Source organism: Candidatus Diapherotrites archaeon (assembly GCA_040755695.1).
GTDB lineage: Archaea > Iainarchaeota > Iainarchaeia > Iainarchaeales > 1-14-0-10-31-34 > JBFMAK01.
Genome location: JBFMAK010000001.1, coordinates 335,242 through 391,124 on the forward strand (window position 1 = coordinate 335,242; position 55,883 = coordinate 391,124).

64 protein-coding genes and 1 tRNA gene (2 of these 65 only partly in view) are annotated in these 55,883 nt (G+C 38.6%); 31 read left to right on the forward strand and 34 right to left on the reverse strand.

The window, feature by feature from the left end; genetic code table 11:
* Window positions 1-1,752 carry the 3' portion of a hypothetical protein gene (locus AB1467_01950; GenBank protein ID MEW6295040.1) on the forward strand. The gene continues 744 nt to the left of window position 1, outside the view, so 1,752 of the gene's 2,496 nt are visible here — the last part of the coding sequence; its start codon lies beyond the left edge, outside the window; it ends in the stop codon at window positions 1,750-1,752.
* Between the two features lie 36 nt (window positions 1,753-1,788).
* On the opposite strand, the gene AB1467_01955 is transcribed toward AB1467_01950, so the two are convergent.
* The 7 genes from AB1467_01955 to AB1467_01985 form a co-directional block, all read right to left on the reverse strand.
* Window positions 1,789-2,544: a helix-turn-helix domain-containing protein gene (locus AB1467_01955; GenBank protein MEW6295041.1), complete on the reverse strand. Its 756-nt coding sequence runs from the start codon at window positions 2,542-2,544 to the stop codon at window positions 1,789-1,791.
* Between the two features lie 93 nt (window positions 2,545-2,637).
* Window positions 2,638-4,320: a hypothetical protein gene (locus AB1467_01960; GenBank protein ID MEW6295042.1), complete on the reverse strand. Its 1,683-nt coding sequence runs from the start codon at window positions 4,318-4,320 to the stop codon at window positions 2,638-2,640.
* A 61-nt stretch (window positions 4,321-4,381) separates the two neighbouring features.
* Window positions 4,382-4,996: a hypothetical protein gene (locus AB1467_01965; protein MEW6295043.1), complete on the reverse strand. Its 615-nt coding sequence runs from the start codon at window positions 4,994-4,996 to the stop codon at window positions 4,382-4,384.
* A 41-nt stretch (window positions 4,997-5,037) separates the two neighbouring features.
* Entirely contained in the window at window positions 5,038-5,805 is a 768-nt protein-coding gene (locus AB1467_01970) for a nucleotidyl transferase AbiEii/AbiGii toxin family protein (GenBank protein MEW6295044.1), read from the reverse strand.
* A gap of 15 nt (window positions 5,806-5,820) precedes the next feature.
* Window positions 5,821-6,375 (reverse strand): hypothetical protein, encoded by a 555-nt coding sequence (locus tag AB1467_01975; GenBank protein MEW6295045.1) that lies wholly within the window; start codon window positions 6,373-6,375, stop codon window positions 5,821-5,823.
* Between the two features lie 143 nt (window positions 6,376-6,518).
* Entirely contained in the window at window positions 6,519-9,461 is a 2,943-nt protein-coding gene (locus AB1467_01980; GenBank protein MEW6295046.1) for a hypothetical protein, read from the reverse strand.
* A gap of 137 nt (window positions 9,462-9,598) precedes the next feature.
* The gene (locus AB1467_01985; GenBank protein ID MEW6295047.1) at window positions 9,599-11,791 is read right to left on the reverse strand and encodes a hypothetical protein; all 2,193 of its coding nucleotides are present in this window, start codon (window positions 11,789-11,791) and stop codon (window positions 9,599-9,601) included.
* Between the two features lie 72 nt (window positions 11,792-11,863).
* On the opposite strand from AB1467_01985, the gene AB1467_01990 reads away from it, so the two are divergent.
* Window positions 11,864-12,379: a nitroreductase family protein gene (locus tag AB1467_01990; protein MEW6295048.1), complete on the forward strand. Its 516-nt coding sequence runs from the start codon at window positions 11,864-11,866 to the stop codon at window positions 12,377-12,379.
* 2 nt (window positions 12,380-12,381) lie between these two features.
* Here the strand turns inward: AB1467_01990 and AB1467_01995 are convergent, their stop codons facing one another.
* Window positions 12,382-14,307, reverse strand: a complete 1,926-nt coding sequence (locus AB1467_01995) for an ATP-dependent DNA helicase (GenBank protein MEW6295049.1) — start codon at window positions 14,305-14,307, stop codon at window positions 12,382-12,384.
* A gap of 102 nt (window positions 14,308-14,409) precedes the next feature.
* On the opposite strand from AB1467_01995, the gene AB1467_02000 reads away from it, so the two are divergent.
* The 4 genes from AB1467_02000 (at window position 14,410) to AB1467_02015 (ending at window position 16,719) form a co-directional block, all read left to right on the forward strand.
* Window positions 14,410-15,186 (forward strand): hypothetical protein, encoded by a 777-nt coding sequence (locus AB1467_02000; protein ID MEW6295050.1) that lies wholly within the window; start codon window positions 14,410-14,412, stop codon window positions 15,184-15,186.
* Between the two features lie 84 nt (window positions 15,187-15,270).
* Window positions 15,271-15,459, forward strand: coding sequence for a hypothetical protein (locus AB1467_02005; protein MEW6295051.1), 189 nt, complete (start codon window positions 15,271-15,273; stop codon window positions 15,457-15,459).
* Between the two features lies 1 nt (window position 15,460).
* Complete coding sequence (locus AB1467_02010) at window positions 15,461-15,844, forward strand: PIN domain-containing protein (GenBank protein MEW6295052.1); 384 nt, start codon at window positions 15,461-15,463, stop codon at window positions 15,842-15,844.
* Window positions 15,845-15,912: 68 nt separating this feature from the next.
* Window positions 15,913-16,719: a hypothetical protein gene (locus AB1467_02015; protein MEW6295053.1), complete on the forward strand. Its 807-nt coding sequence runs from the start codon at window positions 15,913-15,915 to the stop codon at window positions 16,717-16,719.
* Between the two features lie 2 nt (window positions 16,720-16,721).
* Here the strand turns inward: AB1467_02015 and AB1467_02020 are convergent, their stop codons facing one another.
* Together AB1467_02020 and AB1467_02025 are read right to left on the reverse strand one after the other, a co-directional pair.
* Window positions 16,722-17,333: a hypothetical protein gene (locus AB1467_02020; GenBank protein ID MEW6295054.1), complete on the reverse strand. Its 612-nt coding sequence runs from the start codon at window positions 17,331-17,333 to the stop codon at window positions 16,722-16,724.
* Window positions 17,317-17,907 (reverse strand): hypothetical protein, encoded by a 591-nt coding sequence (locus tag AB1467_02025; GenBank protein ID MEW6295055.1) that lies wholly within the window; start codon window positions 17,905-17,907, stop codon window positions 17,317-17,319. The genes AB1467_02020 and AB1467_02025 overlap by 17 nt, the downstream gene beginning before the upstream one ends.
* 143 nt (window positions 17,908-18,050) lie before the next feature.
* Here AB1467_02025 and AB1467_02030 point away from each other — a divergent pair, with 143 nt between their 5' ends.
* Together AB1467_02030 and AB1467_02035 are read left to right on the forward strand one after the other, a co-directional pair.
* A complete protein-coding gene (locus AB1467_02030) occupies window positions 18,051-18,509 on the forward strand; it encodes a hypothetical protein (GenBank protein MEW6295056.1) in 459 nt (152 codons plus the stop codon).
* Entirely contained in the window at window positions 18,497-19,690 is a 1,194-nt protein-coding gene (locus tag AB1467_02035) for an aminotransferase class I/II-fold pyridoxal phosphate-dependent enzyme (GenBank protein MEW6295057.1), read from the forward strand. The genes AB1467_02030 and AB1467_02035 overlap by 13 nt, the downstream gene beginning before the upstream one ends.
* Window positions 19,691-20,013: 323 nt before the next feature.
* Here AB1467_02035 and AB1467_02040 read toward each other — a convergent pair whose 3' ends face one another.
* Window positions 20,014-20,553, reverse strand: coding sequence for an NYN domain-containing protein (locus AB1467_02040; protein ID MEW6295058.1), 540 nt, complete (start codon window positions 20,551-20,553; stop codon window positions 20,014-20,016).
* Between the two features lie 101 nt (window positions 20,554-20,654).
* The gene (trpS, locus tag AB1467_02045; GenBank protein MEW6295059.1) at window positions 20,655-21,743 is read right to left on the reverse strand and encodes a tryptophan--tRNA ligase; all 1,089 of its coding nucleotides are present in this window, start codon (window positions 21,741-21,743) and stop codon (window positions 20,655-20,657) included.
* Between the two features lie 87 nt (window positions 21,744-21,830).
* Between trpS and endA the strand changes: the two genes are divergently transcribed.
* The 5 genes from endA to AB1467_02070 are packed head-to-tail and all read left to right on the forward strand — an operon-like array spanning window position 21,831 to window position 24,172.
* Window positions 21,831-22,340 carry a tRNA-intron lyase gene (gene endA / locus AB1467_02050; protein MEW6295060.1) on the forward strand — a complete coding sequence of 170 codons (510 nt, stop codon included), beginning with the start codon at window positions 21,831-21,833 and terminating at the stop codon, window positions 22,338-22,340.
* Window positions 22,341-22,372: 32 nt separating this feature from the next.
* Window positions 22,373-22,612: a hypothetical protein gene (locus AB1467_02055; protein MEW6295061.1), complete on the forward strand. Its 240-nt coding sequence runs from the start codon at window positions 22,373-22,375 to the stop codon at window positions 22,610-22,612.
* An 8-nt stretch (window positions 22,613-22,620) separates the two neighbouring features.
* Window positions 22,621-23,178, forward strand: a complete 558-nt coding sequence (locus AB1467_02060; GenBank protein ID MEW6295062.1) for a hypothetical protein — start codon at window positions 22,621-22,623, stop codon at window positions 23,176-23,178.
* A gap of 26 nt (window positions 23,179-23,204) precedes the next feature.
* On the forward strand, window positions 23,205-23,837 hold the full coding sequence (locus AB1467_02065; protein ID MEW6295063.1) for a hypothetical protein: 633 nt from the start codon (window positions 23,205-23,207) through the stop codon (window positions 23,835-23,837).
* Window positions 23,838-23,839: 2 nt separating this feature from the next.
* Window positions 23,840-24,172, forward strand: a complete 333-nt coding sequence (locus AB1467_02070) for a hypothetical protein (protein MEW6295064.1) — start codon at window positions 23,840-23,842, stop codon at window positions 24,170-24,172.
* Here the strand turns inward: AB1467_02070 and AB1467_02075 are convergent.
* From AB1467_02075 to AB1467_02085, 3 genes are read right to left on the reverse strand one after another with little or no spacing between them, the layout of a single operon-like run.
* Window positions 24,169-24,561, reverse strand: a complete 393-nt coding sequence (locus AB1467_02075) for an iron-sulfur cluster assembly scaffold protein (protein MEW6295065.1) — start codon at window positions 24,559-24,561, stop codon at window positions 24,169-24,171. The two genes, AB1467_02070 and AB1467_02075, sit on opposite strands and share 4 nt — an antisense overlap.
* Before the next feature lie 22 nt (window positions 24,562-24,583).
* Window positions 24,584-25,774, reverse strand: coding sequence for an IscS subfamily cysteine desulfurase (locus AB1467_02080; protein MEW6295066.1), 1,191 nt, complete (start codon window positions 25,772-25,774; stop codon window positions 24,584-24,586).
* The gene (locus AB1467_02085) at window positions 25,775-26,104 is read right to left on the reverse strand and encodes a PadR family transcriptional regulator (GenBank protein MEW6295067.1); all 330 of its coding nucleotides are present in this window, start codon (window positions 26,102-26,104) and stop codon (window positions 25,775-25,777) included. It abuts the gene before it with no gap.
* A gap of 65 nt (window positions 26,105-26,169) precedes the next feature.
* Between AB1467_02085 and AB1467_02090 the strand changes: the two genes are divergently transcribed.
* Window positions 26,170-26,430: a hypothetical protein gene (locus tag AB1467_02090; protein MEW6295068.1), complete on the forward strand. Its 261-nt coding sequence runs from the start codon at window positions 26,170-26,172 to the stop codon at window positions 26,428-26,430.
* Between the two features lie 12 nt (window positions 26,431-26,442).
* Here the strand turns inward: AB1467_02090 and AB1467_02095 are convergent, their stop codons facing one another.
* Window positions 26,443-27,102: a PD-(D/E)XK nuclease family protein gene (locus tag AB1467_02095; GenBank protein MEW6295069.1), complete on the reverse strand. Its 660-nt coding sequence runs from the start codon at window positions 27,100-27,102 to the stop codon at window positions 26,443-26,445.
* Between the two features lie 84 nt (window positions 27,103-27,186).
* Window positions 27,187-27,507 (reverse strand): hypothetical protein, encoded by a 321-nt coding sequence (locus AB1467_02100; GenBank protein MEW6295070.1) that lies wholly within the window; start codon window positions 27,505-27,507, stop codon window positions 27,187-27,189.
* 460 nt (window positions 27,508-27,967) lie between these two features.
* Here AB1467_02100 and AB1467_02105 point away from each other — a divergent pair, with 460 nt between their 5' ends.
* The 8 genes from AB1467_02105 (at window position 27,968) to AB1467_02140 (ending at window position 33,883) form a co-directional block, all read left to right on the forward strand.
* Window positions 27,968-28,489 (forward strand): hypothetical protein, encoded by a 522-nt coding sequence (locus AB1467_02105; protein MEW6295071.1) that lies wholly within the window; start codon window positions 27,968-27,970, stop codon window positions 28,487-28,489.
* Between the two features lie 48 nt (window positions 28,490-28,537).
* Window positions 28,538-30,808 carry a DEAD/DEAH box helicase gene (locus AB1467_02110; GenBank protein ID MEW6295072.1) on the forward strand — a complete coding sequence of 757 codons (2,271 nt, stop codon included), beginning with the start codon at window positions 28,538-28,540 and terminating at the stop codon, window positions 30,806-30,808.
* Window positions 30,809-30,839: 31 nt separating this feature from the next.
* Window positions 30,840-31,307, forward strand: a complete 468-nt coding sequence (locus AB1467_02115) for a hypothetical protein (GenBank protein ID MEW6295073.1) — start codon at window positions 30,840-30,842, stop codon at window positions 31,305-31,307.
* A gap of 148 nt (window positions 31,308-31,455) precedes the next feature.
* On the forward strand, window positions 31,456-31,602 hold the full coding sequence (locus AB1467_02120) for a hypothetical protein (GenBank protein ID MEW6295074.1): 147 nt from the start codon (window positions 31,456-31,458) through the stop codon (window positions 31,600-31,602).
* A 129-nt stretch (window positions 31,603-31,731) separates the two neighbouring features.
* On the forward strand, window positions 31,732-32,097 hold the full coding sequence (locus AB1467_02125; protein ID MEW6295075.1) for a DUF296 domain-containing protein: 366 nt from the start codon (window positions 31,732-31,734) through the stop codon (window positions 32,095-32,097).
* A 37-nt stretch (window positions 32,098-32,134) separates the two neighbouring features.
* The gene (locus AB1467_02130; GenBank protein MEW6295076.1) at window positions 32,135-32,497 is read left to right on the forward strand and encodes a hypothetical protein; all 363 of its coding nucleotides are present in this window, start codon (window positions 32,135-32,137) and stop codon (window positions 32,495-32,497) included.
* Window positions 32,498-32,791: 294 nt separating this feature from the next.
* Window positions 32,792-33,442, forward strand: a complete 651-nt coding sequence (locus AB1467_02135) for a hypothetical protein (protein MEW6295077.1) — start codon at window positions 32,792-32,794, stop codon at window positions 33,440-33,442.
* A gap of 12 nt (window positions 33,443-33,454) precedes the next feature.
* A complete protein-coding gene (locus AB1467_02140) occupies window positions 33,455-33,883 on the forward strand; it encodes a hypothetical protein (GenBank protein ID MEW6295078.1) in 429 nt (142 codons plus the stop codon).
* Here AB1467_02140 and AB1467_02145 read toward each other — a convergent pair whose 3' ends face one another.
* The 3 genes from AB1467_02145 to AB1467_02155 all read right to left on the reverse strand — a co-directional run bounded on the left by AB1467_02145 (window position 33,884) and on the right by AB1467_02155 (window position 37,260).
* Window positions 33,884-34,378 carry a nitroreductase family protein gene (locus tag AB1467_02145; protein MEW6295079.1) on the reverse strand — a complete coding sequence of 165 codons (495 nt, stop codon included), beginning with the start codon at window positions 34,376-34,378 and terminating at the stop codon, window positions 33,884-33,886. It lies immediately after the preceding gene.
* A gap of 79 nt (window positions 34,379-34,457) precedes the next feature.
* Window positions 34,458-35,543, reverse strand: a complete 1,086-nt coding sequence (gene ftsZ / locus AB1467_02150; protein MEW6295080.1) for a cell division protein FtsZ — start codon at window positions 35,541-35,543, stop codon at window positions 34,458-34,460.
* A gap of 316 nt (window positions 35,544-35,859) precedes the next feature.
* Complete coding sequence (locus AB1467_02155; protein ID MEW6295081.1) at window positions 35,860-37,260, reverse strand: hypothetical protein; 1,401 nt, start codon at window positions 37,258-37,260, stop codon at window positions 35,860-35,862.
* A gap of 123 nt (window positions 37,261-37,383) precedes the next feature.
* Between AB1467_02155 and AB1467_02160 the strand changes: the two genes are divergently transcribed.
* Together AB1467_02160 and AB1467_02165 are read left to right on the forward strand one after the other, a co-directional pair.
* Complete coding sequence (locus AB1467_02160; GenBank protein MEW6295082.1) at window positions 37,384-37,845, forward strand: 30S ribosomal protein S8e; 462 nt, start codon at window positions 37,384-37,386, stop codon at window positions 37,843-37,845.
* 194 nt (window positions 37,846-38,039) lie between these two features.
* A complete protein-coding gene (locus tag AB1467_02165) occupies window positions 38,040-38,948 on the forward strand; it encodes a transcription initiation factor IIB (GenBank protein ID MEW6295083.1) in 909 nt (302 codons plus the stop codon).
* Between the two features lie 54 nt (window positions 38,949-39,002).
* On the opposite strand, the gene AB1467_02170 is transcribed toward AB1467_02165, so the two are convergent.
* Genes AB1467_02170 through AB1467_02195 form a run of 6 tightly spaced genes read right to left on the reverse strand, consistent with a single transcriptional unit; the run spans window position 39,003 to window position 43,911 of the window.
* On the reverse strand, window positions 39,003-39,395 hold the full coding sequence (locus AB1467_02170) for an NUDIX domain-containing protein (protein MEW6295084.1): 393 nt from the start codon (window positions 39,393-39,395) through the stop codon (window positions 39,003-39,005).
* A 6-nt stretch (window positions 39,396-39,401) separates the two neighbouring features.
* Complete coding sequence (gene rpiA, locus AB1467_02175) at window positions 39,402-40,076, reverse strand: ribose 5-phosphate isomerase A (protein ID MEW6295085.1); 675 nt, start codon at window positions 40,074-40,076, stop codon at window positions 39,402-39,404.
* A gap of 6 nt (window positions 40,077-40,082) precedes the next feature.
* Window positions 40,083-41,012: an ROK family protein gene (locus AB1467_02180; protein MEW6295086.1), complete on the reverse strand. Its 930-nt coding sequence runs from the start codon at window positions 41,010-41,012 to the stop codon at window positions 40,083-40,085.
* Between the two features lie 46 nt (window positions 41,013-41,058).
* Window positions 41,059-42,279, reverse strand: coding sequence for a hypothetical protein (locus AB1467_02185; GenBank protein MEW6295087.1), 1,221 nt, complete (start codon window positions 42,277-42,279; stop codon window positions 41,059-41,061).
* A 45-nt stretch (window positions 42,280-42,324) separates the two neighbouring features.
* A complete protein-coding gene (locus AB1467_02190) occupies window positions 42,325-43,170 on the reverse strand; it encodes an NAD(P)H-hydrate dehydratase (GenBank protein ID MEW6295088.1) in 846 nt (281 codons plus the stop codon).
* A 48-nt stretch (window positions 43,171-43,218) separates the two neighbouring features.
* Window positions 43,219-43,911 (reverse strand): helix-turn-helix domain-containing protein, encoded by a 693-nt coding sequence (locus AB1467_02195; protein ID MEW6295089.1) that lies wholly within the window; start codon window positions 43,909-43,911, stop codon window positions 43,219-43,221.
* A gap of 286 nt (window positions 43,912-44,197) precedes the next feature.
* Between AB1467_02195 and AB1467_02200 the strand changes: the two genes are divergently transcribed.
* From AB1467_02200 to AB1467_02215, 4 genes are all read left to right on the forward strand, one after another.
* Window positions 44,198-45,220, forward strand: a complete 1,023-nt coding sequence (locus AB1467_02200) for a radical SAM protein (protein MEW6295090.1) — start codon at window positions 44,198-44,200, stop codon at window positions 45,218-45,220.
* An 84-nt stretch (window positions 45,221-45,304) separates the two neighbouring features.
* Window positions 45,305-46,846 (forward strand): DUF4139 domain-containing protein, encoded by a 1,542-nt coding sequence (locus tag AB1467_02205; GenBank protein ID MEW6295091.1) that lies wholly within the window; start codon window positions 45,305-45,307, stop codon window positions 46,844-46,846.
* Between the two features lie 76 nt (window positions 46,847-46,922).
* Window positions 46,923-47,159, forward strand: a complete 237-nt coding sequence (locus AB1467_02210) for a hypothetical protein (protein ID MEW6295092.1) — start codon at window positions 46,923-46,925, stop codon at window positions 47,157-47,159.
* Window position 47,160: 1 nt separating this feature from the next.
* Complete coding sequence (locus AB1467_02215; GenBank protein MEW6295093.1) at window positions 47,161-47,382, forward strand: DUF2283 domain-containing protein; 222 nt, start codon at window positions 47,161-47,163, stop codon at window positions 47,380-47,382.
* Here the strand turns inward: AB1467_02215 and gatE are convergent, their stop codons facing one another.
* The 3 genes from gatE to AB1467_02230 all read right to left on the reverse strand — a co-directional run bounded on the left by gatE (window position 47,383) and on the right by AB1467_02230 (window position 50,018).
* Window positions 47,383-49,269: a Glu-tRNA(Gln) amidotransferase subunit GatE gene (gatE, locus tag AB1467_02220; GenBank protein MEW6295094.1), complete on the reverse strand. Its 1,887-nt coding sequence runs from the start codon at window positions 49,267-49,269 to the stop codon at window positions 47,383-47,385.
* Between the two features lie 41 nt (window positions 49,270-49,310).
* Window positions 49,311-49,868, reverse strand: a complete 558-nt coding sequence (gene cyaB, locus AB1467_02225; protein ID MEW6295095.1) for a class IV adenylate cyclase — start codon at window positions 49,866-49,868, stop codon at window positions 49,311-49,313.
* A 63-nt stretch (window positions 49,869-49,931) separates the two neighbouring features.
* Window positions 49,932-50,018: transfer RNA gene (locus AB1467_02230), tRNA-Leu, on the reverse strand.
* Window positions 50,019-50,210: 192 nt separating this feature from the next.
* Here AB1467_02230 and speB point away from each other — a divergent pair.
* From speB to AB1467_02245, 3 genes are all read left to right on the forward strand, one after another.
* A complete protein-coding gene (gene speB, locus AB1467_02235) occupies window positions 50,211-51,086 on the forward strand; it encodes an agmatinase (GenBank protein MEW6295096.1) in 876 nt (291 codons plus the stop codon).
* A gap of 74 nt (window positions 51,087-51,160) precedes the next feature.
* Window positions 51,161-51,475: a DUF4258 domain-containing protein gene (locus AB1467_02240; GenBank protein MEW6295097.1), complete on the forward strand. Its 315-nt coding sequence runs from the start codon at window positions 51,161-51,163 to the stop codon at window positions 51,473-51,475.
* Window positions 51,457-51,672, forward strand: a complete 216-nt coding sequence (locus AB1467_02245) for a DUF2283 domain-containing protein (GenBank protein MEW6295098.1) — start codon at window positions 51,457-51,459, stop codon at window positions 51,670-51,672. The genes AB1467_02240 and AB1467_02245 overlap by 19 nt, the downstream gene beginning before the upstream one ends.
* Here the strand turns inward: AB1467_02245 and gatD are convergent, their stop codons facing one another.
* The 5 genes in view from gatD to AB1467_02270 are tightly spaced (at most 42 nt apart) and all read right to left on the reverse strand, a layout consistent with a single transcriptional unit that may run on beyond the window.
* The gene (gatD, locus tag AB1467_02250; protein MEW6295099.1) at window positions 51,673-53,022 is read right to left on the reverse strand and encodes a Glu-tRNA(Gln) amidotransferase subunit GatD; all 1,350 of its coding nucleotides are present in this window, start codon (window positions 53,020-53,022) and stop codon (window positions 51,673-51,675) included.
* Between the two features lie 42 nt (window positions 53,023-53,064).
* Window positions 53,065-53,790, reverse strand: coding sequence for an alanyl-tRNA editing protein (locus AB1467_02255; protein MEW6295100.1), 726 nt, complete (start codon window positions 53,788-53,790; stop codon window positions 53,065-53,067).
* A 2-nt stretch (window positions 53,791-53,792) separates the two neighbouring features.
* Window positions 53,793-54,050: a hypothetical protein gene (locus tag AB1467_02260; GenBank protein MEW6295101.1), complete on the reverse strand. Its 258-nt coding sequence runs from the start codon at window positions 54,048-54,050 to the stop codon at window positions 53,793-53,795.
* 5 nt (window positions 54,051-54,055) lie between these two features.
* Window positions 54,056-54,400, reverse strand: coding sequence for a hypothetical protein (locus AB1467_02265; GenBank protein MEW6295102.1), 345 nt, complete (start codon window positions 54,398-54,400; stop codon window positions 54,056-54,058).
* Window positions 54,401-54,426: 26 nt separating this feature from the next.
* Window positions 54,427-55,883: the 3' portion of an ATP-dependent DNA ligase gene (locus AB1467_02270; protein ID MEW6295103.1), read on the reverse strand. Its footprint extends 406 nt past the window's final position; 1,457 of the gene's 1,863 nt are visible here — the last part of the coding sequence; the start codon falls outside the window, past its right edge; the stop codon is at window positions 54,427-54,429.

The following is a 55,883-nucleotide window of genomic DNA, read 5'->3' on the forward strand; positions in this document are numbered from 1 at the left end:
GAAACAAAAGGGGAAATAGAAATAAAGAACAATGGAATGCAGGCAGAAAAGCTTTCACTCTCATTAAATGCCCCTAACTGGATAACCTTAAACACAAGCACAATCTCATTGAACCCAAATGAAAGCAAGAAAATAGAATTGACATTAAAGGAAAACGACCAGGAAGAGAAAAGCTATGACCTGGAATTTACAGCTAAATCAAGCAAATTCAATTTATCCTACACAAAAAAGGCTTTAGTTGAATTAAAAGACTGCTATAACATAAAAACACAGGTAATTTCAGCTCCAACAGAATCCTGCCTTGAAGAAAAGCCTGAAATAAAATTCAATTTGACCAACACAGGGACAAAGGAAACAGAATTGAAATTAAGCACAGCAGGAGTGCCAGCAGAATTAAGCAAGAAGGCCTTCATAATCCAGCCAGGAGCAACAGAAGAAATGACTGCATTATTGGACCCAGCAGCATTGAGCGCAGTTGGAGGCATCAAATTCAAACTGCTTTTGGACTCAGAGCATTTCCATTCAAGCACTGACACTGAAATAAACTTCTCGAAATGCTACAGCGCAAGCCTTGAATTGCAGGGCCTCAAGCTCTGCAAGAAGGTATCAGGAATGAATTCCTCAGTAAAATTAACCAACCAAGGAACAAAAAAGCAGTTGTTCTTCATTGACTCAAGCATTGACTGGATAAAGCCAGAGCAGAAAAGCTTTGAATTAAACTCCGGAGAAAGCAAGGTGATCAACCTGTTCATTGACGTTCCAGAAAAAGCAACAGAGCAAGAATTCACGATAACAGCAAAATCAGAGCAATTAGAATTAAAGCAAAAAGCAAATATAAGTTACGGAACATTAACGCAATGCTTTAAGGTTGACTTAATTCCATCAGACAAAATTTTGGACATAAATGCAGGCGAAGGAAAGATAACAACCTTAAAAATAACAAACAAGGGCGTAACAAAACAGAAGGTAAGCATTTCAGTTAAAGACAATGAATGGACCTACTTCGACCCAAAGCAACTGGAGATACCAAAAGATGAGACAAGAGAGGCATACATCTACTTCAATCCACCTTATGACTTCAAGGAAGACACAGCAGTAATAGTGCTTAAGGCAGAAACAGACTACGGTTTTGTGACCACAACAGAATTCAAGCTGAACATATTCGGAGGCTCAATTGCATTGACCTTGAACCCGCAAGAAATAAAAATAGTTGAAGCAAAGATTTCAGGAATAACAGAGGAAAAATTCAGGGAAGTTGAAGTTCTCTTAAGCCTTTCAAACGACACCAATTCGACAATAAAAATAATGGACATGAAAGCAAAAGACCTTAACGCATTATTCATTGTAAGCAATCCAGTAGTGAAAAGCAAGTCCTCAATCACGATAAAAATGCAGTTCACAGCAGACGAGAATGTTGACTTGAACAAGCTTGTGGTTCCAATCACTATTACAACAGACAAGGGAATTTACGTTAAAGAAGTCCCAGTGAAAGTATTTGCAGAAAAAGCCAAAGCAAAGGAAGGCAAGAAGGCACAGCCAACAGGCCTCTCAGCATTATTCAAGGACACCCAAAAGCTTTCAATAGTCCTCCTAATAATAATCGTGGTACTATTGATTGCATTCATTGCAGTCAAATCCAGAAGCATGGCCTCAAAATCAGGGGAACCAAAAGAAAAAGAGGAAAGCCTTGCGCTGGAATCCATTAAATCAGCAGTCACAAAAAAGAAAACCAGAAAGAAAAGGAAAAGATAATTTTTTTTTTCCTTTCTTTTTCTATTTTTTTCATTTTCATTTTATCGGGCAGACAAGCCTTGCAATTGAAGGGCTTTCAATTAATAAAGCCTTTTCTTTTTCTTCTAATCCTTCTTCGGGCTTCTCGTGAAGGAACAATAAAACCTTTCTTCCGTCAAACACCATGAACCTGTTGTGCTTTACTGAATGCTTTAATGCCACTAAGTCTTTTGCTTTAGCGCTCAATTCCTTTCCTTTAGGGCTGCAGAGATTAGAGGAAAGCTCCACATTCACTCCCTTCCTCTTCAATGACTTGAATTTGTGCTTGAAGGCCTCAATTTTCTTTAGTGCATTTGCCTCTGAAGTGGAAATTATAACGCTTTCACTGGCTGAACTCAATGCATTGCCTATTGCCCCGTAAATGTTTCTCCTTCCATGCAATAGCCAGACTCCAGCAGAGCCCAACTCTTTCCCTTTTCCTTTTCTTTCCATTGCGCTCTTGCCAATCAATTCCTTTATCCTGCTTAAATCCTCCAGTTCTGACTCAAAATTCTTCTTCCTTAATTCGCTGAAATTATTTAATGCCGCATCAGGATTCAATGCCTTGAATTTTAATGGCCTTCCAATGCTAAAGACAACAAAGCCCTTGTTCTTTAATCCAACAAGGACATCGTATACCCTTGCCCTTGGAATTCCTGCCTCAGAGCTTATCTCTGATGCAGTTGCAGTATTAAGCCCTAACAGGGCACTGTAAGTCTTGGATTCATATTCGTTCAAGCCTGTTCTCTTAAGCAGACTTATTAGCTCGCTCATCCTCTTGCCTCAAAAAAACCCAGAATTCGATTATATATGAGCAGTTTTACTTTTTAATGCTTTCTATTCAATCAACAAAAAAAAAGAATTTAATTAAGACGCCTTGAATACCCCTGAAACAAACTCCCAGTCAATGCACGCAAGGCACTGCTCCACAGAAGAACAGGAAACGCACGAAGAAGGGGCAGTAGGCTGCGCCTCTATTGCTTCCTCTTCAATTGTAATTGAGGCTGCCTCACAGCTTGGCTCAACATACAATTCCTTTCCTGCCGCAAGCATTAAATCGCATTTTCCGTCTGCAGGATCGCTTTTGTCCATGCAGGAAAAGAACTCAAATTTTATTCCATCCCAGCCTTTTACTGTGATTGTGTCAGCAGAAGAACTTGCCGTAATATAATACTTGTTTGACTTTAAATCCGAGTAATTTATTGTCTTAGAGCTTGACTCCTTAAAGCCTGTTAGACTACCTGGAGTGCTTTTTGAAGGCTTATTGTCATTAATTCCAATAAACAACTTCCTGCCTGCCTTTAAGTTCTCAAATTTTATGTCAAAGTCCCCTTTCTGCAATCCCAAAACCCTGAAAGGATAATTATCTTCAATCTTACAATAATGGTCTCCGGTGCAGGCCTGAGAGACAACCTTTACCTGCATGTTTCCTCCAACACTACTGCAGTCAATTTTTTGTGTTGAGGGTATTCCTGTTTCCGGAATACAGCATTTAACTGCTGCAGAGCCAGAACAATAGCCTGAAACAGTCTTCCAGTTCTTTCCGTCCTTTTTATCTGAATTCCAGCTATCACAAGTTGAAACATACTGGCAGGAATAATCAGAATAAAGAGCCTTGCACGCTGTACCAATATACTGTGCATCGCTTGGTTGAGGTGCTGGAGGCTGTTCTTGGGTTGTTGGAGGGGCAGTTGCTGTTTTTGCTGCTTTTATTGAATATGAAACTTCAACTGTGTAATTTCCTTTGCTGTCAGGTTTCTCTTCTTTAGGCACAAACCTTATTTTCTGGAGATATTTTGTTTCTGGGTCCTTCCACACATGGAAAATGTGCTCAGTGAAGCTTTTCATTGAAACCTTTGCTCCAATTACTGCATCAGTAGATGAGCCCTTGTAAACACCTATGAATACTATTTGGTCACCGCCCATTTCATCAATTACTTGTTCAATTTTTAAGTAATAATCCAAGTCATCCAATTTTACTTTTGTTCCATCCTTGTTCAGCTTGACTGTTAATTTGTTATTGAACAGGCTTGCTTCAACTTCAGCTACTTTCTGTTGTACTTTGGTTGCTGCAACAGTCTTTCCTAAATCTGTTTTGAGTATTTCAACCTGCATGATAATAATTTTCTCTGCCTGATCGTAATTTGTGGAAGTTACCTGCAGAATAGTTTGTGAGGTATACCATCCTGTTAAGTAGCATGTGGCAGAACCTTTTCCATTCTCTAATAAGACATACAAATTCCAGAAATCAAGTAGTCCTGGATTGCAGGCAAGCTCAATTTTCTTTGTTTTGTTATTAGGATCAGAGTACAAGAACACTTTTACGTGCTGGTATTCCACTGGGCCTCTGTACCCTGTTGTATTCCAAGTTTTTTCAAAAAACAGTTCTATTTTTGCGTCATTGTGATTAATGTAATCGCGCTCTCCTACCTTTAATACGACCTCGTATTTCGTGTCGCTTATTTTATTTACTGAGGATGCGCCTGCAAAATTCATTAATCCAATTAATATGATTGCAGTTAAAATCCCCAAAATAATTTTTTTGTTCATTTAAATTTTCTCCTAAAATTTAAATATTTCAAAACGTTTTTTGAAATCATTTTTTTTCTCCTTAACAGTATGCCTTGAATTCATTGAATGAACCCTTTAAATCGCTTATTTGGGGTGTGCTTGTGCTCATGGTTAGTGCTTTTATTCCTGCTGAAGACGCCTGCCCTGGATTAGAGGCCGTGAATGAAGCCAATTCCTCATTATAGAAATTTGTTTTGGTGTAACTGTCTTCAATATCTTTCAAAATATTATCAATCTTTGAGGTATTGCTGCACATCTTGTCCGGGTCATAATTCAGTGACTCAAGGAATGCGACGCCATCTAGGACATTCTTTCTTGCAATTGAAGCATCAACCAAATCAATCTCAATTCCCGCCAATTCATTCAATTTATCAATATCCTCTGTTTTAGTGTAATATGCGAGGCCTACCTTGAAATCAGTTAAATCACCTTTAAGGGAATTAAGCCTTGATTCCTGTATTGCGCTCAGGGCTGCATCATCATTCAATTCCTTTGCGCTGATGCCGTTATTGCCCCAAATGGCATTCAATTGGGTGACCCCTTCATTAAAGGGGAGGTTTTTCTCTTCAGGCTGCCTCAAATAATACCAGTAGTAAATTCCGCCCAACACTATCAATACTACAATTATTGCCAGAACAGCTTTATTCATCTGCAATCAATCAAAATAATGTTCTTCTTTATTTTTAAATGTTTTTACTAGCGGCTGTTTTTTCTTTGCTTTTTGGGCCATTTTTTTATTGTGTTGAAGCAGTAACTGAATTTTGGCAGTTCACCAAAAACAATGTTTCCCAGCTCTTTTGAAAAGTATTTTTGCCTTGCTTTCATTTTTTGCAGTAATGTTTTCCTGGCAAAATGCATGTCGTAATACTCTAATTTTTTTTCAATGAGAGCCTCATTAAAAGCAATCCCTTTCTCTTTAACCAAAAAAAACAAGTCATAAAAATCCCTTGCCTTGTCCCTGCTAAAAATTGCCCTTACCTTTTCTGCCCCGACCTCCTCCAAATCCATGCCCTGAATATGCTTTACAGGCAACTGGTATGCAGGAAAATCAGCTTTTATAGGCAAAGCCTTTTTTGTGATGGGTTCACGCCTGCTTATTTCAACATACACCCTGCACAAATCAATTTCCCCTGTATTAAGGGGCCCTTTGGCGCTTATCCTGAAAGATAAACTTCTTTCATTGTCTGCAATTATTTTCAGCTTATTTTCTATTCCAAAAAGTTCTAAGTCTTTTGAAACCGTTTCAGCAGTGTTATTTAATCCTTTTTCTGAAACAGTGAAGTCGAGGTCTTCAGAAAACCTTTTCAGGCCGTGAAAAAACCACAAATAGGTTCCTCCCTTGAAAACAACAGGTTTTTCTGCAATAATTGCAAGAATCAATGCTTGAACGTAATGCTTTTCCTGCTGCCATGGCTTCAGACCATTAATTTTTGCAAGCCTAATTAAAGTTTCCTTGTCAATCATTTTCCATCATTTCTTTTATTTTTTTGCTGCTCTTCCCTTAAAGGCTTTCAGCAAGCCTTTGACCTTTGAAAAATCCAGTTTTTCAGAATATTCAATTAAATCTTTCTTTGCGTACAAGTTAAGGTAAAAGCCATCAACAAATGCTTTCCCAGGCTCTGCAACAAAAACATAACTCTTGCCTTTAAGGTGTTTCCTGTAACCAAAAAACAAAGAACTTGGAATCTTATGGTAAACAATGCCTAACCCTTCATATTTCAAAGAGTTTTTGGGCGTAACGCATTCAATGTTCCTTGGAATTTGCTTAATTATACCGTGAAACAAAAGAGCTGAATCAAGAGAAACATAGGAAGGCTCAACCAACTGCGTTGCAATAACATGACTGTCATTTTCAAACGAAATCACGCCCTTCAAAACCCTGACAGCCAAGCCTTTCTCTACAAGGCGGGAAGAATAAACAGTGGAAATCGCCTTGCTTTTTCCAATGAGATTGGCGAGCTGTTGGACAGAAAACACAGAGCGGCCTGAACTCCACGCAAGGTCCCTGATCCTGTACAAAGACAGTTCTTTCACTCAACATCACTCCAAAATAACAATATTGTTATATTGGAATGACAGAACACTATTTAAGCATTTCTTTTCAAGCAGAGCCAAAAACAAAAAAAATAAAAAAAAGAGAAGGAATTGGAATTCCTTCTTTTAGCCTAATTTTTTTTTTAACTGCACAGGAATCCGAAGAATCCCCATGAGGAAGCGTCTTTGGTTGACGTGGTAGAACCTGTTTGCGCATTGACTTCTGCTGTCCCGGTTGTTTCTGATCTAATGAATCCAAGGCACGTCTCTTTTACCTTGACTTTTGCCTTGTATTGAACCATCTTGCCTTTCTTTGTCAGCTCGAATTCATCAGGAATTGAATCAGATACAATCTCTGATTTTTCTGTGAGTTTCATTTTTGCGATTTTTGGTGTAAGGTCAATTTGGGTTACCGTGCCGTCAACTGCACTGAGTTCTCCGTCGCTTATTTGCACTGAAAGGCTTGTTGTGGCTTGAGTTCCGTCAGCTGAGGCAATTGTTACATTTATTGGATCGCTTGACACCTTGATTTTTTCCACTGTTTTCTCAATGGTTTTAACCTGCGCTTCAACTGTATTTGTAGATTTTATGTCCATGTCCACTGGCACTGCGTTGTCTTCAATTATTGCATTTGCTGTAATTTTTGCTTTAGGCCCTATTTTAATTAATTTAACTCTGTCGTAAGGCCCTAGCTCTGGATTTGCGCATTCTTCTTTGATCTTGTTTAATCCTGCTCTCACGCACGCCCTGAAATCTTGTGTTTTTGGGTCTGGCTGGATTTCTCTGCAGTCCTCTTTAATGTATGTCGTACCTTTAGAGCACATTTCTTGTTTTGTGCTGATGCCGCATTTAGGCCAGTAGCCTGTTGTCTCTCCTGCCATGAATTCCTTGCTTGAAGCAACTGCATCATTGCTGCAGTAGTATGTCACCCTGTTCACTTTAATTGGGTTTGCTGTTTCTTTGATTTCGCAGGCATCATCTATGTAATAGTCGTTGCCTTTGCTGCACTCGTCTTTTTTGTTGCTTCCGCAGTTGCCGTTGTAAGAAGGCGCTGAAACCTTGAATGTCTGCACTATTTCGCCTGTTCTGCAGTCAACTATTCTTCTTTTTATATCTTTGATGTTCATCATGAGCTGTTTTTTTGTTGGATACATGTCATCTGCCACATACAGTTGCCTTACCGTGTCTGCTCTACCTTCTGTTGCTACCTGATCTTCTATGCTACCGTCTTCTGTTGAAGGTGCTTCTGTCAGTTTTGCTTTTGAAACTGCAACCCATCCAAGCATTGGAGCGATTGCTGAAGTTTTACTTGCTTGAGCTTCCCCTGGCTTTGATGGTGTTACTGCTGGCAGTGAATCTTTTACTATTGCCGGCAATAGCTTTTTGCATTCTTTCATTAGTTCTTCTCTGAGTTTGGCGCACTTGTTGGGTTCTGCTATTACTGGATAATGCACATTAAAGAAGGTTTTCTTTTGAACTGTTTGACCGTCAAATGCAAGCGTTGCATCAACATTGTATTTTCCTTCTGTTGTGAGTGTTGCTGCCGGAATTACGAATTGGTACTTTATTTGTAACAGTGAATTAGATGCTGTTACATTTTCTGTTGTTTCAGGTGTTTGGGCTTCGCTTGTGAGCTGCGCTACTTCCACGTCTTTTACTATATAGGCTGTTTCTTTTCCTGTTGGGTCAATTAATTTGGCTGAAACAGTTATGTTTTCTGTGGCTAATGTTTTATCTAAATTTACGACATAAGCTGTCCCTGAAATTAATTGGTCTTTTCCAATTGGCAATATATATTTGTCTGGTATAATGTCGGAAATGATTTTAGGCTTTCCTGTTACGCTGAAGACTGAAGACTTTGAGTCCTCCAGCGGGTTTGCTGTATCAGAGTATGTTGCTGTAACCACCATCTTATAGTATCCTTTTAGTCCTTCAAAGCTTATTTTAGGATAATAGCAGCTCTGAATGTTAGAGTTTTTGAATGGCAGACCTATTTTAATTGGCGAGACAACACTTATAGTTGATTTTGTTGTTGCCGCTGCAGTCTGTATCATTCCCTGACCTGATGGCTCCACTGGAATTGGGTCTGATGTCATGCCCCAAGTAGTGCATACCGGCGGCCCAAGTGCTTTTTCTGCGACCAATGCGTCTGGAGGCAGTGCTGGCATTTCTTCAGCTAATTGAATTACTATCCCGCCTTCTTTTGCAACTTCTTGAGTTGACTTCATTGTTTGGGCTATAAGCCCAGCATTGTAGAGTGAAGCTTTAACTGAAATTTTTGTTAAATCCAATCCAGATTTCATTGCAAGCAGGGCGTCAACAGTTACAGAATAATTTGATGGTATAACCCTTGCTGTCACAAGCTTGAATAATGGTTTTGTAGGAGGATTTGGTGTTATTGGGGTTGGAGGCGTGACAGGAACCACTGGATTTTCTGGCGAGATTATTGTGAAGACTCTTTTTGTTGAATACTCTGTTTTGATTACGTGCAGGTCAGGCTTCTCTGGGGCAATTTCTGCCGTGTATGCTACTGGCTCTGTACTGAATTTTTCAGTGAAGTAATTGAATGTCGCTTGATATGTTCCTGGCTCTGCCAAAACCGGCTCTGCTTTTACAAGGGAACTGGAATAATAGGTTTGACCCCATGTTGCAATAGTTTGTATGGTGTTTGGTTCAATGGAAAGTTTTGTGCTTATGTCATCGCAGCCAACCAGTTGTCTTACCATATAAGAAACTTCAGTGCAAGTCACATTTGTTGGGAAAGGCTGCTCTTCTGCTGTTTGTGCTATGAGCCCTTGACTGTAATTGAATTTGCATAACTTGAATGGTTTGCTGCAACCCTGTACTGTATAGTAAATCCTTTCATTTGAGCCATTGTATACTTTTACTTGAATTTCTTGGCCTGCAAGGTAATTCGGCTCTAGAACCAGTGAAACAGTCCCTGTAGGAATTGGAGGAGTTATAATGTTTCCGCCGCCCTCTATTGTTTCATTGTTCCCTGGTGCAAGTGCTGCAGTTACACTGCCTGCTGTTAATACTAGAATTAGGCTTACTGTTAAAACCAAAAAGCTTTTTGGTAAATTCATTTGTATTTCACCTCTTTTGTTCGAACTTTTTAATAAAAAACAAAAATTGTTTTTATAACAAGAAATAAGTGCGCTCTCATATTTATACCTTATTGTTTAATCTTTTAAATTCAGGAAAAATTCAGGAATAAAAAGAATTAGAGCTTCATTTCTTGCATTTCATGCTCTTCTTCGTCGTGGTGATGAGTTATAGGATGCCCCGGAGTTTTTCTCACAAGCTTGAATCTCTTGAAAAGGAAAACAATTGTTGAAATCAAGGTTGCTAAAACAAATGCTGTTCCAATCAATGCAATTACATCAAAGGCCTTGCAGTCCTGCCCGCAGTTCCCTGCTGTTTCGCCTGCCTCGCAGGCTCCATTGCCGCATTCTGCTGTAATTTTTATTGTTAATTCGTTTTCGAAAGGAATGTCTTTTGAGATTGTTTGATACCCTGCCTTTGAGACAGTGAATTGCCCTTCATTCTTTGATGCAATAAATTGGGTTTTCCCTTGAGTGTCAGTGAAAAGTATTTTGCCAGCATATCCCACCAATGCATTCATCAAAGGCTTTCCCTCCTCGTCTTCAACCTCCAATACAACCTTCTGGTTTTCTGAAATTTTTTGAGGGCTTATTTTTGCAATAATTTTTTTTCCTAATTTCACTAGCCCGCAGTCTTGAGGGCAAGAGCTCTTCTCTCCCGTGCCACATACGTCATCACTGCACTTCTCTGCAGGCGCTTTATCCAAAATATTCAGTTTTGCAGTATACAATTCATATCCCCCTCTTGCCACCTTCAATGAAACAGAGGTTTTTCTGGCAACAAATCCGACAAGACCATTTTCATCAGAAATAACAGAATTATTGTCATAAGCTGCAGTTGCTCCCTCAACAGGCTCCAATAATTCCAAGTCAAGTATTTTGAGATTGAATTTTTCTCCGTCAACAATTTCTTCTTCATAGCTTACATAAAACTGCTTTTTTGTCTCTCCGTCGCAGGAAATGCCAGGCAAATTATAGCAGTAGGCATTACAGGTTCCAGCATAATCGCAGAAGTCTTCAGTGCATGAATCAAAGTCGTCGCATTCCTCGTCAGAACTGCACATTGGCGCAATGCAGAATTCATCACAGCACATCTCTGAAGCACTGCATTCAAAGCCACCGCAGTATCCTTTCCCTCCAGGAATTCCCCCTGGAACTTCATAGTAAACGCAGTCAGCATTGCAGGAATTAGGCTCAATGCATGTGCCTGTCAGCAAGCCTTCAATAGTGCAGTCAGCATCAGAAGAACAGAAAGGAAGCCAGCATAATCCATAACAGCATAATTCCCCTGAACTGCATTGAATGTCCTGCGGGCAGTTAGTGCAGTTCTCACCTAAATCTTCAATTCCGTTCCCGCAAGAAGCACTTGAAGCGTGAACGCACTGCGCGCTACATGTCCCTGTTCCCTGGCAGGAATCAGTTGTTGAAGAATCAAGATCATTGCACTCGGAATCCACAGTGCAAGGAGGAGTGAAAGGAGAATTACTGCAGCAGTAGCTTGAACTGATTATTGTGCCACCGCAATTGCACGAAGATGTTACTTTCCCGTTAGGGCAATTAGCTATTGCAGTATTAGAGCAGTAAGCATTGCATGCCCCGGAATTAATGCAGGTGTCATTAGTCAAAGGGTTATTGTCATTGCATTGAGCATTAGAAGAGCACACAGAGATAGTACATGAATTATTGCATAAAATCTGGCCTTGAGGGCAGGATACACTGCAAGAACCTGACTGCCATTGGTTTGAACAGCAGTATCCTGTGCTGTATGCAGTGCTTCCGCACAGGCACCTCTGGGTTATTGCACCCTGAGAGCATGTAGGGCAAATCAAGTCTACTCCAGTGCAGTCCTCATCTATTATATTAGAGCATATTTCTGTTCCGGGCGTAGGACAGCCTGCCCAATTTCCTGCACTGCATGTTTCGCTTCCAACAGCGCACGCCCCAAGAAATCTAATAGAACAGCTTTGAGTCAGGCCTTCATCTGTTGAGCCATCGCAGTCATTGTCTTTACTGTCACAGATTTCATTTTGGGGTGCAGGGCAGCCACTCCACTGGCCGTCATAGCAGTTTTCTGTCCCTATAGCGCACTCTCCTTTGTATGTTGTACTGCAAGGCCTTGTTGGAAAACGGCAGGGCGTAGGCTCAGATGTTCCTTGCGCGCTAAAAAAAACTTGAGTGAATGTCTGGCCTGTAGAATTAATTGTTGAAGGCACTGCGCCAGGAGAATAAATTAAATATATTATGGAAATGACACTCATTGTAAGCAGGATTGTTGGTGTCGCTTGGCCTAATTTGCTGTTCAATACATTCATTTAATACCTCAATAAAATGAACTGCAAAACAACTATTTAAGCTTTTCCAGCAAATAATTTTTTGGAGAGAAAATGAATGTAATTGACGCAATCAAAGGAAGAAGGTCAGTGCGCGCCTTCAAGCGCAAAGAAATAGAAAAAGAGAAAATTGAATTATTGAAGGAAGCAATAATTTGGGCTCCAAGCGCAGGAAACCTTCAGTCCAGAAAATTCTATTTTGTTTTCAACAAAAAATTAAAGGAAGAAATTGTTCTTGCAGCCCTTGACCAAGAATTCATTGCACAAGCGCCTTTAGTAATTATAGCATGCGCTGACTCAAGAATAGAGCAAAGATACGGGCGCAGGGGAACTGAACTTTACAATAAATTGGATGTTGCTGCCTCAGTGCAGAACTTAATGCTTGAAGCATTCTCTTTAGGCCTTGGAACCTGCTGGGTTGCAGCCTTCAGCGAAGAAAAAATTAAAGGCATTCTGGATTTGCCCAAAAATCTGACTCCACTCACAATAATTCCTGTTGGTTACCAAGCAGAAAAGCCTTCAGCGCCGAAAAGAAAAAGCCTAAAAGAATTAATCGAAGAAATCAAGTAATTCTACTTATTCTCCCAAAACAATTTAATATACTTTTCAGGCTCTTCTGTTACAATCTTGCTGAAGTTTTTGGGAAAGCAGCTGCTGTAATTCTTCCACAGGTATCTTTTATCCAAAAAAACAACAATTCCTTCATCGCTTTCATTCCTTATGACCCTGCCTCCAGCCTGTATTGCACGATTCACTGCAGGATAAATGTAAGCGTAATGCCATCCCCTCCTAAATTTCTCCTCATAATAGTCAATAAGGCATTTGATCTCCAGATTCATTTCAGCTAAAGGGATTCCTACAATTATAGCGCACAATAACTGGTTTCCTGGAAGGTCTATTCCTTCAGCATAAGAGCCCTGGGCAGGCGCAAGCAATACAGCGCCAAAGCCGTTTCCTGCATTCCTGAATTTATTGATCAGCTCCTTTATCTCAAAAGAATTCATTTTCTCTTTCTGCACTAAAATTTCCCTTGAAACCTTCTCCCCCAAAAAAGGCTTCACCTGCTCTATTATCCCAAAAGAAGGAAAAAAGACAGCAGAATTTCCTGGCACACAATTAACAATCTTTGCTATCTCTTCTGCAATCTTCTGGAATTCCCTGTACTTTCTTTCAGTGTACTTTGTGGTAACAGAAGGCACAATTAAGTTCATTCTATTCTCTTTAGGGAAAGGGGAAGAATACTCCTTCAGCATTGTCCTCTTTTCTTCTAGCCCCAATAAGTCTGCATGCATTTTTGTTGGGAGAAGAGTGCCAGACATTAGAACAACAGAATGCGCCTGAGAAAAAATCCTTGAAGTAACAGTGCTTGAGTCCAAGGCCCTAACTGAAATAGTGAAAGAGTCTCCTGCCTTGGAGCGCTTGACAATCCTTATATAAGAGGAAAGCTCCAAAGGCCATTTCTCGAAGAAATTAGCCAGAGGAATTAACGAGCTCCTGCTTTTCCCTGCTGCCTCCATGAATTCAATGCCTTTCTCCTTTAATTCTCCTGCAAACAATTCACTGCCCCCAGCAACAGAATTCAAAGGCTTAAGGAAAGAGTCCTTTGAAATCAATGCCTCAAAAGCCTCATCTTTCAGGGAATGCTTTGCAATCCCTTTCACTATCTTTTCTATTTCATGGATTTTTTCTGCTAACTCCCTGCAGTTCATCTTCTTTAATTCCTCTTCTGCCTTCCTCAAAGAAAAAGTGTTAACGCTTGAAGACATCAGCCTCCTAATCCTTTCCGAGAGATTATGGGCTTCATCCACTATAATGATTGAGTTCTCCAGTTTCGCCTTGATTTTCGGGAGAATGACTTCCTGAATTGAAGGATTAAACAAATGAAAGTAATCGCAGATGATTACATTTGAATTCCTTGCTATTTCTATTAATGCCTCGTAAGCGCACAAAGGCCTTAATCCTTTTCTTCCCCTGCAGTTCTCGCAGTATTCCTTGACTTCATGATGACTCCAAGCAATACTGTAATTCTTCAGCAATTCATCCAAGTGCAGTCTTGCCTTTCTCCTCTGCTCTTGAGTGTAGCCTCTCGCGTTCCCGAAGAACTCGCATTCCTCTTTCTCCCTCTTTCTCGCGCATATTTCATAGAATCCCTCAAAGTCAGTCCTTGAAAGGATAGGGTCAATGCACGCATACCTTCTCCCAATCAAGTCTGCTGCCTTCAAATTCAAATTAAATTTCTTTGCAAGGCCTTGCACTACCTGCAGTGCAATCTCGTGCTGTGAAATTTTGGGTGTGAGAAAGAAGACCTTCTTGTTTTCCTTCAAGGCAAAATCTATTGCAGGCGAAAGCACTGCATCGCTTTTTCCAATCCCTGTTTCCGCGTGCGCTACCAAATGCTTTTTCTGTTCAAGCGCAGAATAAACGTCTTGCATCAACTGCTTCTGTCCTTCCCTTGGGTTAGAGAACCTGAAGAACGCCTGCCTCTGCTTTCCTTCCATACAACAATTCTGCCAGCAAGAATTAATAAAAACTTGCCCAAGCATTTCTCCCGTGAAAAACAGGCATTAAATATAAATACTCAGAAAACCAATTCTAGTTATATGCAAGAACAACAGAAGCCAAAAGAAGAAGTATGGAGAGATTTTCACTTGCTGGCATTAAGTCATTTAAATGCACATGAATTATTCAATTCTGATGGATCTGTTAAGGAAAAAGCGAGAAAAGAGATAAAGAGAAGACTTAATTATGGAAAAAAATTTATTTTACAAAATACAAAAGAAGGAGACCTTATTGCATTTGAAGGTCCTGAAAAAGTGACGTTTGATTCCTATAAAAAAGAGTGTTTACCATACTATCAAGAAAAATTTAAAGAAAATGCTGTAAGGATGTTAACAAAAAACTGGCGAATACTTAGATTGAATTGGAACTTTTATACTGAGTTGGCTCACTATGCAAAAGTAAATGGGAGAAAAATAATTTCTTTGGAATCAGCCCTCCATAAACCTGGTTCAAAATTATCTCAAGTTTACGGCCTTAAAAATATTGAAAAATATGCAAGAGTTAAATACCTTGTAGAATATAGCAGGGATCTATCTTTTATTAGAAAGATTCAAAAAATCAAGCCAAAAATGGTTGTTGTAGCAAGGAGCCACGGGGTTTTAATAGAAGTTGAGATGCGCCCAAAAGTTGAATATTTTCCTGAGATGAATCTTATGACTAAAATGTTTAGTTACATGCAAGCAAAAAAGTTACATAATAATTATCTAAAAGAAAAAAGAGAGAGAAGAACCAGAATAAACGAGGAATTAAAGCGCAAAAAGGAAGTAAGGAAAATAATAAGTCAAATAGCCGCCCTCAAAGCGCGGAAGAGAATCTGAATTCGTCAAAAAAATCATAAAAAAGACGATAAATTTATTAATAGTATTATGCTATTAAATTAATGGTGATGAAAAATGTCTACTTTGACTGTTGAGTTTAGGGGCGTTGTAGATAATGTTCTTAAATCCCTCGTTGAGAAGGGGTATGCGAGAACGAAGGCCGAAGCAGTAAGATATGCTTTGCTTCATTTAGGAGAGGAGCTGGGCTTGACCAAAACAAGAATTCATGCAAAAGCCGAAGAGTATGCTTACGCTGAAATAAGGAAGCGATAAAATGTATATTGACGCAGACCTTATTTACGCCATAATAAAAAAAAGAGACAGGCATGAAGAATTAGCAGAAAAAATTCTTTCAGCAGAAGAAAAATTTTATACTTCTATTGTAACCATGCTTGAATTGGAAATAATTGTAAAAAGAGAGTTAAGTGATGAATTAAGCATGGCTATTTTGGGTTTAGTTAAGAAAAAAATCCCTAAATTGGTAATTAAAGAATTTGACGCAAAAATAATGGAATCAAGCCTTAACCTAAGAAAAAAATATTGTTTAGGGATATTTGACTCAATCCATGCCGCAACAGCCCTTGCAAATGACAAAAGAATTGCCTCAACAGACAGAATTTACAATAGGATACCTTCTTTAACTAGAATTTCAAAATAATTCAATGCAGTTCCTTCCCGTGTTAATTTATTAAATACTTTTTCTCCTAGAATTTTAATAGTGGGAGAATGGCTGAAGTAAGGCTTGAGAAGGACAAGGCTGCAATTCTATTGGGCAGGACAGAATTTGACAGGCTTGGCTTAAGCGAAAAAAAAGACTACGAAATAATAAAAGCAAAAGAAGACCTCTTTCTCCTGATAGGAAAGCCTTTGCCAATGCCAAGGGATTCCAGCCTGATAGACAAGCGCTTGTTCTCTCTCCTTGACAACAGGAAGATTCTCCCAAAAAGAGTGGAAGGGAAATTCGAGAAACTCTTAAGCAAGGAAGAGCTCCAGCGCTTCCAGGAACTCCTCAAATTAGGTGTAATAGAGAAATTCAGGTTAAGCGAAAAATACAAGAAACCCATTTACAGAATAAAAGAAAAAAAGAAAGAGCAGATGCAGGCTCAAGCCCAAGCTCAGGCGCAGGCAATCCAATCACAGCAACAAGCCCAACAGCAAGCCCAAACGCAAAAGCCTGTTCAGGCAACAATACCCTCAACTGAACCCAGAATAGAAAAAGAAGGCTTTGCAGTAATAAAAAGCGATTTTGATGCAAAGAAGTTCTGCTATGATTATGAAGCAGAAATTAAAGCAAACCAGATTAAAGGCCTTAAAGGCTTTGACGGAAACCATTACTTCATTAAAGTTCCATTGCTTGAAAGACTAAAGCAGAAAATCCTTTCTGCGTTCAAGCAGAAAAAGAATCTTTCGCTCAAGGAATTAAGCGATAAAGCCTCTTTAGACCAAAAACTCGCGAAATGCTGCTGTGAATTCTTGAAAGAGGAAGGCGAACTCCTCGAAAAAAGGAAAGAGCAGTACGAGGCAATCGAGTGAATTCAGCCCTTGATTTTTTCCAATAACTCTAATTTCTTTTTTTTGAATTCCCTCACATTCAAATTCAAGTAATTCAATTCCCTGAATCCATTCACAATCTCAATCAATCTCTTTTTGTATTCAACCAAAGAATATTTTTCCAGCAATTCACTGTATTTCTTGAAATCAATTTGGCCGGACAGCATTAAGTCCATTAAGTCAATCCTGTCCTTCAAGCCTTTCTCGCTGTGCATTCTCTCAATTTCAGCTCCCTGCTTTAAAATCAGCAATATTTCAGGCCTTACAACCTTAAAGCCCTGAATTTTTGCAGTGAACTTCTTTAATTCCTCCACAGGCAAGGCAAGCTTTGAATAAAAAGGAAGATAAACATCAACATCAATTTCTTCAACGAAAAATTCATATTTTCTCAGCCTGTCATTCTTTTTCAATTCATACAATCCTTTGATTTTTTGCAGTTCTTCAATCTCCACAACCAAATCAATGTCCTTGGATTTATGGGCATTAACCCACAAGAAGACAGCCCAACCCCCGATAAGCAGGAAATCAAATTTATCCTTCAATTCCTGCAGCACAAGCCAGCTCTTCTCCGTAAGCAAGCTATTCCAGTAATCCATCAATCTTCGCCTCCAATTCCTTCAGGAAGTCTTTTGCATACCATTCAGGCAGATTCCACAAATCCACAAAGGTCTGGGCAATAATTGAAGTATTGCCGTAAGAATCCATTAATTCATCCTTCTGCAAAACAAACAGGTTTGGGTTCCCTTTCCTTTCAGGAAAACGCCTTTTAATTTCACTTAATTCATCGGCATAAACATAAACCTCAGAATAATCTGCAGGAACGCCCTTGAACCTGAACTTGAATGCAGAGAAAGCCCCGAACGCAATCCCTGAAGGCATTGCCCTTTCAATCTCCCTCACAGGCTTTTCAACTCTAGTTTCATACACAATATCTTTCCGTAAATCCCTTACTGAAGCCCAGTAATAAAGAATTTTCTTTGCGTTCACAACAGAAAAATTCCTTGGGTTGACCTTTATTGCATTCATCTTCCTTAAAGGCCTCAAGGCAAAGTTCACATTGGAAATAGAAACGCCCAGCCTTCCGGCTAAATCCTTCTGCGTGAAAGAATAATTCTTTTTCTCGAGCACCTGAAACAAGAGCTCCCTGAAAACAAACTCTGCTTTAAGCATAATACAATAATTGAAAGTAATAATATTTAAATATTTCGATTAAAATCGAAACTAATATAAATAAACAGATTAACCTATAGAAACAGCCTTTTTGTTACCTAAACCCCTTAATTAATTTTTCACGCAATATTGTATTGGTCTGCATGAAGATTCTTCTTCCATTGATTTCAAGGCAGGAGTTCAACGAGGAATTCTTGGACAAGGCATTAGAGGGCGCAAGGGAGGTAATTCTTCTTCTTGTAATTGACGTGAACGCAATGGCGGGCCAGTTCGGTTTTGCCACCTCAGAGATAATGCAGGGCACAAAAATCATGCAGAAAGTAAAGGAGATCATAGGCCAGAAAAGAAAGAAATGCTCTGAGATAACTGAATGGGGCGACACAGCAACAAAAATAAATAACATTGCAACACTCAATGACGTTGATAAAATAGTTTTAATGAAGCAGAAGGGCGTGTGGTGGAACGAATTAGAGAAAAGGCTAAAAAAGGAATGCAAGAAAAAACTTGAAGTAATAGAAATAAAGCCCCCAGAAGAAAAAGAAGAAGCAAAAGAAAAAAAAGAAGTAATTGAACCAGTAAAAAAACCTTTATGGAAAAGATAAAAATGGAAAAAATCAGTTCAGCAAAGCGCACAAAAAAAATAAGATACGCCATAAGAGACCTTGTAGTCCTGGCAAGAAAATTCCCTGACGTAATCTACCTGAATATCGGCGACCCGAACATTTATGATTTCAGGACTCCAGAGCACTTGATTCAGGCTGTATCCAATGCAATGCATGAAAACAAGAACGGTTACGCGCCATCTGAAGGAATACCTGAAGCAAGAGAGGCAGTAGCAAAAGAAGCAAGAGAAAACGGAATTCAAATTGAAGCAAAAGACGTTCTAATAACAACAGGCGCTTCAGAGGGCATTGAAATGGCTTTGACAGCGCTCCTTGATAAAGGCCAGGAATTCCTTGTTCCATCTCCAGGCTATCCTTTGTATGATGCTGTCCTGAATAAAATCCAGGCAAAGCCAGTGAACTATTTCTTGAACGAAGAAAACAAATGGCAGCCTGACGTCGAAGACATTAAAAGCAAGATTACAGGAAAAACAAGAGGCCTTCTTTTATTGAATCCAAATAACCCTACAGGCTCTGTGTGCGAGAAAGAGACAGTGAAAGCGTTAACTGATTTGGCGCAAGAGAAAAATTTAGTTCTATTCTCAGATGAAATCTACAATAAGATTGTCTACGAGAAAAAGCATTATTTCACTGCAGGCCTTTCAAACGAGGCTCCTGTCCTAACCTTCAACGGCTTGAGCAAAGCCTATCTTGTTCCAGGGTGGAGGATTGGCTGGATTGAATTCTTTGACCCGAAAAATATAATTCCAGAATACATTGAAGGCATTCACAAGATTGCCCGCGCTAGACTGAGTGCAAACCATCCATTGCAGTACGCAATAAAGCCTGCCTTGGAAGGCAGCCAGGAACACCTGAAAGAAATGAATTCTAAATTGAAGGAACGAGCAGAATTCACTTTCAGGAGGCTGAATGAAATTGAAGGCATTTCCTGCGTTAAGCCTGAGGGCGCATTCTATGCTTTTCCAAGCATTAAAGTAAAGAATGACGAGCAATTTGTGAAGAAGTTCCTGCGCAAAGAAAAAGTTCTTTTAATTCACGGCTCTGGTTTCGGCCAGAAGCCAGGAACAGCCCACTTCAGGATTGTGTACCTTCCCTCAATTCCAATCCTAGAAGACGCATTCAACAGGCTCGAAAGATTCATGGGAAAATTGGGAAGATAAAATTATTAGATTTCAATAGAACTGTATACAATAATAAGCAAGGCATAATGTATTATACCCAAAGTAAAATATGTAATCATTAGCCAAAAATATTTTTTTATTGACTCCTGTTTTCTTTTTGCCCCCAAATAACACTTTACCGACAAATAAAGCAGTATTATTAAAGTAAAAAGAAAAACCAAAAGCAAAAACTTGTCTTTGATTGAGGCATCAAATAACATAATTCCATTAAAAAATAAACTAATAATACTTAGAATTCCAAAAATAATTGAAAATGTTTTAACACTATCAAAAGAAACCATACAATTAAATTTAGCTTGGGTTTATTGTTTTTTCCATAATAATTTTGCAATTTTTTCTTCGTCAACGACGATTGTTTTATTGCATATTTGGTTTAAGTGAAAGGATTTAGTTTTAGGGAAGCACACGTTTATTACTTCCTTCCCAAAGTCTTGGGCAGCCTTTATTGCTGGAGCAAAATCTGCATCGCCAGAAACAATTATTGCAGTATCATAAATATTTGAGTAGGCGTGCGTTACAATATCAACAGCCATTCTTACGTCAACGCCTTTTTCTACCGGAGGGCCTTTAGGCCTTTTCTCCAATCTTCCGAGTTTAACTTCAAAACGAGGAATTTTCTGCAGGGCAGAAAAAAACTTTTGCTGTTTTTTGTATTCTTCCGGTTTTTCTTTCTGGTTAACTGGAACATTATAATAATATGTTTTAATCAATTTATTTTTTTCAACAAGAAAATCAACAAAAGCAGAAAAATCAATATTTGCTTTGCCAAAATTGTTCAATAAGTCATGATAAAGATTGCTTCCATCAATAAAAACAACAACTCTCTTCTTCTTCAAAAACATGAATAAAACCGGATAAGAAACCTGCCGTTGCCGAAGCAAAGGCAGGGAGATAATACAAAAAGAATAATATGAGAAGAAGTATAAAAATATATTGCCTAAAATCAGCCTTTCACGAATTCTATTTTTTCTTTTTTTGCTTTCTGAAATTTTTGGTTGAATTCCCACATGAACTTCTTTATTAGTTCTGCTGCACGCTCCTTGTCTTCGCCGCACAAGAGCTTCCCGCTCTTGCAGTCATCATAAACCTTCTGGAGCTCTTTGTCGTCCTCAATTAGATGCTGTTTGTACATCTCAAAAATAACGCATTTCTCAGGAATTCCTCCAAGCTTTTTCTGCTCTTCAATTGAAGCCCTGCCTCCGGTTAAGGCATTCTTTATTTTTTTTGCAGCCTGCTCTGGGGGTTCAGGAATGGAAATAAAGGAATTGGGATTGCTCTTGCTCATCTTCATGCTTCCGTCCAAAGCAGGAACAAATTTATGGTATGTTGCAGAAGGGAGAAAGAAATTGAATTCGCTTTTTGTCCTTCTTGCAATGTCCCTGCTCAAGCGAATGTGCGGGCTCTGGTCAACCCCCACAGGAACAACTCCAGGCATTCTTTCTTTTGCTTGAGGAAATAAAATGTCTCCTGCCTGCGTTAAAGCAGAAAGAATTCTTGAAGGGTGAATGCCCCCGTAAATTGCCCTGAATTCGTTCAAAGTAACTTTCTGCGAGAAAATAAAGCTCAATTCAGTAACCTTCATGTTCTCTGACTGGAAATAGAAGAAGGCCTTTTTTGGGTTTAAGCCTAAAGCAATGTATGCAGGAATATAGAATTCCAAAGCCCTTTTCCTTGATTCCTGCAGTGAAATCCCTCTTGTAGCCTGCACTTCCAGATCAGCAATTAAGGTAAAAGTCCTTGCTCCCTGTGACTGGAAGTATGAGACCATTTCTATCACGCTTTTTGTTCCAAAATGAATTCTCTCGCTTGAAGGCATTACTCCTGTAAGCTCATAGAAAGGCTTTTTTTCTTTTATTGCAGAAGCTATTTGATCCAAGCCTTGGCCTGCAAATATTATATGCCTTCTCATGAGCCTGTTGGGGTTGGGGAACTTCTTGAGCATAGCCTCGTCAAATGGTTCAAGACCGAACTCTTTTATGAGCCTCTCGTAGTCTTCTATTAGAATTGAACCCCAAGGGTCTATGGCAGTCATTGAAGTCACCTTAATTGCATTAATATTAAATACTCGAATAATGTTTTTTTAATTAATTGCATTGAATTGTTTTTATTGGTGAATGAAATGAATCTGCTTACAGGAGAAAAAATCCTCGTAAAAGAAAAAAAACTGAAGGACCAATTAATACAGAAAGGCTTTGGAGAGAAAAAAGAGTTCGAGTTTGTTCTTGATTTAATTGAAGCCTTTTATTTGCTTGAAAAAGAGAAGATAGAATTAGAGGACTCCAAAGGCGAAAAGATTGGAGAAAAGGAAATCCTCAAGATAGCAGAAAAAAAAGACAAGGAATTCTACAGGAAGTTCTTAGTGTACAGGGACTTGAGGGAGAGGGGCTTTGTGGTAAAAACAGGATTCAAGTTCGGTTTCGACTTAAGGGTTTACCCTAGAGGAAAAAAGCCCGGGGAAGAGCACACTCAATGGGTGGTTGCAGTGAAAAGCCAGAACGACAAAATGAACATGATTGAATTGAGCAGGAAGGTAAGGCTGAGCGGGAACATCAAGACAACCTTGCTGTTTGCAGTAGTTGACTCAGAGAACGACATCAATTATTACGAGATAAAAAGGCTTGTTCCCTGAAATTAATTTTAATTAACTGGAATGATTTTTTTATGCGCAGAGGAAAGAGACCTAAAAGGATTGTTCAAAGCGACTTTTTCGGGAGAGATGTAACCCGTAAAATACCTTCAAGGAAGAGAAGGCTTATTCCTCCTTTAGAGCTTGAAGCAGTAAAGCTTGCCCGCAAAGGCGTTATTCCTCTTACTGCAAGAAAAGGCAAATTAAAGATTCCGAGAATTGTGGGAGAGCACCTAACAGAACTGCACAAATTGGGCTTAAACACAAAAAATTAACTGATTTTTTGGCCCACAAGAAAGCCCTCAAAAAAGATTCTTACTGGAATACAAGGGAAACCCTGAAAGAGATAGCCAGAATAAAAGGCATCATGAGACCTGCAATTAAACTGAATTCAAATCAAAGAGAACAGGTAAGGGAAAGGATCAGCAGAATTATTGGATTAATTAACAGGGAAGTTGAGAATGAGGCAATAAAAGACAAATTCAAAAAAGAAAAAAAAGACAGATTGAAAGACGAAAGAGAATTTGAATTGCAGGAAAAGCACCTGGAAGCCACAGCAAGAGAAAAACCAGACATTAAAAAATTGCTCGCAGGAAAAGAAAAATTCATTAAAGCAGAAAACATATTGAAAATTCTATCTGATTTAGAGCAAAAGACTGTTTCAGGGAATTACCCTGAAGAAAATTTCACTGCAGAAGAAAAGGCTGCACTGGAACTGCTTAGAAGGGAAAGAAATCAGATTGAAAGGCAGGGAATGCCTCAGGTTGACGAAAAACATTTTATCAGGGGCCAGAGGATAAGGTTTCATGACATTTTGAAAATGCTAAAGGAAAAACATTAAATATTAGTTCGTTCATTTAATAAGACATGAAAGCAAAAAACTGGGTTTTAACAGGAATTATTGCCCAGGCCTTGGTTCTGGCCGGATGCACCCAGGTGAATAATGCTCTTAATAATGCTGCGCCTGGAGAAGGCGGCTTTGTTGACCCGTGCCAGTATGTTTCCTGTGAATCCAAGTGCGATGGCTTCACCTACAAAGGCGGGGGAAACTGCGTTTTAGGGGAATGCATTTATTCAGTCGAAGAAAAGAATTCCGCTGTATGTGGCTATATTGCAAAACCTGAAGTGAAGATTGAAACCAACCTCAAGTACTGCTCTTATGACATAACACAAAAGGAATTCACGCTGTATTTAACAATGAAAAATACTGGAGACACAATAGTAAAAAAAGGCAGCATAGTGCAACTGATTTCAAACAAATTAACTGCACCGCAGATGGCAGTATTGGACGCAAATTATGCTCCAGGAAAAATGCTCTGGGAGACAACCAAATGGACTGTAGGAAACACAGGAGGCATAGGGGGCTGGGTATACTATATTCCTGGCGCAGAAAAAGAAATAATTGATTTTACTCTAGTATTCTGCGAGAACATTCAATGCACCCAAGAAAATTGGCTGGAATTATTCAACGGAGACACCAATTCATGCATTGGTGAATAAAAATGGTTTACAACCTGCTGGACACCCTTGTAATGCTTACAAATGTCTTTTTCATTTTGGGAGGCCTTGCAGCAGGAACACTCATGCTAATTGCGTACAAAAGATTCAAAAAAAACGAATTCTCCAATATAGTGAAATTCTTTGCCCTTGCTGTGATGCTTACAGTAATGTACAAGATAGCAGAAGTGCTGGACGAATACTACATGTACCATTACTACATCACATTCTTTTTGATGCACTTATTCCTTTTCCTTGCAATGCTTGCAAGCGTCTGGACTGCATTCCTGTTGCTCAAGTATTCCAGGCTGCCTCCCTCAAGCCTGCCAGAAGACTAATTCATTTTTTTCTTGCTCTTATAATAATCTTCAATTGCCTTCCTCAAGCCTTCAGCTGAAAGCACAGAGCAATGCATTTTAATTGGAGGCAGTCCTCCTAATTCCTTTGCAATATCCATATTAGAAATTTTTAATGCTTCATTCAATGTCTTTCCTTTCACCATTTCAGTTATCACAGAAGAAGTAGCCAAAGCTGCAATGCATCCGAACGTCTTCACCTTAATGTCCTTCAAAATTTCTTTTCCTTTCTTGTTCTTTCCCACTTTAATGTAAACCTCGAGTACGTCACCACACTGCGGGTTCCCGACCTTTCCAATTCCGTCAGCATTCTTTATTTCACCCATATTTCTGGGGTGCCTGAAATATTTCATTACCTTTTTTGAGTACAATTCCATTTAAATTCAACTCCATTCAGTGTTTGTGCCCGAATTCTTCTTTATTGTACTTAACTCCTTTTCTTAATGGGCTGATTTCCCTTAATTTCTTTACATTCTTCTCCAAGCTCTTCACAGTAAAATTCAATTCCTTTCTGGTGTTCTCCCTGCCTAAAGTCATCCTGCAGCTCCCGTGAATTATCTCGTGAGGCAATCCAATTGCTTTCAGCACGTGAGAAGGCTCTAAGCTCTGGGAAGAGCAAGCGCTTCCAGTAGAAACAGCAATGCCATCAAAATTCAGGTAATTCAATAATGCCTCGCCTTCAATGAAAGCAAAAGAAAAATTAGCATTACTGCACAGCCTTTTATTGCCTTTAGGTCCATTCAATTTAGAGTCAGGAATCCTCCCTTCAATTTCCTTGATTAAATAATCCCTTAGCCCGGCCATCTGCTTTACATACTTTTCTTTTGCTAATTCCACAGCCTTTGCAAATCCCACTATTGCAGGAACATTCTCTGTTCCAGCCCTCTTATCGAATTCATGGTGGCCTCCGAAAACCAGTTTATTGAATGGAGTTCCTTCACTTAAATACATTGCCCCAACCCCTTTGGGTCCGTGAATCTTGTGCGCACTGAAAGAAAGCGCATCAACATTAATCTTCCTTACATTAATTGGAGCCTTGGTGAAGGATTGCACTGCATCAGAATGGAATAAAACATTTTTTTCTTCACAGATTCTTCCAATCTCTTTTATGTCCTGAATTGTTCCAATCTCGTTGTTTGCGTGCATTACAGAAACAAGAATTGTGTCCTCTGAAATCTTCTGCTCTAAATCACTCAAATCAATGAATCCTTCCCTGTTTACACCCAAATAAGAAACCTTGAATCCTTCTCTTTCTAACTCCCTGCATGTCTCCAGTACAGCCGGGTGTTCAATGCTTGAAGTAATTATATGGTTTCCTTTCCTTTTGTGCGCAAAAGCAATTCCCCTTAAAGCCATGTTGTCTGCTTCACTGCCCCCTGAAGTGAAAATTACTTCTTCAGGCAAAGCCTTGATTTTCTTCGCAATCTTTTCTCTTGCTTCCTCTAATGCTTCCTTTGCTTCTAACCCAAAAGAATGAATGCTTGAAGCATTGCCAAACTTTTTGGTGAAGTAGGGCAGCATTGCCTTTACAACCAAAGGGTCAACTGGAGTAGTAGCTCCATGGTCTAAGTAAATTCTCTTCATTTATTTTGCCTCACATTTAATGCAGCCGTATTTTTTGAAGATATCATCAAACAGTTCCACGAAATCATTGCATGACCCCTTCAGAGCATCCCTTCCTTTTGCTGTAATGCCGTAAACGATCTTCTCCCTCTTTCCAGCCTTCCTGGCCTTAATGTATTTCCTGTCCTTGAACTTCTTGAGCACAGGAAACAAGGCTCCAGAGGTAATCTTTTTGCCTCTCTTTTCGCCCAGCACTTTGAGCAGTGAGTAAGCGTGAATGGGCTTTAATGAAATCTGCCATAACACCTGCAGATCCAATACACTTAAATTAGACATATCTGACTTAGACATATCAATAGACTTGGGCAGAAATGTTTTTAAAGCTTTCAATTCCTCTCATTGTTTAAATGGCACCATTGAATAAGGGAAAGAGTTCTGGAAGGAGAAGAAAGGTTGAAAGTTTGAGGGCCATTATCAGGCGCACTGCAGAGAACAAAATAAATGACCTAAGGCTTAAGCCTTCCAAGACCGCCTTATTTATAACTAATTCCACTATGCCCAGATCCATGAAAATTACACTCTTAAAAAAGCTGCTTTTTGAAAGAAGTGGCCTTTCAAGAGGGCAAAGAAAGTACATCCACAATACAATCATTTCCCTTAAGAAGCGCGAGCCATAAAAAGTATTGGAATTAAATCTTGTTTTCCGCGCATTCTTTTTCGTACTGGCAGTAATTGCACTGCCATTGCATTTTTTCTTTTGTTTTTGCTTCTGGTTCAGGGAGGACATCTTCTAACAGGAACTGGTGGAGTGCCTTTATCCTGTTTATTGCTTCCTGGGCTTTTTTTTGCTCGTATTTTACTTCGAACGGCCTGCACTGAAGGGTGTTCTTTTCAATGTACAGTATAATGCCGTCTTCTATTTTCTTGTTGTGCAGGTATAACTGTAATTGCATTAAGTGGCTTTCTGTTGGCTCGTTTGTCCACTTCAGACCTGCAGTAGACTTTACTTCCACTATGTACTTCTTTCCGTTCAATTTCACTAGGACTACATCGTCTATTCTGCCTGAGACTGTAATGTCTCCTTCCTTGAACTGGAATGGCGCTTCTGTTTCAATTAATTCAACATGAGGGTTTTTTTCGCTCTTGATTGCTTCAACGATAAAGCCATGGATTATGTTTCCCATCTCAAACACTTTCATGAGCTCTTTGTCCACTTCTTTTGGGTTCTTGTAGGAGTACCATACCTTCCTGAGGCATGACCCGCACTCTGACGGGTAGTATCTTCCGACCTTCTTCTCCCTAGTCTCCCTCGAAAGATAATTGCTTATGAGCTCATTAAAGTCAATCATTCCATTCACAGCCCCTCATAACAATTATTGCATCCTCACCCCTAAAAGCATTTTCGGTAGTAGGGTGCCTGTGAAAAGAATTGGTTAACTTGTTAATGATTCTTCAATTATTTTCTTTTCTTCCTCAGTAATTTCATACAATTTGTAAGCTAATTCATCAATCTCTTTGTCAGTTCGCTTGATTTCTTCCTCTATTTTTGTTCTTTCATTGGTTTTTTTATCCCCCAATTCGTTAAGGCGTTTGTTTAAAGAAAGCATTTTATCTACTAAGCTAATAATTCTTTGTTGGTACTCAAAACCAATCTTAACTGGCAAATCATTCAAATGATATATTCTTAGATTTTTTCCGTACTCAATTTTATCATCAACAAAATCAAAGCTTTCCCCCAGCAGTACGCCTAACACTAACCATACACAAAATAAAACAAAAAAACCCTTAAAAAGGGTTAAGAAAAACTGCTTTCAAGTAAAGCTTATTAACAGGAAAAGAGTTCTATTAATTGAAATGAAGAGAGAAATAGTAATTGCATTGGCTTGTATTGTGGTAATATTATTAGCGGGTTTGTTGTATTATTCGTTTTTTAATAAATCAAATGAAAAAAAGTGCGAAGGACAGATTTATACTAGATTTGGGTGTTATCCTAAATGTGATAATGGTAAATGGAAAGTAGATTGTTATAAGTGTACACAATATCCTGATGTTAATTGTATATTAACTGATAGTTATTACGCCTGATTTCGCCCCCACCGCAACCTTTTTAAATCCTTCAATTTTAGTGCGGGGAGGCTTTATATTTTGTTTGCTGGAGGAATATTATAGAGCTAATTATGCATTGCAGGTATTAATTTCTTGAGGGGTGGTTTTATGGGAAAAGAGCATAAAAAGGACAGGAAAGCAGAGAAAACAGAGGAAAAGAAGGTGGAAGAAGAGGCAGAAGCAATGGCAGAAACAGCGCCTGAAGCACTGCCTGAGGTGCCAGAAGAAGAGGAAGAAGAATTAGGAATAGAACTGCCTTTCCCTAAAGCAACAATAGTGAACATGCTAAGGCAGCACTTAGACAAAGGAAAGCAGATTAAAGGCCAAGTCAAAGTGGAAATGAACTTATGGCTAGGAAAAATGGTTGAAAGAATAGCAAAAAAAATGAACGACCATCCTTATACTTATGTTGACGGCTCAATGTTCTGGGACGCAATAGAATTGTATGAGAACGTAGCAGAAATAGAGAAAGAAAAAGAAAGAATAATAAAAGAACTGGAGTCAATAAAAGCAGCATGCGATGTACTAATAAGCGAAGTAGACAGAAAGTTCGTCATAAGGAAGACCTTCATGCACGAGCTAAGCAACGAAATAAAAGAAGCCCAAAAAACACAGGAAAAGAAAGAATGAATTTCCCAATCCTATTTCTTTTAATTTTTATTCAAGCCCTAAATACTTATGGCAGAATTTGTGTTTCACCCTCTAATAAAAGAGAATTCAATAGAGCAAAGACTATATCAGGAAGTACTGGTGGCAAGAGTACTGGAAAAAGGCAATTCACTTGTGGTAGCCCCTACTGCACTCGGGAAAACCATTGTGGCAGTAATGATTGCAGCGCATTTACTGCAAAAAAAGCCTGAAGCAAAAGTCCTATTAGTAGCGCCAACAAAGCCTCTGGCAGTACAACACAAAAATTCTTTCACAAAATTCATGAAATTAGAAGAAGAAAAAATTGTTCTATTAACGGGCTCAACGCCCTCAAGCAAGAGAGAAGAATTATGGCGGAATGCCTCAATAATTTCAGCTACACCCCAGGCAATAGAAAACGACTTAATGCAGGGAAAGCTTTCACTCAAAGAAGTCAACCTTATTGTATTCGATGAAGCCCACAGGGCAGTAAGGAATTATTCCTATGTATTCTTAGCCCAAAACTACATGAAGCAGGCATTACAGCCCTTAATTCTGGCTTTGACAGCCTCTCCTGGAGGAGAAGAAGAAAGAATACAAGAGGTATGCAAGAACTTGTTCATCCAGAACATTGAAATAAAATCTGAAGGAGATTCAGACGTAAAGCCTTACACCCACGAAATAGAAAGCGAATGGATCAAGGTAGACCTTCCAGCAGAATTCTTGGAGATAAAAAAGCTTTTGAGGGGATTCATGAGAGAGCAAATATTATTCTTGAAGAAGTTAGGCTACGCCAAAGGCATTTACCCTAACATGATGAAGAGGAAGGATTTAATAGAATTGCAGGTGAAGATAAGAAGGGATTTAATTCAGAGAGCAAAAACAAACCCTGCAATCTACATGGCTGCCTCAAGGTGCGCTGCACTCCTCAAGATTGCCCACGCAGAACTTTTATTAGAAACACAAGGGATTCCTTCACTGCAGGAATACTTTGCTAAAATGCTTTCTGCCTCGCAGAAGAGCGGAGCAACAAAAGCAGGAAAATATATTCTAGGAAAAGAAGAAATACAGAAGGCAATTGCGTTAACAAGAAGATTGGCTGAAGCAAAAGTAATTCACCCGAAGGTAGAGAAACTTCAGGAGGTACTCCTTAAACAATTTACAGGGAACTCGGAAAGCAGGGTGATTGTGTTCAACCATTACAGGGACTCAGCAAAGTTTCTGGAAAAGCAGCTGAATTCAATTGCATGGATTAAGGCAAAAAGATTTGTGGGACAGGCAATGAAGGAAAGAGACAAGGGAATGAGCCAGAAAGAGCAGATTCAGGCAATTGCAGACTTAAAGGAAGGGAAATACAATACGCTAATTGCAACTTCGGTTGCAGAAGAAGGCTTGGATATTCCTGCAGTTGATTTGGTTGTATTCTTTGAGCCTGTGCCTTCAGAGATAAGGGCAATCCAAAGGAGAGGCAGAACAGGAAGGCTTGCAAAAGGAAAGGCAGTAATATTGATGGCTAAAAAAACAAGGGATGAAAGCTTTTACTGGAGCGCTGTGAGCAAGGAAAAGAAAATGAAAAAAACATTGCATTCAATGAAGGCTTTTGCGCCAGAGAAAAGGAAAATGGAAGCCCAGACAACTCTCACGAAATTCGCTGAAGAAGCAAAGAACAAAATAGTAATTTTCGTGGACACAAGAGAGCAGGCCTCGAATGCAGTGAGAGAATTAAGCAAGAAAGAGAATGTATTCATTAAAGTAAAGCAATTAGAGCTGGGGGACTATGTTTTAAGTGATCAAGTAATAGTGGAAAGAAAGACTGTGGAAGACTTCCTGCAGTCAATGATTGACGGAAGGCTCTTCAATCAGCTGGTTGACATGGCTTCAAATTACGAGAAGCCTTTAATGCTCATAGAAGGAAAACAGGAAGAATTGTATTCTCTGCGGGATATTCACGGGAACGCAATAAAAGGCGCTTTAAGCTCAATTGCTTTGGATTATCATGTCCCAATCATTTTCACTAAAGACCTGGAGGAGAGCGTTTCATTCATTTACTTGATTGCAAAAAGAGAGCAATTAGGAAAAGACAGGGACATAAGGCTAAGGATTGGAAGGAAGGGCTTGACTCAAAGTGAGCTTCAGCAGTTTATTGTGGAGAGCCTTCCATTGATTGGCCCAACAATGGCCAAGAGCCTGCTCAAGCATTTCGGCTCAATAAGGAAATTATTCCTTGCGTCAGAAGAAAAGCTGCAGAAAGTAGAGAACATCGGGGAAAAGAAGGCTTCAGAGATAAGGAAAATAGTGGACGCAGAATGGAAAGAGGACTGATTTTTATATAACCTGCAACAATTATTATTTCATGGCCTGGACCACAGTCGAAACACCTAACGCTAAATATGTGCTGATTTTCAGCTACCATTCAATGATTTCAGAAATACCTATTATTGAGTATGATGCGTTGGTTTTGGAAAGTGGTGGTCTTGCTTCAGTTAAAAAAATAGTAAAAAGCCGTCAATATAAAAAATTAATTAATCAAGCGACTCAAAATCAAAAGCAAATCTGGTTAACTGATGCAGAGCCCGCTTTTTTATCATTATTGGAATTAGTGGGGCAGCGCATAATTAAGTTGCCTGTTACTTCATTAGAGTTACCTTTCATTTTATCTAAAATTCACAAAAAAGAAATAAAACATTCTAAATACTGGGGTATTACAACAAAAATACAACTGTTCCCTGGGGTAAAAGGAGTTGCAACTATCAGGAATGCAATAAGTGCAGAAAAATGCGAGTCTTTTTTTAGCACCATTACTTCAAAAAGAATTGAATAGAAAACCAACTATTGCAATGGTATGGGGCAACCTTCATTTTGGAATAATTGATTTTCTAAAACGCCCGGATAAAAGACACAAGATTTTAGTTAAAAGCAAACTTGAAAGATGGGTTAAATCAGGGTATTTAGTATCCAGGAGGTTTTGGTTGAACAAAAAAGGAAAAATAGAAAGAATTGAAGAATTCCCAAAGACCATAAATATTGAAAAACTCAAATTAGAATACCAAGTAAGCCCCCTAAAGAAAAGAAAATTATTGGGCAGAATAAAATTATTCAGAAGAAAGCCGAAATAATAAAATTCGCTTAAACATAATTTTGTTTTTAAATTGTTTTTATGCAAGCGTTATGTTTTTAATAAGAAAGCCAATTATTCTAATTATATTTATTCAATTTGAGAAAAAACTTTTTGAGGGCGTGGTGGAATGGCATTACTTAAAATCGAATTCTCTGACGGAGAAGAAATAATTGAAGGCATATTTCAGGCAGCAAAAGAGCACGACATAGATTATGGAACATTCGATGCAGCAGAAGGAGAACTGAAAGACATAGAATTGATTTCAGACGACTATTCAGAGAACGCAAAATTTGAGGAACCAATAAAAATCAGGAGCATTTCAGGCAGGGTAGTCAAACAGAAAGACGGATGGGAATGCAACCTTCACGTTTCATTGAACAGGCTTTCAACAAACAGGCAGTGGATTTCAGGCGAACTAAAGAAAGCCTACGCCAGCAAGGAATTCAAGATAGATGTGGGCGTAAGAGACCTGAAAAAAATTATTGATAAATAAATTATTTTCAAAACCTTTGTAGGAGGGGTGAAGTAATATGGCAGGACTCACAGTCAAAACAAATCTTTTCCCTTACAGGATGCACTTAAAGGAAAAAGAGCCACTTGAACTGACAATAGAGATAAGGAACGATGACGTCAAGCCGAAACTGGTGTCATTCGAGCTTGAATTGCCAGAGACAGTAGCAATAGACAAGTCAGGCATGACAAGAATAGTACAGAAGAATTTGGACAGGATGAGCCCAGGGGAAACAAAAAAATTTCTTTACAGTATCTATCCATCAAAAAAAGTTGACACAGGCCACTGGGGCGGAAAACTGACAGTATCAGAACACTACCAAGACTACAATTACATTCTCAACAACTACAGCAAAGACATCCTGGTAAGAATCATCGAATGACTAAGCCTTTTCTTTTTCCCGAAAAAGAAAAGTCTCCAGTCCATCCAAAAGAAAAAGGGCTGGCAGTATATCCAAAAGAAAAGAAAAAAGTCAATTAATCAAAAAAGCGTTATTTTGATTTGAATAATATTGATTCTGATAATTTAAACTGAAGATTAATTGATTTTTTGCCTTCTATTTTTTAATTTTTTCTTTTGTTGCTTTGTTATGTCTGGATACATTTTAGGCGAGAGAAAAACATTTGAAATTTTTATAAGAACCCAGAAAATTTTGCGAGAAGGTTCTTTTCCAATAATGAGAATATTTGAAAACGAAGAAATAAAATTTTGGCTGAAAACAGCAAGAAAATATGCGGGCAAAAAAGACAAAATAATAGAAATAGGCTGTGGCGGCGGAAGAATACTTAAAGAACTAATGAAAGCAGGGTTTAATGCATCAGGATTTGATAATAACATTTTGTTTGTGAATCATTGCAAAAAGCACAGCTTAAATGTATTTTACTTAGATGCAACAAAAAAAGCCCCAAAAAAACATAAATTCAAATACAAGATTGCCGGAATTGCCCTTAATACACTATTCAATTTTCAGGAAAAAACAAGAAAGAAATGGGCTCTGCATGCATGCAATTTGCTGGAAAAAGACGGTCTGCTAATTATTAATGCTTATTCTGACAACAATTTTTCCAGAAAAAATATTGGTGAAAGAATAAAATTTTATGAAGCAGTTTTAGCCCCACCAAAAAATTATTATGTTGAATTCTTTGATAATGGCAGAGAAAGAGGGATAAGGCTTTGCAACCCGAATGGAAAAGAAAAATTTTTCTCTCGCTGGATTACCCGAAATGAATTAGTAAAAGAAATAAAAACATGGAAATGCTTCAAGATTAAATTAATCAAGCTAATGAAATGTAGGATAGGACGGAATGTTTTGCTTGCAAAAAAATGAAAGGGTGGAAAAATGGTAAAATATAATGGTGCTTTTTTTGGGTTGTATGAAAATCTGTTCCTTGTAATAAAAAAAGAATGCGGTGAAAAGAAAGCACTGAAATTATTCACTAAAATAATGGTTAAGGGACTGAAAAAAGCTTATGATAAAATGGGATTCAAAAAAGGAAAACCAGAAGATTTTGTGAAAGTTGTTGGCGCAAGAGATAAAGGGGTTGGCTTAAAGGTAAGGTTCCCAAAAATAACACAAAAAGAAATAGTTTACCAATTTTATACAGATCCTTTCCCCAACTTAAAAGGTAAGGTAAGCCCTGAAAAACTTGATGCAGCCTACATGCAGTTTAAAGTAAATTATTTGCTTGGAAACAATTGGCAGTACAAGACAAGAAAGCACATCTGGAAAGGAGACAATTGCACAGAGCATTTAATAACAAAAAAATAATTACCATTTCTCTTTGTGGATTCTCTTTTTGCTGAAGTCAGAGTTAATGTGAGGCAGAGGCTTTGCTTCAGGGAAGCCGACTGGAATGATGTTAACCAGAGTGAAATTTGAGGGAATGCCGAGCAATTCTCTTATGCTGGCCTTTCTTTCCTCGCGCACGTTCTTCCACACTGTGCCCAAGCCTAAAGCTGTCGCCTGAAGGAAGATGTTCTGCGAGGCAAGCGAAAGGTCCTGGAAAGCCTGGTTTGTCTTTGTTGTGTCTGTTACAGCAACAATAAGTACAGGAGCATTCTTAATGAATTCCTGCCCTAAAATATCAAACAACTTGTTTTTGGTTTCCTGGCTCCTTATTACAATGAATTCTGCTGCCCTGTTATTCCTTGAGGTATGGGCAAACTGTGCTGCCTTAATTAATTCCTCAATTAGTTTTTCAGGAACTTCATCAGGCTTGAATTCCCTCACGCTACGCCTGTTAATGATTTCTTTGAGGACCATATAGTATTATTTAAAAAAGAAACAAAATAAAAAAGAATTAGAAAAATAAAAGAAAAAAAATGAGAAAAAGTTTTCTCATTCAAACGTAGCCTAAGCCTAGTTCGTGCTTGTCTCTTGGCGATCTTGCGTAAGAGGTCATTTCCTCTGGCTCAAAGCCTTTAATGTAAGGGCTGTGAACTCCAGTGAAAATTGCTATTACTTCTAATTTATTGCTGTAGGTTGGGTCAACCCTTGCGCCCCATATTACTGTTGCCTTAGGGTCAATGTTTTCTGTGAGCAATTCCCCTACACCATTTGCTTCGCCTAAAGTTAATTCCATTCCGCCCGAAATGTGAATCAATGCGCCTGAAGCACCTGAAATGTCAACGTCAAGCAAGGCATTCTTTAATGTGTCTTCAACTGCTTCTTCAACCTTGTTCACTGAAGAGCTTTCACCGACAGCAATAACGCTTAAACCATGATTTGTCATTATTGCCCTGACATCAGCGAAATCCAAGTTAATCAATGAAGGCTGAGTTATTGTTTCTGTTATTCCCCTCACTGCCCTTGCCGTTACCTCGTCTGCGACCTTGAATGCGTCCTGCACTGGAAGGTTTGGAACCAATTCTACAAGCCTGTTGTTGTCTATTACAATAACTGTGTCTGAAACTTTAGCCAGGGACTTAAGGCCGTCCTCTGCTTTCACTAATCTTGCTTTCTCTAAAGCGAATGGATAGGTTACCATTGCGATTACTATTGCGCCCTGCTCTTTTGCTATTTCAGCAATAATTGGCGCTGCGCCTGTTCCTGTGCCTCCACCCATTCCAGCTGAAACAAAAAGCATGTCTACACCGCTTAATGCTTCCTCTAAAGCCTGCCTTGATACTTCAGCAGCCTTTGCGCCTACCTCAGGATATCCTCCTGCTCCAAGGCCTCTTGTAACGCTCTTTCCAATCAAGATTTTTGTTATTTCATCGTTGATTATTGCCAGATGCTGTTTGTCTGTGTTGACTGCAATCAATTGAGCTCCTGAAACGCCCATGTTAGCCAGCCTGTTCACTGTATTGCAGCCTGCTCCTCCTGCTCCTATTACCATAATTTTTGGTGCACCGAATTCTTCGAGCCTCTCCTTTGTTTCAGTTGAAGTTTTCTTCGAAGAAATAGCGCTTTCCATGATAGATTTCATTTGATTTCACCCCGATTTTTTTTTTAAATTGAATTTTTTTTTATCAAAATAAAAAATTGATTTAATAATAAGAAAACACAAACTGCTTAAAAACATATATCAAAAAAAAGCATGAAAAAAATGGAAAAAAGCAGAAAATGCGAGGTTATACATAAGAAATTTTTATGTTTAAGAGAAATTTATGTAGAATATTATATAGAAAAAAAATTTTTGCCAAAAGAAAAAGAGGTTATGTAGAAGAAATAAAATTTTTTGTTTCAAAGAAAAATGAAGTTATGTAGCATATTATGTAGTTTTTTTTGTTGTGTAATTCGCTTTAATTTGAGTATTTTATTATTCGGCTTCCACCATTATCGAAAACATTTTCCACATTCGTGCAATTTTTTGCTTCAAGGATTCCGTTCAAGAAATCGCCTGAACTTAAAGCATTGTTCGGCACATAGAAGTAATTTATATTGAATTTCTTTGTTTCTCTCTCTATTTTATTGCAGTCGCTTGAGCTTATCAATGCCTTCATTGCATTATTCCTTTCCTCTAATTCTGGAGCGAATTCAAAATAGCCGTCAATTACAGCTCTTCTTTGGGTGTAATATGTAATCGGGTGTCCTCTGTCCCAGATGCTCATAATGTTCGCGTCTTTTGCAGTGAATTGCTTTGCCCAGTTAAGAGAGGCAATCTCTTTTTGGTTAAGCAAGCCTCCCCCGGGCTGAGCCCAGTAAAACAAGGTCAGGACAGAGAGAATTAACAGCAGAACATAAAGAATTTTCTTGTATTCTTTTACTTTTCCTTCAATCCAGCGAAAGCCTAAAGCAGAAATTATTGCTACGGGGAATGCAACAAAAAGGCCAAGCCTCACTCCAACCATAACGTAAAGGAAAGAGAAGGCAAACCATAAAAGCAAAAACAAGTGCTTTCTGATGTTCACCAATCCAATCATCAAAAAAATCCATGCAATATTGAAGAAATAAAAGAATTCAAGCATTAAAGGCTTCTGCATCTCGCTTGACTCCATTGAAACCTTTGAAACATACAGGCTTATTGGATAAGGAGAATTCATTAGCCATAGCAAAAATATGAGAACCATCAATTCAATTATTAAAAAAACTTTGATGAAAGAGAATTGTATTCTTTTGAATTTTGAGACAAAAGCCCACACAATCAAAAACAGAATCAAATATATTGAGGAGAGAGGGTGCAGTAGAATTTGCGCTGAAGCAATGAATGCTGCAGGCAGGAATCTCTTGCTGTAAATCAAGTAAATTATTGCAGGCACCAAAAGCAATGCCAAGCCATCAGGCCTTGTGTCTCCACTTGACCTGAACATGTGGAAGATCATTGTAGCAAGAAAAAAAGCAGAAAACAAAGCAATTTTTTCGTCCTTGAAAATCTTTCTTGCAAAAACAAATGCAAGCAGCACTCCAATCAATCCAAAGATTACTGGAAGAATTCTCACGCTGTAAAAAGGCCTTAGCCCAGAGAGAATAGAGAAAGATGCATTCATTGCATGATAGAATGGAGCATAATGATAGAATCTTCCCTGCAATGAGAGCTCATCATACTTTGGAACGCCTTTCTCCTGGATGAACTGCTCTGTCATCCTCATGTGAAAATAAGTGTCAGGCTCCCCGAAAGCATTTATTGGAAAAGAAGCAGTCCTCAGAATTAATGCCAGAATTAAAACCAGAAACAATGCAATCCAAATTCTCTCTTTCCTCATTTCTTTTTACCTTTGAGATTAGCTTTTTAATGATTTCCTATTGCATAATTATTTTCTATTGATGCTAAAAAGATTGTTTTATCTATAATCTTATAAAACTGATTCAAAGAAAGCAAAAGGAGAATGAAGAAAATGGTTCAATGGCACATGAAATCAGAGAGAAAGCCTTCAGGAGGCAAGAGAAGAACAATGAGGAGATGCGACAAAAAGCTTGCCTGGAGGGGAGGCCCATTCACTGAAACAGGCATAGCAGACTCAGAGGAAGAACAGGACATAACAACCCTCAAAACAAAAGGTGGAAGCAGTAAAACAAAGACGCACAAGGCCTTTTACGCTAATGTCTTTGTCCCTGAACAGAAGAAAAGCATTAAGTGCAAGGTCCTGAACACCACTGAAAACAAGGCAAACAAGCAGTTCGCAAGAAGGAATCTTCTCACAAAAGGCAGCCTGATTGAGATTGAATTAGAGGGCAAGACCCAGAAGGCAAGGGTTAGCTCAAGGCCAGGCCAGACAGGAACATTGAATGCAGTGCTTTTAGGTCAAGAAACAGGGAAAACCCAGGAAACGCAGGAAAAGCCTGCATAAGAAGGAAGATTAACCCAAAAGATTTATATATGTCTTAAGCAGCTATTATTATAGAGGCACTACATTTTAGAGCTTATTTTATAAAACTTTCTAAGAACCAAAAATTCGTCAAATGTAGGAATTTTATGTTTCGCTGTAATTGTTTTTTTGGTTTGGTTTTGAATTGAATAAACGCAAGAGTAGGTGATAATTTAATGGCAAAACTCGTATGTCCTGAATGTAAGAGCACTAAGGTTGTAAGAGACTCAGAGAAAGGAGAACTTATATGCCAGAAGTGCGGTCTAATAATAGAAGAGGATTCAATTGACTTAGGAAAGGAATGGAGGTCTTTTGACTCAGACCAATTCGAGGAAAGGGCAAGAACAGGAAGCCCAATGAAGTACGTCAAATTAAACAAAGGCCTTGTAACAATGATTGACAGGAGGGGAACAGACCTGAGAGGAAACAAGCTGAGCACTAAAAGCAGAGCGCAGATGTACAGGCTCATTAAATGGCATAAAAGGGCTTCAATAAGCAGCTCAATGCAGAGAAATCTTTCAATTGCTTTAACTGAACTGAGAAGGGTTGCATCTTACTTGAACATCCCTGAATCACTTGTAGAAGCTGCTGCTTTGCTGTACAGGAAGACAGTAAAGAAAGGCTTGATTAGAGGAAGATTAATTGAGGCAGTTGTTGCTGCTGTACTGTACACAGTATGCAGAACCTATCATGTTCCTAGAACTTTGAATGAAATGGCTGAAGCCTCTGGCCTGACAAAAAAGGAGATAGGGAGGACTTACAGGTTTTTGGTGAGGGAATTAAAATTGGATGTGCCTTTGACTAATCCAATCCATTACATTCCAAGGTTTGCCTCTGAACTCAATCTTTCAGGTGAAGTCCAAGAGGAAGGCAGGAAGATTCTTGAAGAAGCAATAAGCAATGGTTTAATAAGCGGCAGAGGACCAACAGGAGTTGCTGCTGCAGCAGTGTACATTGCAGGCCTGCTTAAAGGAGAAAGGAGAACACAAAAGGAAGTTGCAAATGTTGCAGGCGTAACAGAGGTCACAATCCGGAACAGGTACAGGGAACTAAAGAAAAGACTAAACATCGAAGTAGTAGCTTAAAGGCGCTGCTTCCCTCTTTTTCTTTTTTTTTATTTTAATTTTGTTGGATTTGCCTCATAAAAGGCCGACTGACTTCAAGTCTTTTTTGACTCCTTTCACGCAGTCGAATCTGTTTATTTCTTTTGGTTTAATCCATTCGTATTTTACGTGTTCCCTGTCAATTTTTGCCTTATTGGAATTGACTGAGACAAGGAATGGGGCTACAACCCATCTGCCCCATTTGTCTGTCACCTCAAAAATTTTTCCTGCTTTCACGATCTTTCCTTTCATTCCTGTTTCTTCTTTCACTTCCCTTAGAACAGCTTTTTCTGCTGTTTCTTTTTCTTTTATGGAGCCAGAAACAGGCTGCCATTTGTTTGGAGAAAAACGCCTGTCTTTGTTTCTCTTTAAAAGTAAAATTTTGTCTTTAAATTTTACTATACCAATTGCAGCAATATAGGTGGCCAATTTTTTTCACTTCAGTAATTTTGCTCTTTTGTCTGTGCCGATTATTACAGTGCATTTCTTGGAGAAGATGCCGTTGGCTTTTACTCCCAGAATTGAGTCTAATTGTTTTTCTGTTTTTGCAGGATTGCTTAAAGGCTTGTGGAATTTCAGGCGCATGATGTAATTCTTGTTCTCGCTTATCTTTGGAGAGCAGTTGTCTGTCGCCTGTTCCACTTCAGCGTCAAATTTAAGCAGTTCATCTAATACCTCATGCAATGCTTCAGGCTCAACCTCAAGCAATACTTCTTTATCCAATACTTTTGACACCTTGCTTTCGTCCACCATTATAATTAATTTTTCTGCCTTATAATCAACCTCTTTTTCTCTTAAAAAAGCAAAGCCGCCCATTCCTTTCAGCAGATTCTTTTTGCTGTCAACCTGGTCTGCGCCGTCAAATGCTGCATCGATCTTTTCCACTGAACTTAAAGGCACTACTTTCAGGCCAAATCCTTTTGCCATTGCGTCAATCTTGTTCGAGGTTACAACGCAGGTAAGGCCCAATTTCTCTTTCTTGTTTCTTTCTGCGAGGATTTTCACAAACCATTCTGCTGTACTTCCAGTGCCTAATCCTATTATCATGCCTTTCTTCACTGATTTCACTGCCTCTCTTGCTGAATTTTCTTTCTGTTTCTCTTTATCCATTTAAATTCACCTCTTTTCAAATACAATCAACCCTGCTCCAATCAGTCCTGCCTTGCCTCCAAATCTTGCCTTGAGCACTTTTGCTTTTTTTGCAGGGTTCCTGAATGCCCTTTTCTTCATTTCCTTTATTCCTTCCCTCACCAGAATTTTTGAGTTTGAAAGGCCTCCGCCTAATACTATTGCGTCAGGGTTCAGGGCATTGACAATGTTCGCTAACCCTATTCCCAAATACTGGCCTTCAATTTTCATTATTTCCATTGCGCTCCTGTCCCCTTTTCTTGCAGAGTCATCCACTTTTTTTGGGGTCAAAGGCCATAATTTCTTCATTAAAGTTTTCCTGTTTGAATTCAAAGCGAATTCCGCTCTCCTCATTATTGCTCTAATGCTTAAGTATTCCTCCCAGCAGCCAGAGTTCCCGCAAGGGCATTTAGGGCCATTAAAATTTATTACAGTGTGGCCTAATTCTCCTGCTGTTCCACTTGCCCCAGAATAAATTTTTTTGTTTAATATTATTCCCGAACCTATTCCAGTGCCTAAAGTGATGCCCACAACGAAATTGTATTTTCTTGCTGAACCTTTCATTGCTTCAGCGTAAGCCATCAGGTTAGCGTCATTTTCCAATACAGCCAGTTTCCTGAATTTTTTTTGGAGGAAGTTTTTCAGATTGAAGCCGTTCAGCGAGGGAAGGTGGGCGCTTTTAATTATTATGCCTTTCTTTTGGTTTATGCCCCCAGCAAAGCCTATTCCTATTCCTTCAATTTTCTTGTTTTTTGGCATTACAAGAGAAATGCATTGCACCAAGTTCTTCAGTACGGCATTCTTTCCTGCGCTTGCATTGGTTTCAGTTGAATTGAATGCAATGATTTTTTCATTCCTGTCTATTAATGCAGAGCGAATTGAACTGCCTCCTAAATCAACGCCTATTGAATAATTCATTTAAATTTTCCTCTTAAAATTTAAATATTTCAAGCTTTGCTTGAAATCATTTTTTTTGCTCCTTGAATTTTTTTCTGTACTCGAAGGAAATCCTCTTGCTTTCCTCTACTTGGGGCTGGTCAAAAGGGTTGACCTTGCGCAGGACAGCAGAATAGAACGCAAAGTACTGCAGTAAGGCAATTAATTCTCCTGCAGAGAATTCATTCACTGAATCAATTGATAGAATAACAGAGGGGATTCCATGCTTTGTTGCATCCTCTGAAGTGCCCTTGAACTCGAATTCTAATGACTTAAAGTAAGGCACTCCATTCAATTCCCCTATTGTTCCGTCTCTCAGCTTGATTTTCTTTAATTCTTCTGGCACTGAAACCCTGTTTTTTTCGTCTTCCTGCCTTTCAATTCTAATGAACAGGCCAGCAATATTTTTTCTGCCTCCAAAAAACCTTTGGTTTGTGTGATGCTGTGATTCTGGCGCCAGGTAACCAAAAACTGTCAGGCCTTTTCCTTCTTTTGCAAATGTTTCATGAATCAATTGAATGATTAAAGGCAGGAATGCTGTAATCCTTGCCGAATAAACTGGAATGAATAATTCAGTGAAGCCTTTCTGCTCTAATTCGTACAATGCTGCACTTAATTTCAGCGCGGGATTTCTTTCAATCGGAATCGAGGGAGAGCATTTATTGTACATTTCCCTTGCGCCCTCCAAGATTTTTTCTGCTTTGATTCCAAAAAGCATTGCAGGAATAAAAGCATAAGAGCTTGTTCCTGCAAACCTGTCGCATAACTTCGGGGCAGGAAAGAATGGAATCTTTTTTTTCCTTGCAATTTCAATTAATGCCCCTGTATCCGGGAGGGTGATAATTAATTTTTTGTATTCCTTGAAGTAAAGCATTATTTCTATTACTCCAATGTTCACGCCTGAACTGCTTATGACCAAGACAAGGGAGTCTTTTTTGCTGTACTTTGCTTTCACTTCGTTCAGGAAGTCTGGCTCCATTGTGCAGATTATCTCCAAATTCTTTTCTGTCCTGTCTTTTGCTAGGACCCCATAGAATGCCTTGAAGGAATTAATGCTGCCTCCATTTCCAACCAAAATTATGTTCTTGTATTTCATGAAAGGCTTTAATTTTTTTTCCAGTGCAGTGAAGTCTGTTTCCTGCGATGCAAAAGAAGGCTTTCCAAGCATTCTTATTTCAGCCAGTTTTTCCCTCAGATTGGAGAAATCCCTCTCTGTTACAGTCGAATGCTCAAGCCTTAATTCAATCATTCTCAAAAACCAGAAAATAAAAAGGGCGAAACAAAATAAAAGGCTTTACTTTTTGCCCTTCAATATTGCCGGGTAAGCTTCAATCAATTCTGATGCAATGAACGAATTTCCTTTTTCCTTGAATGCTGTTTCGCCTGCTTTTCCGTTCAGGAAGGCTGCAGCGCACGCTGAATCAAAGGAGGAATTCTTCTGTGCAGCAAATCCTGCGCATAGGCCTGCCAGTGTGTCTCCTGTTCCTGCCACTGCCATCCTTGGATTGCCTGTTGAATTCAGTTTCAATTGGGATGGAGAGGCAATGATGTCAATCCTTCCTTTGAGAAGAATAATGCAATTGAATTTTCTTGCTGTATCTTTCACCAGCTCAATCTTCTGCTCCAATTCTTTTGGTAATGCAGAACTAAAGCATAATTCAAATTCTTTTGAGTGGGGCGTGAGAAGAAATTCATTCAATTTCAGTCCAGAGCAGACCTTTATTGCGTCTGCGTCCAGAATCAAGGGCTTAGGGCATTCCTGAATGAATTCGCGGGCGAAATCCACTGCTTCTTCGTTTAATGTCAGGCCATTGCCTAAAAGCACTGCATCAGCCTGTTCTGTAAGTTCTAATGCTTTTTCTACTGCGCTTGAATCAAAGTAATTTCCCTTGAATTTAATTGATATAAGGTCAGGGCTCAAATTGTTGACTGCAAGAGCTGCCTTTTCAGGGGCAAAAATTCTTACTAGGTCGACCCCGCTCCTTAGAGCGCTCATTCCTGCAAGGTAAAGCGAGCCAGAATAATCAATTGAGCCCCCAATTATCAGCACTACACCATTCTCTCCCTTGTGCGCTTCAGGGTCTCTCCTTTTCAGGCACTTCCTTAAATCCAAGACTGAAACAAAAGAATTCTCTTTCATGCATAACAGGAAAGAGCAAAGTTTTTATAAGGAATTAGAAAAAATGAGTCAAATTTTTTTGTCATTGATTAATTCTATTATCATTTTAGGGAAAATTTTGCTTTCTGCTTTTCTTAGCCTTTCATGGAAAGTTCTCCTTGGAATGCCTGTTATTTCGGCCAGATCATTTAAGGTTGCTTTTTTGGGCCATTCGTAATAGCCGTGAGCCAATGCATGCTTTAATGCAGTCAATTGCTTTTCTGTAAGCTGTCCAGAATCTGTTTCTGTTTTTAATTTTTTTATTTTTAGAATCTTTACTTCTCCGAATTCTTCTAATTCGCTTAGCAATCTTTTCAGATTTTTTGGGTTAGTTGAAATGAGAGAATGAATTTCAAAACCTTCTGTTACCTCTACAGGTTTATCATAAATTGCTCCTTTTTTAAGCAACCGGTCATTAATAGAAGATAATGCATTAACCCTTATCAAGGCGAGATTTTCAAGACCTCTTCTATTAATGATTTCCACTTTATTTACATTTGGAAATCTTTTGAGGTAAGAAAAATAATTTTCTAATGCTGTCTTGCTTGGGCCATTGACTTTCCAGAATAATTGGTAATTAATCCTGTTCTTTTTTGCGCTTAAAACATTGATATTGCTTACCTGCTCTAATTTTATTTCAGGAAATTTTCTTGTTGTTTCACTGGCAAAGCAGTCCTGATGGAATACAGCAATATCTGCAAGCTTAAAATTTCCTTTTCCCATACAAATATCCTGTTTTTGTTATATATAATCCTTTTGGACATATGTCACTATTCTGCATTTCTATTACTTAAGTTGGAATTATTTAGGAGGAATAAAAAATGAAGGCTTTGTGTTTAGCTAAAGTAATTTTAGAAAAAAGATCAGTCAATGAAGTTGAAAATAGTGATGAAATATTGAGCAATATCGCCGATAGTCACTCACTTAGAGGAAAAAATGGGGCTCTACAGGAATCTTGCCTCGGTTTTTTTTAGTCGCCAATTAAAATTTTAATCAGTTGAAAATTGCAATGATTGAAAAGCTTGTTATAGGTTATCTGATAACAAATTATTCCTGCAACAATAAATGCGAGTGGTGTTATGCCGCTCCAGCTGGATTCAATAAAAAAGAAATGGATTTAACCACTGCAAAAAATTCTTTAAAATTGATGAAAAGCGTTGGAATTAATTTTGTTGGTCTGTGCGGTGGAGACTCAACTTTATACAGTCATTTATTTGAGGTGCTTCTTTACGCTAAAAAATTAGGGCAAAAAGTTAATATTTATACGAATGGAAGAAAACTGGCTGAAAATGAATTTGTTTTGAAATTAAAGGAAGCAGGAATAAACAGGGTTAATTTTTCAGTTCAGAGCTCTTCAGCTAAATTCCATGATGAAATGGTGCAAGTAAAAGGGGCTTTTAATGAAACGGTTAAAGGAATCGAAAACTGCTTTCAAGAGGGAATTCCTTTAACCGTCCAGACAGTTGTTTGTCATACAAAATTTAAGATTTATAAAGAAATAATGGATAAATTTTCTTATTCTGATCCTTGTTATGTTTTTTACAGGGAAATCCCGAAGGTAAACAAAAATTTGTTTAATGCAAAAGTGCTATCAAACAAAAAAACAGTTGAAATACTCAGGAAAATTGGAATATATGCAATTAAGAAAGATTACACTTTTGAACTGTTTTCGAGAATGCCTTTGTGCTGGTTTGATTCCAAAGATTTAGAATTATTTAAGGGAAAACTTTATGCCCATTGCCACATCCTATCTGGTCAAAATCTTGTAGTGGATGTTAATGGCAAAGTACTGCCCTGCCCTATATGGGTTGGTTGCCATTCAATGAATTTAATTAAAGGAAAAAAATTTACTTCAAAAAAAGAATTTTTAAGGCAGTGGAATGAAGGCTCACCAGTTAAACTCAGAAAAAAACTTCTGTACAAGCCATCAAACAATTGCATTGATTGCAAGTTTTGGGGCAAAGAATGCACTGCTGGCTGCCCATTAATTCCATTAGAATTGCCGGCAAAAAATCAGCAGCAAATTAACTGAAAATAATCGATGGTAAGCTTTTGCCCTTATCATAAGGTTATCTTTAAATAAATGAAGTATTTTCATATTAACGGTGAATTTAAAATGGACTTGAAATTTGCTTTAGGAATAATATTTGTACTGGTTGTCTTGGGTTTTGGGTTTTTTTATTTGGATAACCAGCCTTCAGAAACAGGAAAGGCGCCAAAAAGGATTGACATACCCAACGTGAACGTGAAGGATTACAGCTACAAGGTTTCATCCCAGAAGCCTGCTGCTGCTTTAGCCTCTTTTGCAGGAGAGGAAACCTCCTCTCAAAAAATAGGGACAGAGCTTACTATTTACAACCAGAACCTGGGCCTGGTGAAAGAAGTCAGAGAGCTTTTCCTGAAGAAGGGAGTGAATCTGGTTAACTACCAGGATGTAGCCTCAAAGATTGATTCAACTTCAGTCTTATTTTCTGATTTGAGCTATCCGAGCACTATGGTATTAGAGCAGAATTACAAGTACGATTTGGTCAGCAAAGAAAAACTGCTTGAAAAATACTTGGACAAAGAAATAGAAATTGAAGTTAACGACAAGGACGGAACAAAAAAATATTCAGGCACTCTTTTATCTTATAAAGATGGAATAATTATCCAGACAAAAGACGGGGTAATTTCGCTTGGCAGTGCGGACAAGATTTCTTTTCCAATCCTGCCAGAAGGTCTGATAACAAAGCCTACCCTTGTATGGAGCCTGTACTCAGAAAATGAAGGAAATAGGAACGTCCAGACAACTTATTTGAGCAATGGCTTCAACTGGAGGGCAGACTACATTGCAAAAGTGAACAATGACGACACTGCAATGGATTTCAAGGGCTGGGTGACAGCAACAAACGAGTCAGGAAGCTCTTATCCTAACGCTAAACTGAAATTGGTTGCAGGAGACATTCGCAGGGTTACAGCGCAGCCTTCTGTGGCGTATGAAACTTTGTACAAAACATTAGGGGCAGCACCGAGTGCAGAACAATTCATTGAAGAAGCCTTGTTTGAATATCATTTGTACACCCTTGACAGGACAACAGACTTAATGAACAACGAGTCAAAGCAGATTTCTCTTCTTGCCTCAGAGAATGTTCCAGTAAAAAAGGAATTCATTTTTGACGCAAGCAAAAGTAGTTATTGGTATTATGGAAGCAGCAACACCACAAAAGTTGAAGTGAAATTGGCTTTCAAGAACTCCACGGAGAGCGCTTTAGGTGTTCCATTACCTAAAGGAATTGTGAGGGTGTACAAGGAAGACTCTCAAGGGCAACTGCAGTTCTTGGGAGAGGATGAAATAGACCACACGCCAAAAGACGAGGAGAGGAGAGTCTTTGTGGGCTATGCCTTTGACATTACAGGGGAAAGAAAGCAGGTTTCATCAGAACAGGTTGCAAAGTGCTATGACAGGCAGGCATATGAAATTACCTTAAAGAACCACAAGGATTCAGAGGTTGAGGTAATTGTTCCAGAGCACATGCAGTCTTACTATAACTGGAATATAACCCAGAATTCAGATGACTTCATAAAAAAGGATTCAAGGACAATTGAATTCACAGTAAAGGTTCCGGCCAACGGAGAGAAAAAGATAACCTACACAGTAGAATACAAGAGCTACTGCTGAAAACTTTGTTGATTGACGTAGGAAAAGACTTTTAATTTTTTCCTTTTTTTTATTTTTGTTTAAGAGAGTTGGTTAATTGCTTATTGTTGAATCAAATCACTGGAAATTTAAGAAACAATTCAGGAAAGATATTGAAAATTATATGATTGAATATGCAATCATGAAATGCGGAGAATTTAGCAGAGATTCTGTCCATGAAAATGCATTAAATGCTATTTCAAGAATCCCTGAAACTGGAAAGACCTTAAAAGTAGTATTTAGGTGGATTGGCAAAGATAAGATTAAATTGATTACAGCGTATTACTTAGATTAGGATGAAGAAAATGAAAAAAATAACTTGGTACGACAAAGAGGAAGATGTAATTGGAATCCAGTTGAGCAATGAGCCTTACTGGAAGAGCATTGAACTGCCGAACTGCATTGTAATTGACATCTCAAAAAACGGAAAAATTATTGGGCTGGAGATAGCCAACGCAAAAAAGGTCTTTTCAGGCGAATCCAGAAAGGTTTTAACAGCAGTAGAAAAGGCGAATTGATCACTTCCTTTTCTCTAGTTCTTCTTTTAGGATTTTGTTGACTGCAGAGCCTGTTGCCCTGCCTTTGACTTGAATCATTATGTCTCCCATTAAAGCTGAAAGTACATTCACTCCGGGCGTCCTGATTAAGGCAGAATTTTTTTCAATTGAATTAATTACAATTTTTCTGAGTTCGTCTTCTGAAAGGCTGCCTAAGCTCATTGAAGAAATTATTTCATTTAATTTTTTTCCGGGCTTTCCTGCCCACTGCTTTACAACCTCAAGGAGCACATCTTTTGTAATTTTTCCTTCTTTCAGGGAAAACAGAATTTCCTCAATCATTTTCTCGCTTATTTTTTCTGTTTCAATTCCTTCCCTTTTCAATTGCACTAATCCTTCAAGCAGTAATACTGCTGTTTGAGTGGGGTCAGCACCTTTGTTGCATAATTCTTCAAAGAAGCGCGCGTAATTGCTTAGCTTCATTTTTTCTGCGAGCTGCGGGCTCAGCCTGTACTTGTTTATGTAAAGGATGAATCTTTGTTCTGCGCTTAAAGGCAGTTTCTTCTTCAATTCTTCCACTTCATTTCTTTCAATTTTTATTGTTGGAATGTCTGTTTCCGGATACATTCTTGCTGCTCCGGGCAGAGGCCTGGAGTATTCGCTGTTTCCTCCTGCGAGGGCATTGCGTGTTTCCTCTGGCACTCCCTTGAAGCAGTATTTTGCCCTTTCAATTACTGTTTTAAGGGCATCAAATGCTTTTTCTTTTTCTGCGCACACAAAGACAAATGCGTCCTTTTCCTCGCAATTCAGGAAATTCCTTATTTCATGCAGTTCCTTTTCTGTTATTCCATAAGAAGGCAGTTCATCCGAATGGATTATGCCTTTCAATTGAGTTCTTGCTTTCACGTAGTCTGATATTTCTGTTCCAAGCCTTCTTTCAGGCTGCACTTCTTTGCCTAAAAGGTCTGCAAATCCCTTTAATTTCACTGCTAAAATTTTCTGGTTTGCTTTTATTGTGTTCTGAATCAATTTTGAATTGGAGTGTTTCAGCAATTCATTCAATTCCCTTGGTTCAAGAAGAAGGTCTTCTTCCTTTGCTCCTTTTTCTTCCAATCCCTTTTTTATTTCGATTAACGCTAGCTGCCTTTCTATTTCCCTTTTCACGAATACATCAATCATTTCCAGTTCCTGCACTCCTTTGACTTCAATTCTTGCCCCTCCTTCAATTGAAATATTAACATCCTGCCTTATTGTGCCTAATCCTCTCTTCACTTTTCCTGTGCGCCTGAACAACTCGCCTATTGAAAGCGCAACCTCTTTTGTTTCCTCCGGAGAATGAATTTCAGGCGCAGTAGTCAATTCAATTAATGGAATTCCTAGCCTGTCAAGCCTGTAAACTGTTTTCTTTTCTGTCCTCTCAATCTGCCTTGCCGCATCCTCTTCAAGAATAATTGAATTGATTCCAATTTCCTTTGCTTTGGCTTTGAGTTTTCCTTCCAATGCAATCAATGCAGTCCTCTGGAATCCCGAGGTATTGCTTCCGTCAATCACCTGCTTTCTCATTACATGCACTTCATCCAGCACCTTTGATTCAGCCATCAAGGCAATCTCAATTACAGTCTTTAATGCTTTCTCGTTCATTGGCTGTATGGGCTCCTCGTCTGCTTCAATCAGGCAGTTTGAATCAGAATAGAATTCATACTCATAGAATTGGCCTTTCCGAAATGCCTCAAGGGCTGCAGCATCGTATTCCCCTAATTCAGAGGCAACAGGCCTTAATCTTCTTTCAATTATTACGTCTGCTTTTTCTTCCCGCATGAGCGAAGGGCACCTGCAGAACAGCTTTCCGGTATCTAATTGCTGGTGTACTTCCAGTCCTATCTTTATTCCTAATTTGCTGTAATCCATTCAAATCATTATAATGAGGAGTAAATAAAATTTTAATTTAATCACCTTTTCTCTAGGCTGAAGAGCAGTTCAATATAGTCTTCCCTTCTTTTGCCGAAGAACTCCCTTGCAATCTGAAGGTAATTCTTTGTAATTCCGTCTCTCAAACTCAAGCCTAATTTCTTTGCTGTCTCCTGAATGCCTTTCTGCTTTCCCTCGATTTCAAGGTAATAGCCTAAGAAAGGCAGTTTGTCTAACTCAATTCTTGTTTCGCGGAAAACAAATGACTCTCTTATCTTCTCGTATCTGTGCTTTACCTTGAATCCCATTGCTTCAAGCAATGCTTTCATTTCACTGAAATCCGAAACTTTGACTTCAATTTCTTTTCTCACCTTGAATTTCCTGCTGGCATTCCTTGAAGGAATTTTGAGTGTGAGCAGGTTGTATTCTCTTTTCCTCAGCCTTAAGAGAATTCCCCTTGCTTTTAGTGAATCTTTTTGGTCATCAAAAATAAACCCCTGCTCCAGCCTTTTTCCCACTCTCTTTGCTCTAATCCCTTTCAGTTTCTTTCTCATTTTTGCAGGGCTTCCTACCTTGAATTTTATTTCTGTTTCAAGCATTGCTATCCCAAAAAAATAATTGCAGTCTTTATTTTAAACTGATGTCTTATTTTTGACCGTTCGCGCTGGAGGCGGGATTTGAACCCGCGAGACCCACGACGGTCTTCTGGGTCTTAAGCCCAGCGTCTTAAAGCGCTCGACCACTCCAGCATTACGATAAGTTTAAATAAATTTTATCTTTATAATTTCTTACCACGACGGTCTATTGGGTTTTTAAGCAGGGTGAATTAATCCGCTCACCCTCTTTTTCTTTATCAGATTTTTTGTTTTGAACTAATTTTAAACTCTTTTGGAAGCATTTTGCCGGTGAAATAAAAAGCTTTTTCTCTTAAAAAATATAAGATGAAACTCAAGGAAGAGTGCTTTAATCTTTTAGGGCCTGAATTTGTTTTTTCTGGAGTGAATTTCCCTGAAGAGCAGGTTAAAGTAATAATTTACGGTGCCCCACTGGATGCCACAACCTGCGCAAAGCCGGGGGCAAGATATGGACCTAATTCAATCAGGGAGGTTTCAGCAGATTTAGGATCTTTTGTTTTAAGCAGGAAAATTGACTACTTCGAGAAAACAAAAACACACGACTTGGGAAACATTAGAGTAGAGCATGGCGACGTGCAGGAGACAATTGAAAGAATAGAGAAAATGAATAAGGCGGTAACTGAAAGAGGGAAAGTGCCTTTCATGCTTGGAGGCGAACACTCAATTTCTTTCGGCGCAGTAAAAGCCTTTGCTGAAGAAAAGCCTTTGATTGTGGTGTTTGACTCCCATCCTGATTTAATGGAGGACAAGAGGCTTCATCACGGCAGCTGGCTGAGGAAGGCGCTGCAATTCATCCCGAAAGAGAACGTAATAATACTAGGAATTTTAGGCCCTGCAAAATCAGACTGGCAGTTCATCCAAAAAAATAAAATAAAGTTTTTCACTGCAAGGGAAGTCAAAAGCAATTTAGAGAAAACAAAAAAGGAATTGGGTTCTTTCACTCAAGGGAAAAAATTTTATTTGAGCCTTGACATTGATGTGCTTGAAGCAGGGCTTGTTCCTGGAACAGGCTGCCTTGAGCCCGGAGGCCTCTCTTATTTTGAGCTCCTTAAATTGATTGAATCCATTGAAGGAAAAGCTGTTGGAATGGATTTAGTGGAAACTGCCCCTGACGCAGAACAGGTAACACAGAGGACAGCAGCAAAACTGTGCTATGAACTATTAGTGCAGGATTTCTTGTGAATTAATTTCGTTTTTTGTCGTTGAATTAAATTTTTAATTATTTGTTTTTCTCATCTTTTTAGAGAGTTGGTTGAATGTCTTATTACTTTGAAGTTATTTCTGTTTTAGGGAAGAGAATTTATACAACTGAATTCTACTGGCAATTGATTTCTAGGTTCAAACACCCGATAATTAAAGATTATGAAGAAGAAGTGAAAGAAACTTTAAGAAATGCAGACGAAATAAGACAAAGTAAAACTGACAGCTCAGTGCACTTGTATTATAAAAAGTTCGGCAAGTATTTTTTATGTGTACTAATAAAGAATTTAAATGATGAAGGATTCATTGTCACAGCTTATCTTTCAAACAATGTTAAAAAAGGAGAAATAATATGGAAAAAGAAATTTTAATGGTACTAGACAGAAAGGGGAATACCTTGGATGTATGGTTTGGAAAACCAAGAAAAGCAATATGCGATGAAGTAACTGAAGGATTCTTGATTAAAAAAGACATGAAAACAAATGAAGTAATCGGCTTTGAGAAAATGAATTTTGTTTTAAAAGGAAAAAAGCCAGAAATAAAACTATTGGTTAAATCAAAAAATTGATTAAAGCCCTTCAACATCAAATCCTTCGATGCTTGTGCAAGGAGTAATTTCTCCGCGCAAATTCTTTCCTATCAATTCTTTTGCTTCTTCTTTGGGATAATTGCCTAAAAGCCATGCCAGTTTGATGAAGGCTGTTTCTGGAGTCATATCTTCCCCTGGAAGAACGCCTGCTGCGAGAAGATCCTTTCCATTGCTGTACACACTCATTTGAATTCTCCCGTAAATTGTCTGCGATGCCATTACAACAACGCAGCCTTTGTTCACCAGCTTTTTTATTTCTTCAAGGATTTTTGAGTGCAGTTCAGTGCCCTCAGCCTTTGTTCCGATGGGGGCATGGCCTAATCCTGTTCCCTCAATGACAAGCCCTTTGTAGTTGTGTTTCTCATAGAATTCAAATTCTTCAGGGAACATGTTGGGGTGCACTTTAATTAATCCAACCTTTTCTTCCATTGAATCCCTTAATTTTAACTGCCTTCCTTCCTCCTTTTTCGTGAAGTTCTTTTCAATAAATTCAATTTTTCGTGTATTATAATCAATTGAAGCTATTGGCTTTACGTTAATGGGCTTGAATGCGTCCCTCCTCGAAGAATGCATTTTTCTTGCCTTGCATCCATTCAAAATCAAACAGCTTTTGTTGTCAGGCTTTTCGTGCATGCAAATGCCTACACCTGCATAATCGCTTTGGGCAATGAATTCTGCTGCGCAAACCAAATTCATTGCTGCATCAGAACTTCCACGGTCTGAACTTCTCTGTGCTCCAACAAGAATTATTGGAGCATTCAGGCCTTCAAGAATGAATGAAAGCGCAGCAGAAGTATAATGCAGGGTGTCAGTACCATGCCCTACTATTACCCCCTTTGCCCCATTCCTTAATTCTTCTTCTATTGCCCTTGCAATCTTCCTGTAATGAATAAAACGAATATCTTCAGAGAAAAGATTTGAAATAAATTTTGATTCAATGTTCGCAATTCTTGCCAGTTCAGGCACTTGCTCTAATAATTGCTCTGGCTCAATTGAAGCGCTTACAGCTCCTGTTCTATAATCAATCCTTGAGGCAATAGTGCCTCCTGTGTGAAGTATTGCAATCTTCGGCAGCATTGCATTGAATTCAACTCTCTTCTCCTCTTTCTTTTCTTTCACTATCTCAATTCTTGCTTCACCTTTCTTTTCAATCCTTGTAATCCTCTCTGTCTTTATTCCAATGTTATAACCATTCTTTAATTTCAGCACGAGAATTTGAGGGTTGTTGGATTCCATTATTGTCCCGGAGAACTCTTCGTCCTGGGTGGACACTTCAACTTCATCCAGTTCCGAGACATTGAACTTAGAGTACAATTCCTTCAAGTGCATTTCTTTCACTATATAAAAAACTTATGCAATTGTATAAAAAACTTATACGCTTGAGAGTTCGAAAGAAATTCTCTCTTTGTCTTTGCCTTTTGAGTCCTTGCCTAAAATTTTAATGAAACCTATTTCAACAGTATTTTTCACGTGTGTTCCAGCGCAAGGGCATTTATCGTAATCTTCAATTTCCACAACCCTGATGTCTTTCACGCTTTCAGGAAGCGAAGCAAAAAGCCTTCTTCTTTTTTCTTCCACCTCCTCTAAAACTTTCTCTCTTGTGCTCCAGTAAATCCTGATTTCCTTTTCTTGCCTTACTGCTTCATCAAATTTCTGCTTTAATTTTTCAAGCATTTCCTGCGAGAATTTGATTGGATGGAAGTCCATTCTCGAGACTTTCTCGTGAATCTGGTTGCCTGCAGTAGAAGCACCATAAAGGTCTAATATGATAGCTGAAAGCAAGTGCTGGGCTGAATGCATTCTCATCATTGAATGCCTTCTCTCCCAATCCAGAAATAATTTAACTTCAGCGCCTTTTTCTGGAAGCAAACCTTCAATGAAGTGCTTTATTCTTCCTGCCTCTTTTTTTGCTGCTTTCACTCTGGATTTAATTCTTTTGAATTCAATGGACCCTGAATCCGATTCCTGGCCTCCACCTTCTGGGTAGAAGATCGTTGCATCCAATTCAATCCATTTCTCTCCTGCATTCACTTCAATTACTTTTGCTTTTGCTTCTTTCAAATAAGAGTCTTCAAGGAACAATTGCTTTGTTGCCATGTTTACCTTCTTTTCCTTTTTTTTCCTACGAGCCCGCGCGTCTCCCACACTAATAGTTTTCTCAGGATGTATCCAATGCCTAGAACGAAAATAAGGATGAGTGCTGCCTGCCAGTAATTGCCTGCCCTGAAGAAGTAGTCCCTGAATTCGCCCAAGTAATTGCCGAAAGCCACTGAAGCATATACAACCAGAAAGAATGCCATCAGAAAGAAAAGCAATTTAATTGCAAAATTCAATTCCTTTAATAGAACGCTGCTCATTTTTCTCACACAATTCTTCTAAGCCTTAATTTGCGTTTTTTCGCTTTTGTGGAACCTTTTATATTTTTTGATCCGAGATGACCTTCCCATAGTGCCATGTCAGCCATATTAAAAGATTTTTTTGTAATTTCCCTTAATATTGTTTGATTTATTTTTAGTTGTTTTCCTTCGTTTCTGGCTGCACAGAAGTCATGGAAAAGCCACTTAAAAACTTGCTTTATTACCTTTTCTTTTTTTATAAGGCTTTTTTGAGTAAGTTCGTCGGCGTAACTTGTGATTTCTTTTAGATTAGGCTTTCCTAAACTATTAAGCCATATCTTGAATTCTTTTCTCATTTCTTTCGGGCTCATTTTAATTCCTCTTCATATTTAATAATTTAGAGTTCCTCCCTTATTTCTGTTGTTTGCACGTGCTTCTGTTGTTCGTACATTTTAATTATTTCTTTTTCTGTTGTGGCTTCCTCGGGCTTCCTGTCAACCCTAATCGAAATCATTCTCGGAAACCTCAAGGCGAAGCCTAATTCTTTTGTCTTGCCTGCAGTGTGAACAGGGCTTTTAGTAATCTCGTCTGCTCTCACTTCAATGACATACTTTGGTTCAACCCAGAAGTCTGGCTCCAGTTCAGAATTAACTCTCGCAGGCTTGTGCGAAGCCTTTATTTTGCTCAGTATTTTCTCTAATTCAATCATTTTTTCTTCTGTCATTCCTGTTCCAATCTTTGCAATGCTCTTGAACTCGTCTTTTTTGTCATCGTACACTGCAGTGAGCAATGCGCCTAGGCCGAATTGGGTTCTCTTTCCTCTTCCCTTGTAGTATCCAATAATTACTGCGTCCACTGTGTCGCTTAATTCCCCTTTATAGGAACGCTTTAGTTTAATCCAGGCGAATTTTCTTGCTCCAGCAATGTATTTTGCGTTCAGGTCTTTTGCTATGATGCCTTCAAGGCCTCTCTGCACGCATTCCTCGAAAAAGGCATTGATTTTTTTTGGGTCGTCTGTTACAATTGATTCTGTAAGCTCTATTGTTTCGCCTTTCTTTATTATTTCTTCCAACAGCTTTCTTCTTTCTTTGAATGGCTCGTTCATGAAATTCTTTCCGTTAAGCATCATTACATCGAACACGAAAAGTTTTAATGGGAACTCCTTTGCCTTCTCCCCTATCTCGTATTTTCTTTTCCTTTGGATTGTCACCTGGAACGGAAAGAATTCTCCTGTCTCCTCGTTTACTGCAAGGGCTTCACCTTCTATTACTGCGGCCTCTGCCTTCAACTGCTTTTTCACTCCTTCAACTATTTCAGGGAACATTTCTGTCATGTTCTCCTGCTGCCTTGAAAAAATAATTATTTTGTCTTTGTTTTTGTGCACAGCCAACCTAAATCCATCGTATTTTGCTTCTACAGCACATTTCCCTATTTTCTCCAAGATCTCTTCTGCTGAAGGCAGCCTTTCTGCTAAGGTCGGCCTTATTGGAATTCCAGGCTCAATTGAAATCTTCTCCAATCCACCTAACCCCTTTTCTTTTAGAATGCGTGCTATTTCGCCTAAATCAGAATAAATATTGTATTTCTCTTCTATCCTTTCTCTTAAGGCAACCTTTATTCTCCTGTTCAATTCTTCATTCCATTCCTTTTCCTTTATTTTTTTGTCTTTCATTTGGGCTTCAATCCTTTTCACTAATTCCTTTTCCTTTTTTCCTTCCTCCACCAAGCTCAAGGCAAAGGAATCCATTATTGTTGGATCGCCAATCCCAAGCCTTAAATTTTCCAAGGGAATTCGCGCAATGAATTTTGCTTCCAGTGGAAGAGCAGAATTCAATAGTTCTGCCATAAGCTTCA

Coding starts and splice junctions, on each gene's coding strand:
- ftsZ (MEW6295080.1), bottom strand. CDS start 35,543: ATGAAATCTATCATGGAAAGCGCTATTTCTTCGAAGAAAACTTCAACT.
- AB1467_02180 (MEW6295086.1), bottom strand. CDS start 41,012: ATGAATTATTCAATAGGCGTTGATTTAGGAGGCAGTTCAATTCGCTCT.
- AB1467_02185 (MEW6295087.1), bottom strand. CDS start 42,279: ATGATTGAATTAAGGCTTGAGCATTCGACTGTAACAGAGAGGGATTTC.
- AB1467_02265 (MEW6295102.1), bottom strand. CDS start 54,400: ATGAGCCCGAAAGAAATGAGAAAAGAATTCAAGATATGGCTTAATAGT.
- AB1467_02145 (MEW6295079.1), bottom strand. CDS start 34,378: ATGGTCCTCAAAGAAATCATTAACAGGCGTAGCGTGAGGGAATTCAAG.
- AB1467_01995 (MEW6295049.1), bottom strand. CDS start 14,307: ATGGAAGGAAAGCAGAGGCAGGCGTTCTTCAGGTTCTCTAACCCAAGG.
- AB1467_02195 (MEW6295089.1), bottom strand. CDS start 43,911: ATGGGAAAAGGAAATTTTAAGCTTGCAGATATTGCTGTATTCCATCAG.
- AB1467_01985 (MEW6295047.1), bottom strand. CDS start 11,791: ATGAATGTATTGAACAGCAAATTAGGCCAAGCGACACCAACAATCCTG.
- AB1467_02030 (MEW6295056.1), top strand. CDS start 18,051: ATGAAGATTCTTCTTCCATTGATTTCAAGGCAGGAGTTCAACGAGGAA.
- AB1467_02015 (MEW6295053.1), top strand. CDS start 15,913: ATGGCTGAAGTAAGGCTTGAGAAGGACAAGGCTGCAATTCTATTGGGC.
- AB1467_02215 (MEW6295093.1), top strand. CDS start 47,161: ATGAAGAAAATGAAAAAAATAACTTGGTACGACAAAGAGGAAGATGTA.
- AB1467_02065 (MEW6295063.1), top strand. CDS start 23,205: ATGAAAGCAAAAAACTGGGTTTTAACAGGAATTATTGCCCAGGCCTTG.
- AB1467_02140 (MEW6295078.1), top strand. CDS start 33,455: ATGGTAAAATATAATGGTGCTTTTTTTGGGTTGTATGAAAATCTGTTC.
- AB1467_02055 (MEW6295061.1), top strand. CDS start 22,373: ATGCGCAGAGGAAAGAGACCTAAAAGGATTGTTCAAAGCGACTTTTTC.
- AB1467_02255 (MEW6295100.1), bottom strand. CDS start 53,790: ATGGCAACAAAGCAATTGTTCCTTGAAGACTCTTATTTGAAAGAAGCA.
- AB1467_02040 (MEW6295058.1), bottom strand. CDS start 20,553: ATGTTTTTGAAGAAGAAGAGAGTTGTTGTTTTTATTGATGGAAGCAAT.
- AB1467_02085 (MEW6295067.1), bottom strand. CDS start 26,104: ATGTCTAAGTCAGATATGTCTAATTTAAGTGTATTGGATCTGCAGGTG.
- gatD (MEW6295099.1), bottom strand. CDS start 53,022: ATGCACTTGAAGGAATTGTACTCTAAGTTCAATGTCTCGGAACTGGAT.
- AB1467_01970 (MEW6295044.1), bottom strand. CDS start 5,805: ATGATTGACAAGGAAACTTTAATTAGGCTTGCAAAAATTAATGGTCTG.
- AB1467_02115 (MEW6295073.1), top strand. CDS start 30,840: ATGGCCTGGACCACAGTCGAAACACCTAACGCTAAATATGTGCTGATT.
- AB1467_02240 (MEW6295097.1), top strand. CDS start 51,161: ATGTCTTATTACTTTGAAGTTATTTCTGTTTTAGGGAAGAGAATTTAT.
- AB1467_02095 (MEW6295069.1), bottom strand. CDS start 27,102: ATGATTGACTTTAATGAGCTCATAAGCAATTATCTTTCGAGGGAGACT.
- AB1467_02160 (MEW6295082.1), top strand. CDS start 37,384: ATGAAGAAAATGGTTCAATGGCACATGAAATCAGAGAGAAAGCCTTCA.
- AB1467_02130 (MEW6295076.1), top strand. CDS start 32,135: ATGGCAGGACTCACAGTCAAAACAAATCTTTTCCCTTACAGGATGCAC.
- speB (MEW6295096.1), top strand. CDS start 50,211: ATGAAACTCAAGGAAGAGTGCTTTAATCTTTTAGGGCCTGAATTTGTT.
- AB1467_02205 (MEW6295091.1), top strand. CDS start 45,305: ATGGACTTGAAATTTGCTTTAGGAATAATATTTGTACTGGTTGTCTTG.
- AB1467_02135 (MEW6295077.1), top strand. CDS start 32,792: ATGAGAATATTTGAAAACGAAGAAATAAAATTTTGGCTGAAAACAGCA.
- AB1467_02010 (MEW6295052.1), top strand. CDS start 15,461: ATGTATATTGACGCAGACCTTATTTACGCCATAATAAAAAAAAGAGAC.
- AB1467_01980 (MEW6295046.1), bottom strand. CDS start 9,461: ATGAATTTACCAAAAAGCTTTTTGGTTTTAACAGTAAGCCTAATTCTA.
- AB1467_02155 (MEW6295081.1), bottom strand. CDS start 37,260: ATGAGGAAAGAGAGAATTTGGATTGCATTGTTTCTGGTTTTAATTCTG.
- AB1467_02080 (MEW6295066.1), bottom strand. CDS start 25,774: ATGAAGAGAATTTACTTAGACCATGGAGCTACTACTCCAGTTGACCCT.
- AB1467_02035 (MEW6295057.1), top strand. CDS start 18,497: ATGGAAAAGATAAAAATGGAAAAAATCAGTTCAGCAAAGCGCACAAAA.
- cyaB (MEW6295095.1), bottom strand. CDS start 49,868: ATGCTTGAAACAGAAATAAAATTCAAGGTAGGAAGCCCTGCAAAAATG.
- AB1467_02000 (MEW6295050.1), top strand. CDS start 14,410: ATGCAAGAACAACAGAAGCCAAAAGAAGAAGTATGGAGAGATTTTCAC.
- AB1467_01955 (MEW6295041.1), bottom strand. CDS start 2,544: ATGAGCGAGCTAATAAGTCTGCTTAAGAGAACAGGCTTGAACGAATAT.
- AB1467_02110 (MEW6295072.1), top strand. CDS start 28,538: ATGGCAGAATTTGTGTTTCACCCTCTAATAAAAGAGAATTCAATAGAG.
- AB1467_02025 (MEW6295055.1), bottom strand. CDS start 17,907: ATGCTTAAAGCAGAGTTTGTTTTCAGGGAGCTCTTGTTTCAGGTGCTC.
- AB1467_02165 (MEW6295083.1), top strand. CDS start 38,040: ATGGCAAAACTCGTATGTCCTGAATGTAAGAGCACTAAGGTTGTAAGA.
- AB1467_01990 (MEW6295048.1), top strand. CDS start 11,864: ATGAATGTAATTGACGCAATCAAAGGAAGAAGGTCAGTGCGCGCCTTC.
- AB1467_02260 (MEW6295101.1), bottom strand. CDS start 54,050: ATGAGCAGCGTTCTATTAAAGGAATTGAATTTTGCAATTAAATTGCTT.
- AB1467_02125 (MEW6295075.1), top strand. CDS start 31,732: ATGGCATTACTTAAAATCGAATTCTCTGACGGAGAAGAAATAATTGAA.
- AB1467_02105 (MEW6295071.1), top strand. CDS start 27,968: ATGGGAAAAGAGCATAAAAAGGACAGGAAAGCAGAGAAAACAGAGGAA.
- AB1467_02190 (MEW6295088.1), bottom strand. CDS start 43,170: ATGAAAGAGAATTCTTTTGTTTCAGTCTTGGATTTAAGGAAGTGCCTG.
- rpiA (MEW6295085.1), bottom strand. CDS start 40,076: ATGGATAAAGAGAAACAGAAAGAAAATTCAGCAAGAGAGGCAGTGAAA.
- AB1467_02020 (MEW6295054.1), bottom strand. CDS start 17,333: ATGGATTACTGGAATAGCTTGCTTACGGAGAAGAGCTGGCTTGTGCTG.
- endA (MEW6295060.1), top strand. CDS start 21,831: ATGAATCTGCTTACAGGAGAAAAAATCCTCGTAAAAGAAAAAAAACTG.
- trpS (MEW6295059.1), bottom strand. CDS start 21,743: ATGACTGCCATAGACCCTTGGGGTTCAATTCTAATAGAAGACTACGAG.
- gatE (MEW6295094.1), bottom strand. CDS start 49,269: ATGGATTACAGCAAATTAGGAATAAAGATAGGACTGGAAGTACACCAG.
- AB1467_02070 (MEW6295064.1), top strand. CDS start 23,840: ATGGTTTACAACCTGCTGGACACCCTTGTAATGCTTACAAATGTCTTT.
- AB1467_01960 (MEW6295042.1), bottom strand. CDS start 4,320: ATGAACAAAAAAATTATTTTGGGGATTTTAACTGCAATCATATTAATT.
- AB1467_02200 (MEW6295090.1), top strand. CDS start 44,198: ATGATTGAAAAGCTTGTTATAGGTTATCTGATAACAAATTATTCCTGC.
- AB1467_02245 (MEW6295098.1), top strand. CDS start 51,457: ATGGAAAAAGAAATTTTAATGGTACTAGACAGAAAGGGGAATACCTTG.